This window comes from Chromobacterium haemolyticum DSM 19808, assembly GCF_000711885.1.
Taxonomy (GTDB): domain Bacteria; phylum Pseudomonadota; class Gammaproteobacteria; order Burkholderiales; family Chromobacteriaceae; genus Chromobacterium; species Chromobacterium haemolyticum.
In genome coordinates, this window is record NZ_JONK01000031.1 from 1 (window position 1) to 56,749 (window position 56,749).

Annotated in this window: 56 protein-coding genes (1 of these 56 cut by a window edge); 14 read left to right on the forward strand and 42 right to left on the reverse strand. The window is 62.6% G+C overall.

Going from position 1 to position 56,749, the window contains the following annotated elements:
* The 5 genes from BR71_RS16180 to BR71_RS16200 form a co-directional block, all read right to left on the reverse strand.
* A partial coding sequence (locus BR71_RS16180) for an ATP-binding cassette domain-containing protein (RefSeq protein WP_043639853.1) occupies positions 1-551 on the reverse strand: 551 nt, incomplete at its 3' end.
* Between the two features lie 17 nt (positions 552-568).
* Positions 569-1,633 carry an ABC transporter permease gene (locus BR71_RS16185; RefSeq protein ID WP_043639856.1) on the reverse strand — a complete coding sequence of 355 codons (1,065 nt, stop codon included), beginning with the start codon at positions 1,631-1,633 and terminating at the stop codon, positions 569-571.
* A 16-nt stretch (positions 1,634-1,649) separates the two neighbouring features.
* On the reverse strand, positions 1,650-2,591 hold the full coding sequence (locus BR71_RS16190) for an ABC transporter permease (protein WP_043639860.1): 942 nt from the start codon (positions 2,589-2,591) through the stop codon (positions 1,650-1,652).
* Positions 2,592-2,647: 56 nt separating this feature from the next.
* Positions 2,648-4,453, reverse strand: a complete 1,806-nt coding sequence (locus BR71_RS16195) for an ABC transporter substrate-binding protein (protein ID WP_043639869.1) — start codon at positions 4,451-4,453, stop codon at positions 2,648-2,650.
* A gap of 208 nt (positions 4,454-4,661) precedes the next feature.
* On the reverse strand, positions 4,662-5,495 hold the full coding sequence (locus BR71_RS16200; protein WP_043639872.1) for an SDR family NAD(P)-dependent oxidoreductase: 834 nt from the start codon (positions 5,493-5,495) through the stop codon (positions 4,662-4,664).
* Positions 5,496-5,751: 256 nt separating this feature from the next.
* On the opposite strand from BR71_RS16200, the gene BR71_RS16205 reads away from it, so the two are divergent.
* Genes BR71_RS16205 through dxs form a run of 3 tightly spaced genes read left to right on the forward strand, consistent with a single transcriptional unit; the run spans position 5,752 to position 8,735 of the window.
* Complete coding sequence (locus BR71_RS16205) at positions 5,752-5,985, forward strand: exodeoxyribonuclease VII small subunit (RefSeq protein WP_043639876.1); 234 nt, start codon at positions 5,752-5,754, stop codon at positions 5,983-5,985.
* Positions 5,975-6,871 carry a polyprenyl synthetase family protein gene (locus BR71_RS16210; RefSeq protein ID WP_043639879.1) on the forward strand — a complete coding sequence of 299 codons (897 nt, stop codon included), beginning with the start codon at positions 5,975-5,977 and terminating at the stop codon, positions 6,869-6,871. Before BR71_RS16205 ends, BR71_RS16210 begins: the two co-directional genes overlap by 11 nt.
* A gap of 13 nt (positions 6,872-6,884) precedes the next feature.
* Entirely contained in the window at positions 6,885-8,735 is a 1,851-nt protein-coding gene (gene dxs / locus BR71_RS16215) for a 1-deoxy-D-xylulose-5-phosphate synthase (RefSeq protein ID WP_043639882.1), read from the forward strand.
* Positions 8,736-8,951: 216 nt separating this feature from the next.
* Here the strand turns inward: dxs and BR71_RS16220 are convergent, their stop codons facing one another.
* Positions 8,952-9,734: an alpha/beta fold hydrolase gene (locus BR71_RS16220; protein WP_043639885.1), complete on the reverse strand. Its 783-nt coding sequence runs from the start codon at positions 9,732-9,734 to the stop codon at positions 8,952-8,954.
* Between the two features lie 209 nt (positions 9,735-9,943).
* Here BR71_RS16220 and dsbD point away from each other — a divergent pair, with 209 nt between their 5' ends.
* Complete coding sequence (dsbD, locus tag BR71_RS16225; protein ID WP_156039011.1) at positions 9,944-11,740, forward strand: protein-disulfide reductase DsbD; 1,797 nt, start codon at positions 9,944-9,946, stop codon at positions 11,738-11,740.
* A gap of 90 nt (positions 11,741-11,830) precedes the next feature.
* Positions 11,831-12,943, forward strand: a complete 1,113-nt coding sequence (locus BR71_RS16230; protein WP_052370704.1) for an AI-2E family transporter — start codon at positions 11,831-11,833, stop codon at positions 12,941-12,943.
* A 183-nt stretch (positions 12,944-13,126) separates the two neighbouring features.
* Here the strand turns inward: BR71_RS16230 and BR71_RS16235 are convergent, their stop codons facing one another.
* From BR71_RS16235 to BR71_RS16335, 21 genes are all read right to left on the reverse strand, one after another.
* A complete protein-coding gene (locus BR71_RS16235; protein WP_043639888.1) occupies positions 13,127-13,462 on the reverse strand; it encodes a 2Fe-2S iron-sulfur cluster-binding protein in 336 nt (111 codons plus the stop codon).
* Positions 13,463-13,465: 3 nt separating this feature from the next.
* Complete coding sequence (locus BR71_RS16240; protein ID WP_043639891.1) at positions 13,466-14,659, reverse strand: molybdopterin molybdotransferase MoeA; 1,194 nt, start codon at positions 14,657-14,659, stop codon at positions 13,466-13,468.
* The gene (gene mobB, locus BR71_RS16245; protein ID WP_043639893.1) at positions 14,646-15,152 is read right to left on the reverse strand and encodes a molybdopterin-guanine dinucleotide biosynthesis protein B; all 507 of its coding nucleotides are present in this window, start codon (positions 15,150-15,152) and stop codon (positions 14,646-14,648) included. The genes BR71_RS16240 and mobB overlap by 14 nt, the downstream gene beginning before the upstream one ends.
* 225 nt (positions 15,153-15,377) lie before the next feature.
* Entirely contained in the window at positions 15,378-15,590 is a 213-nt protein-coding gene (locus BR71_RS16250) for a hypothetical protein (protein WP_019100291.1), read from the reverse strand.
* A gap of 55 nt (positions 15,591-15,645) precedes the next feature.
* Positions 15,646-16,137 carry a DNA-deoxyinosine glycosylase gene (locus tag BR71_RS16255; protein WP_043639895.1) on the reverse strand — a complete coding sequence of 164 codons (492 nt, stop codon included), beginning with the start codon at positions 16,135-16,137 and terminating at the stop codon, positions 15,646-15,648.
* Positions 16,134-16,736, reverse strand: a complete 603-nt coding sequence (rnhB, locus tag BR71_RS16260; RefSeq protein WP_043639898.1) for a ribonuclease HII — start codon at positions 16,734-16,736, stop codon at positions 16,134-16,136. The genes BR71_RS16255 and rnhB overlap by 4 nt, the downstream gene beginning before the upstream one ends.
* Positions 16,733-17,905, reverse strand: a complete 1,173-nt coding sequence (gene lpxB, locus BR71_RS16265; protein WP_043639902.1) for a lipid-A-disaccharide synthase — start codon at positions 17,903-17,905, stop codon at positions 16,733-16,735. Before lpxB ends, rnhB begins: the two co-directional genes overlap by 4 nt.
* Before the next feature lie 5 nt (positions 17,906-17,910).
* Positions 17,911-18,687 (reverse strand): acyl-ACP--UDP-N-acetylglucosamine O-acyltransferase, encoded by a 777-nt coding sequence (gene lpxA, locus BR71_RS16270; RefSeq protein ID WP_043639905.1) that lies wholly within the window; start codon positions 18,685-18,687, stop codon positions 17,911-17,913.
* Positions 18,688-18,689: 2 nt separating this feature from the next.
* Positions 18,690-19,142: a 3-hydroxyacyl-ACP dehydratase FabZ gene (gene fabZ / locus BR71_RS16275; RefSeq protein ID WP_043639907.1), complete on the reverse strand. Its 453-nt coding sequence runs from the start codon at positions 19,140-19,142 to the stop codon at positions 18,690-18,692.
* On the reverse strand, positions 19,135-20,199 hold the full coding sequence (gene lpxD / locus BR71_RS16280; protein ID WP_043639910.1) for a UDP-3-O-(3-hydroxymyristoyl)glucosamine N-acyltransferase: 1,065 nt from the start codon (positions 20,197-20,199) through the stop codon (positions 19,135-19,137). Before lpxD ends, fabZ begins: the two co-directional genes overlap by 8 nt.
* A gap of 254 nt (positions 20,200-20,453) precedes the next feature.
* Entirely contained in the window at positions 20,454-20,939 is a 486-nt protein-coding gene (locus BR71_RS16285) for an OmpH/Skp family outer membrane protein (protein ID WP_043639914.1), read from the reverse strand.
* An 18-nt stretch (positions 20,940-20,957) separates the two neighbouring features.
* A complete protein-coding gene (gene bamA, locus BR71_RS16290; protein WP_043639920.1) occupies positions 20,958-23,246 on the reverse strand; it encodes an outer membrane protein assembly factor BamA in 2,289 nt (762 codons plus the stop codon).
* Positions 23,247-23,255: 9 nt separating this feature from the next.
* Complete coding sequence (gene rseP, locus BR71_RS16295) at positions 23,256-24,599, reverse strand: RIP metalloprotease RseP (RefSeq protein ID WP_043639923.1); 1,344 nt, start codon at positions 24,597-24,599, stop codon at positions 23,256-23,258.
* The gene (ispC, locus tag BR71_RS16300; protein WP_043639926.1) at positions 24,593-25,777 is read right to left on the reverse strand and encodes a 1-deoxy-D-xylulose-5-phosphate reductoisomerase; all 1,185 of its coding nucleotides are present in this window, start codon (positions 25,775-25,777) and stop codon (positions 24,593-24,595) included. Before ispC ends, rseP begins: the two co-directional genes overlap by 7 nt.
* 17 nt (positions 25,778-25,794) lie before the next feature.
* Entirely contained in the window at positions 25,795-26,601 is an 807-nt protein-coding gene (locus tag BR71_RS16305; protein WP_043639929.1) for a phosphatidate cytidylyltransferase, read from the reverse strand.
* Positions 26,602-26,604: 3 nt separating this feature from the next.
* Entirely contained in the window at positions 26,605-27,294 is a 690-nt protein-coding gene (gene uppS / locus BR71_RS16310; protein ID WP_240314884.1) for a polyprenyl diphosphate synthase, read from the reverse strand.
* Between the two features lie 79 nt (positions 27,295-27,373).
* Complete coding sequence (gene frr, locus BR71_RS16315) at positions 27,374-27,931, reverse strand: ribosome recycling factor (protein ID WP_043639935.1); 558 nt, start codon at positions 27,929-27,931, stop codon at positions 27,374-27,376.
* A gap of 76 nt (positions 27,932-28,007) precedes the next feature.
* Positions 28,008-28,727 (reverse strand): UMP kinase, encoded by a 720-nt coding sequence (gene pyrH / locus BR71_RS16320; protein ID WP_019104408.1) that lies wholly within the window; start codon positions 28,725-28,727, stop codon positions 28,008-28,010.
* A gap of 92 nt (positions 28,728-28,819) precedes the next feature.
* Positions 28,820-29,686: a translation elongation factor Ts gene (gene tsf / locus BR71_RS16325; protein ID WP_019102340.1), complete on the reverse strand. Its 867-nt coding sequence runs from the start codon at positions 29,684-29,686 to the stop codon at positions 28,820-28,822.
* 69 nt (positions 29,687-29,755) lie between these two features.
* Entirely contained in the window at positions 29,756-30,484 is a 729-nt protein-coding gene (gene rpsB / locus BR71_RS16330; RefSeq protein WP_019102339.1) for a 30S ribosomal protein S2, read from the reverse strand.
* A gap of 145 nt (positions 30,485-30,629) precedes the next feature.
* Positions 30,630-30,821 (reverse strand): hypothetical protein, encoded by a 192-nt coding sequence (locus BR71_RS16335; RefSeq protein WP_019103093.1) that lies wholly within the window; start codon positions 30,819-30,821, stop codon positions 30,630-30,632.
* A gap of 115 nt (positions 30,822-30,936) precedes the next feature.
* On the opposite strand from BR71_RS16335, the gene BR71_RS16340 reads away from it, so the two are divergent.
* Positions 30,937-31,974 carry an NAD(P)H-dependent flavin oxidoreductase gene (locus tag BR71_RS16340; RefSeq protein ID WP_043639939.1) on the forward strand — a complete coding sequence of 346 codons (1,038 nt, stop codon included), beginning with the start codon at positions 30,937-30,939 and terminating at the stop codon, positions 31,972-31,974.
* 59 nt (positions 31,975-32,033) lie between these two features.
* Here the strand turns inward: BR71_RS16340 and typA are convergent, their stop codons facing one another.
* Positions 32,034-33,854 carry a translational GTPase TypA gene (typA, locus tag BR71_RS16345; RefSeq protein WP_043639942.1) on the reverse strand — a complete coding sequence of 607 codons (1,821 nt, stop codon included), beginning with the start codon at positions 33,852-33,854 and terminating at the stop codon, positions 32,034-32,036.
* Positions 33,855-33,993: 139 nt separating this feature from the next.
* Here typA and BR71_RS16350 point away from each other — a divergent pair, with 139 nt between their 5' ends.
* On the forward strand, positions 33,994-34,869 hold the full coding sequence (locus BR71_RS16350) for a hypothetical protein (RefSeq protein ID WP_043639945.1): 876 nt from the start codon (positions 33,994-33,996) through the stop codon (positions 34,867-34,869).
* Between the two features lie 120 nt (positions 34,870-34,989).
* A complete protein-coding gene (locus BR71_RS16355; RefSeq protein ID WP_043639949.1) occupies positions 34,990-36,297 on the forward strand; it encodes an enoyl ACP reductase FabMG family protein in 1,308 nt (435 codons plus the stop codon).
* A 218-nt stretch (positions 36,298-36,515) separates the two neighbouring features.
* Here the strand turns inward: BR71_RS16355 and BR71_RS16360 are convergent, their stop codons facing one another.
* On the reverse strand, positions 36,516-37,502 hold the full coding sequence (locus tag BR71_RS16360) for an NAD(P)H-quinone oxidoreductase (protein WP_043639952.1): 987 nt from the start codon (positions 37,500-37,502) through the stop codon (positions 36,516-36,518).
* A gap of 174 nt (positions 37,503-37,676) precedes the next feature.
* Between BR71_RS16360 and BR71_RS16365 the strand changes: the two genes are divergently transcribed.
* The 6 genes from BR71_RS16365 to efp all read left to right on the forward strand — a co-directional run bounded on the left by BR71_RS16365 (position 37,677) and on the right by efp (position 44,763).
* The gene (locus BR71_RS16365) at positions 37,677-38,342 is read left to right on the forward strand and encodes a 7-cyano-7-deazaguanine/7-aminomethyl-7-deazaguanine transporter (RefSeq protein ID WP_043639956.1); all 666 of its coding nucleotides are present in this window, start codon (positions 37,677-37,679) and stop codon (positions 38,340-38,342) included.
* A gap of 127 nt (positions 38,343-38,469) precedes the next feature.
* Entirely contained in the window at positions 38,470-40,905 is a 2,436-nt protein-coding gene (locus tag BR71_RS16370; RefSeq protein ID WP_043639959.1) for a heavy metal translocating P-type ATPase, read from the forward strand.
* Positions 40,905-41,090 (forward strand): cbb3-type cytochrome oxidase assembly protein CcoS, encoded by a 186-nt coding sequence (ccoS, locus tag BR71_RS16375; RefSeq protein WP_043639964.1) that lies wholly within the window; start codon positions 40,905-40,907, stop codon positions 41,088-41,090. The genes BR71_RS16370 and ccoS overlap by 1 nt, the downstream gene beginning before the upstream one ends.
* A 282-nt stretch (positions 41,091-41,372) precedes the next feature.
* Positions 41,373-42,674, forward strand: a complete 1,302-nt coding sequence (locus BR71_RS16380) for a NupC/NupG family nucleoside CNT transporter (RefSeq protein ID WP_039755819.1) — start codon at positions 41,373-41,375, stop codon at positions 42,672-42,674.
* A 318-nt stretch (positions 42,675-42,992) separates the two neighbouring features.
* Positions 42,993-44,138, forward strand: a complete 1,146-nt coding sequence (gene earP / locus BR71_RS16385) for an elongation factor P maturation arginine rhamnosyltransferase EarP (protein ID WP_043639968.1) — start codon at positions 42,993-42,995, stop codon at positions 44,136-44,138.
* Positions 44,139-44,199: 61 nt separating this feature from the next.
* A complete protein-coding gene (efp, locus tag BR71_RS16390; protein ID WP_019103034.1) occupies positions 44,200-44,763 on the forward strand; it encodes an elongation factor P in 564 nt (187 codons plus the stop codon).
* A 114-nt stretch (positions 44,764-44,877) separates the two neighbouring features.
* Here efp and BR71_RS16395 read toward each other — a convergent pair whose 3' ends face one another.
* From BR71_RS16395 to BR71_RS16455, 13 genes are all read right to left on the reverse strand, one after another.
* On the reverse strand, positions 44,878-45,798 hold the full coding sequence (locus tag BR71_RS16395; RefSeq protein WP_043639972.1) for an alpha/beta fold hydrolase: 921 nt from the start codon (positions 45,796-45,798) through the stop codon (positions 44,878-44,880).
* 184 nt (positions 45,799-45,982) lie between these two features.
* On the reverse strand, positions 45,983-46,564 hold the full coding sequence (locus BR71_RS16400) for a uracil-DNA glycosylase family protein (protein WP_043639975.1): 582 nt from the start codon (positions 46,562-46,564) through the stop codon (positions 45,983-45,985).
* A gap of 12 nt (positions 46,565-46,576) precedes the next feature.
* A complete protein-coding gene (gene zapE / locus BR71_RS16405; protein ID WP_043639979.1) occupies positions 46,577-47,740 on the reverse strand; it encodes a cell division protein ZapE in 1,164 nt (387 codons plus the stop codon).
* 260 nt (positions 47,741-48,000) lie between these two features.
* Entirely contained in the window at positions 48,001-48,624 is a 624-nt protein-coding gene (locus BR71_RS16410; RefSeq protein ID WP_081556710.1) for a thiol:disulfide interchange protein DsbA/DsbL, read from the reverse strand.
* A 74-nt stretch (positions 48,625-48,698) separates the two neighbouring features.
* Positions 48,699-49,031 carry a hypothetical protein gene (locus BR71_RS16415; RefSeq protein ID WP_019104087.1) on the reverse strand — a complete coding sequence of 111 codons (333 nt, stop codon included), beginning with the start codon at positions 49,029-49,031 and terminating at the stop codon, positions 48,699-48,701.
* 287 nt (positions 49,032-49,318) lie between these two features.
* The gene (locus tag BR71_RS16420; RefSeq protein ID WP_043639985.1) at positions 49,319-49,630 is read right to left on the reverse strand and encodes a DUF1484 family protein; all 312 of its coding nucleotides are present in this window, start codon (positions 49,628-49,630) and stop codon (positions 49,319-49,321) included.
* An 11-nt stretch (positions 49,631-49,641) separates the two neighbouring features.
* Positions 49,642-50,973: an amidase gene (locus BR71_RS16425; protein ID WP_043640004.1), complete on the reverse strand. Its 1,332-nt coding sequence runs from the start codon at positions 50,971-50,973 to the stop codon at positions 49,642-49,644.
* A gap of 82 nt (positions 50,974-51,055) precedes the next feature.
* On the reverse strand, positions 51,056-51,421 hold the full coding sequence (locus BR71_RS16430; protein WP_043639988.1) for a hypothetical protein: 366 nt from the start codon (positions 51,419-51,421) through the stop codon (positions 51,056-51,058).
* A 478-nt stretch (positions 51,422-51,899) separates the two neighbouring features.
* Positions 51,900-52,457: a hypothetical protein gene (locus BR71_RS16435; protein ID WP_043639991.1), complete on the reverse strand. Its 558-nt coding sequence runs from the start codon at positions 52,455-52,457 to the stop codon at positions 51,900-51,902.
* 14 nt (positions 52,458-52,471) lie between these two features.
* Positions 52,472-54,919 (reverse strand): fimbria/pilus outer membrane usher protein, encoded by a 2,448-nt coding sequence (locus tag BR71_RS16440; RefSeq protein WP_156039012.1) that lies wholly within the window; start codon positions 54,917-54,919, stop codon positions 52,472-52,474.
* Between the two features lie 52 nt (positions 54,920-54,971).
* Entirely contained in the window at positions 54,972-55,682 is a 711-nt protein-coding gene (locus tag BR71_RS16445) for a fimbria/pilus chaperone family protein (RefSeq protein WP_043639994.1), read from the reverse strand.
* 132 nt (positions 55,683-55,814) lie between these two features.
* Positions 55,815-56,495: a hypothetical protein gene (locus BR71_RS16450; RefSeq protein WP_043639997.1), complete on the reverse strand. Its 681-nt coding sequence runs from the start codon at positions 56,493-56,495 to the stop codon at positions 55,815-55,817.
* A gap of 154 nt (positions 56,496-56,649) precedes the next feature.
* Positions 56,650-56,749: the 3' end of an alpha/beta hydrolase gene (locus BR71_RS16455; protein WP_052370708.1), read on the reverse strand. The gene runs 716 nt beyond the window's last position; 100 of the gene's 816 nt are visible here — the last part of the coding sequence; its start codon lies off the right edge, out of view; the stop codon is at positions 56,650-56,652.

The window sequence follows — 56,749 nt, forward strand, 5'->3', positions numbered from 1 at the left end:
GCAATCAGCAGCTTGGGTTCGCAGGCGATGGCCATCGCGATCATCACCCGCTGCTGCTGGCCGCCGGATAGCTGGTGCGGGTAGCTGTCCACCTTGCTTTCCGGTTCCGGCAGGCCCACTTCGCGCAAGAGTTCGATCGCGCGCCGGCGCGCGGCCCGGCGGCCCAGCTTGGCGTGCAGCATCAGGGCTTCCATGATCTGCTCGCCCACGCTGAACACCGGGTTCAGCGAGCTCATCGGCTCCTGGAAGATCATCGCGATGTCTTTGCCCCGCAGCGCGCGCATCTCGGCGCCGCTGGCCTTGAGCAGATCCCGCCCTTGCAGCAGGATCTGGCTGTCCGGGGCGATGTGCGCGTGCTGCGGCGACAGCAGCCGCATGATGGCCATCGAGGTCACCGATTTGCCGGAGCCGGATTCGCCCACCAGCGCCACGGTGCGCTTGGCCGGGATGTCGAAGCTGACGCCCTTGAGCGCCTGGAATTCGCCGCCGTTCTCCTGGCGGAACGCCACTTTGAGGTTGCGCACCGACAGCAGGGTCTGGTTTTGGGTCATAGTCTGTTCTCCCCCACTCACTTCGCCGCCGCGCGCGGGTCCAGCGCGTCGCGCAGCGCATCGGTCAACATGCTGAAAGCGGTCACCAAGGTGGACATGAACACCACCACCATGGCCAGTTGCCACCAATAGCCTTGCAACAGCTCTTCCGGCACTTCCGCCAACATGGAGCCCCAGCTGACTTGGCGCACGTCGACGCCGAAGCCGAGGAAGGACAGGATCACTTCGTACTTGATCAGGCCCACCATCAAGAGGGAGAACTGCACCAGCAGCAGGTGGGAGACATTGGGCAGGATGTGAATGAACATGCGGCGGCTGTGGCTGGCGCCGATGGCGTCCGCCGCCTGCACGTATTCGCGCGAGCGGTTCTTGATGAACTCCGCGCGCACCAGGCGGAAGGTACCGGTCCAGCTGGTCAGCGACAGCACCAGAATGACGGTGGCGATGCCGCGCCCGGCCACGGCGGCGAAGGCGAGCAGCAAGAGCATGTCCGGCACCGAGGTGAACACGCTGTAAAACCACATCAGGAAGTCGTCCACCTTGCGGCCGAAGTAACCGGCCACCGCGCCCAGCGAGGTGCCGATCAGGATGGACAACAGCGCGCCGAAGAAGCCCACCAGCAGCGAGGTGGCGGTGCCCTTGATCACTTTGTCCAGAATATCTCGGCCGCGCTGGTCCGCGCCGAAGGGCAGCGATTCCACTTTTTTCACCTCAGGCTTGGCATATTGGGCCGCGTGGGGACGCGCGGCTTCCAGCCAATCGTGGATGGGGTCTTCCGACGGTTTCAGCCGTTCGGTGGGCACAATGGCAGTGGAAGGGCCTCCGGCGGCGGCTGTGGTGTCCTGCTGGCGGTATTGTTCCAGCAACAGTGTGGGCGGCGCGTAGGAAGCGGCGATTTCGTCGTTCCAGCCACGGCCGGCCAGGTTGAGCCAGCCGGCGGCCGCCAGCAGCATGAAAGCCACCACCACCCAGAGCGAAACGAAGCCGATACGGTCGCGCTTCAGGCGTTGCCAGCCCAGCGCCCACAGGCTGCGCGAGGGGGCGGCCGGCGCGGCGCCGGCAGTGTTTTGCAATGTTGTCATGTTTTGTGCTCCGCGCTTACTTGAGTTGCACGCGTGGATCGATCCACTTGTAGATGATGTCGGCCAGCAGGTTGAACACCATGGCGGCGGCGGCGATGGTCACGGTGATGGCTTTGATCACCGGGAAATCGCTCTTGTCCACCGCCATCAGCAGTTCATTGCCCATGCCGGGAATACCGAAAAAGCGCTCCAGCAGCATCGAACCCAGCACTAGGAAGGGCAAGGACATCATTACCGCGGTGACCACCGGGATCAGCGCGTTGCGCAGCACGTGCTTGAAGAGCACGGTTTTTTCCGACAGGCCCTTGGCGCGCGCGGTGCGCACGTAGTCGTGGCCCAGCTCTTCCACCACAAAGCTGCGGTAAAAACGCACATTGGGCGCCAGCGACACCAGCATGCCCAGGATCAGCGGCAGCGGCACGTAGATCAGCAGGCTGCGCAGCAGGCTGCCGTCGTCCCACCCCATCACCGGAAACCAGTCCAGTTTGAAAGCCAGCAAGTACTGGCCGACGATGATGTAGGCCAGCGAACTGATGGACATGGCCACGGTGCAGATCAGTGTCACCATGCGGTCGGTCAGCGTGCCGCGGTAGTAAGCCACGACGATGGCGATGGGCAGCGCGGTCAGTAGCTCAAACACCAGCAAGGTGCCGGTCAGCGTCAGCGAGGGGCCGATGCGCGAGGCCAGCGTGGCGGAGACCGATTGCTGGGTGGACCAGGAAGTGCCAAAGTCGAAAGCGGCCACTTGCTTGACGAAGAGCCAGAACTGCTCCGGCAGGCTTTTATCCAGGCCCAGCTGGGCACGGATATTCAGCAGCATTTCGGGCGTCAGGCGCTTGCCCGCCAGGATGTAGGTGGGGTCTCCGCCCACCCAGTTGAACAGCACGAACACCAGCAGCATGACGCCGAACATCGTCGGCACCATCTGCCAGATTCGGCGAATGATGAAATTGAACATCGGGAATCTCCAGCAGGTGGAACGCGCCACCTGGCGCATTTAGGTCAATCCAAGCCTCAAGGCCGCTGGCTCAGGTCAATATCGACATAGCGCCAGGAGCCGGCAACGCCATCGACCGACATAGGATGCACTTTCAAGCCTTTCACGTACCCGTGGCTGACGATGTTGTTAAAGCGCGTCACCCCCGGAATCATCGGCTGATAAGCGGCCGCTACCCGGTTCATCCGATCAAACTGCTTATCCCGCTCCGGACCATTCGGCAGGATTTGGGATGCCAGGTAGGCCCGGTCATAATCCGGGTGGCTGAAAAACGTCTTGCTGCCCTGGCCGATCAAACCGCTCCATAACGACGAAACGAAGTCATCCCCGTCCGGCGTCGCCGCCGACCCGCCTAAAGTCCACATTTGCAGTTTTCCGGCATAAGAGGCCTTGAGGTTTTCGTTCCACTTGGCCACTTTGAAGACGACGCGAAGCTTGATGCTGTCGAAAGCCTTCTGCCATATCTGGTTGAACTGCTTGTCGAAAGCACTGCCCTGAGTGGCCTGAGTGATCAACAGCGGCTGACCGTTGGGCTGGCGACGGTAGCCGTCCGGACCGATCTTGTAGCCGGCCTGATCCAGCAAAGCATTGGCCAGCGCCGGGTTGAAATCCGGCGCGCCACGGAAGTGCGGGTCATTGCCCACCATGTTCAGGGGCACCAGATTCTGCAACTGGATAGCCTGGCCGCTATACAGCAGCTTGATCACTTCCTGGCTGGGATAGGCCATGCCGATGGCGCGGCGCAAGGCGACCTTTTGCTTGCTGTAGCCGCCCACCACCGGGTCGCGCATATTGAAGAAGGCATAAGTCACATCCATGCCCAGATTGTGGTGCAAGCGGATGCCGCGCTGCGCCAGCATCGGATTGAGGCTGGCCTGGAAGGGGTTGGCCTCGCTGCTGTGCACGGTGGAGGGAATGGCGGACTTGGGCACGCCGGACACATCCAGTTGCTTGTTGAGGAAGGACAGCCAGCGCGGCTGCTCCTCTTCCAGCACCTTGATATCGATGCGTCCCACGATGGGCAGGGTCTTGCCCTGTAAATCTCGCATGATTTCGGCATTGGCCGGATCTGCGGCGGCAACGCTGCTGAACACGTCCTTGCGGTATCCCGGATTAGCCTCCAGCATGATCCGGTTGCCCGGCTTCCAGTCTTTCAACATATATGGGCCGGTGCCCACCGGATGAGAGTTGGTATCCTTGGCGTAAGCCTCGATCGCCTCCCGCGCCACCGCGCCGGCGTTTTGGGCCGCCAGGGTATTGATGAAATTGAAGTTGGGCTTTTTCAACCGCAATTGCAGTGTGTAACGGTCCAACACCTGGATGCCTTCCATTGGACCGTCGTAATTGAATTTCCCGGTTTTGCGGGCCTGCTTTCCCGCTTCCTCCAAACCGATGATGAAATCGGTAAAGCCCGCCGGGCTGGGCGAGTTCACCACCGGATCGGCAAATCGCTTGAAGCTATAGGCGTAGTCCATAGCGGTCAGTTCGCGCTTTTTGCCTTTAAAAACGGGATCGTCTGCAAAATAGATGCCGGGCCGGATCTTGATGGTGAACACCTTTCCGTCCGCGGATACCTGAGGCAAACCTTGGGCCGTGGCCGGCGTCACGACAAGCGGCCGCGCCAAATAGTCGTATCGATACAAGGTATCGAAGATATTGTCGATCACCCCCAAAGAGTAGACATCGTACACTTTGGCCGGATCGAAACCGGACTCAGGCGCGACGAAATTCACCCGCAGCGTCTTGTTCATATCGGCCGCCTGAGCGGACGCGAATAGGCCCGCCCCCGCCAGCAGCAGGGGCAGCCATTTCCAGCGATTCATCTCGCTTACTCCTTTGTGTCACGGAGCCGGGAAACCCGGCGTCTCTATTGTTATGCCTGCTCCAGCATGAGGAAATGCCATGAGCAAGTGCCGTGACTGTAAAGCGAATCCGCCGGCTAGATCAACAAGAAACTATCAAAATGGCATCAAAGAAAAAACATGTCTATGCATAGAAAAACTCATGCTAAGCCAAGGACTTGGGCCCATCTCAAGTCGCCGCGCGCAAGGCCCAGTCAAAACAACGGGTTGGCAGCAAGCGGCGCAGCCACCAATACAGTTTGGTAGGAAAGGTGACCCGGTAGCGCGCCGCCGGCTTGGCCGCCGTGATGGCGCGGTGAACCGCCTCCGCCACCGCGCTGGCCGGCAGGGTGAACGGCGCGGCATGGCCCTCTTTCTTCAGCCGCGCCAGTTGCTGCTGGTAGGCCTCTTTATGATGGCTGGCGTCGATGTCCACGTTTTTCAGGAAGCGCGCCAGCGCATTGGGGCGAAAACGGCTTTCTATCGGCCCCGGCTCCACCAGGGAGACATGGATATTGGTGCCATGCAGCTCATGGCGCAGGGTGTCGCACAGGCCTTCCATCGCGAACTTGCTGGCGTTGTAGGCGCCGCGCCAGCGCATGGCGGCGAAACCGAGGATGGAACTGTTGAACACGATGCGGCCATGGCCCTGGGCTCGCATTACTTTGAGCGCGGCGTTGGTCAGCTCCCAAGGGCCGAACAGATTGGTCTCGAACTGCTCGCGCATCGCCGCTCGGCTGATGTCCTCCACCGCGCCAGGCTGGCCGAAGCCGGCGTTGTTGAACAAGGCGTCCAGTCGCCCGCCGGCCATCTCTACCGCCTGTGCCAATCCTTCTCGAATGGAGTCGGCGTCGTCCACGTCCAGCCGGATGCAAGCCATGCCCTCGCTGCGCAAGCGCTCCACATCGGCGGCGGCGCGGCAGCTGGCGATCACGCGCCAGCCGCGCTGGGCCAGGATTACGGCCGTGTGGTAGCCGATGCCGCTGGAGCAGCCGGTAATCAGAATGGTTGGTTGCGAATGCATGCTGGCCCCTGTCGTTTTCAATTGGCGACACCCTACCTCAAATGCGGGCGCCGGGGAATTGTCCACTAGACGCGCTCGCTTTCCGCGCCACTACCATCCCAACAGCATCCTTGCTTGCCAAAAGCGCTCAATCGCCTCTGTCGCCGCACCCGGTAATTGGACTAGAATGACGGCCTTAAAGAGCCGCCTGCGCCCACGCGACACCGACGGAGCCCGCACGGAGCGGCCACCACGAAAGCACCATAAGGAAAACGCCATGGCTAAAGCCAACAAAGCGCCGGCCAGTTTCGAAACCGCACTGGCCCAACTGGAAGACATCATCCAGGCGATGGAAAGCGGCGACATGCCGCTGGAAACGGCGCTCGGCTCCTACAAGCAGGGCATAGAATTGATCAAGTTCTGCCAGGCCAAACTGGCCGACGCGGAACAGCAACTGAAAATACTCGAAAACAACGAACTCAAACCACTGGAATTGCCCAATGGCCAATAAACCTTTCATGGCCTGGATGACCGAGATCCAGCAGCAAGTGGAAGGTGCGCTGGAACGCCTGCTGCCCTCCGATCAGCACACGCCGCAAAAACTGCACGAAGCGATGCGCTACGTCTGCCTGGGCGGCGGCAAGCGGGTACGCCCGCTGCTGGTGTTCGCCGCCGGCGAATTGGTGGGCGCCTCGGCCGACAACCTGGCCCGCATCGGCGCCGCGCTGGAGATGGTCCACGTCTATTCGCTGGTGCACGACGACATGCCCTGTATGGACGACGATGTGCTGCGCCGCGGCAAGCCCACTTGTCACGTGGCTTACGACGAAGCCACCGCGCTTTTGGTGGGCGACGCGCTGCAAACCCATGCCTTCGATACGCTGAGCGCGCCGCTGCCGGGCGTGGCCCCCGCGGCTCAGCTCGCCATGGTTCACACCCTGGCCCGCGCCGCCGGCCATGCCGGCATGGCCGGCGGCCAGGCCATAGACTTGGCCAGCGTGGGCAAGGCGCTGAACCAGCCGGAACTGGAATACATGCATTTGCTGAAAACCGGCGCGCTGATCCGCTCGTCGGTATTGCTGGGCGCCATGGCCGGCCGGCCGTTGAGCGAGGAGGAAACCGCCCGTCTGGACGTGTTCGCCAAGCGCATGGGCCTGGCCTTCCAGGTGGTGGACGATGTGCTGGACTGCGAGGCGGACACCGCGACGCTGGGCAAAACCGCAGGCAAGGACGCCGCCCACGACAAACCCACCTACGTCAGCCTGATGGGGCTGTCCGAAGCCAAGCAGTTTGCCCGCGACTTGCGCGACGAGGCGTTTGCCGCGCTGGAAGGATTTGGCGATTCCGCCCAACGATTGAAGGAACTGGCCGACTACATCGTCGCGCGCTCGTTCTGAGAAGCAGAAAACTATGTATCCCTTGCTCGAGACCATTCAATGCCCTGCCGACCTGCGCAAGCTGTCGCGCCAGCAGCTTGCGCCGCTGGCCACCGAACTGCGCGACTTTCTGGTGGAAAGCGTCAGCAAGACCGGCGGCCACTTCGCCTCCAACCTGGGCAGCATTGAACTGACCATCGCCCTTCACTATGTCTTCAACACCCCGGACGACCGCCTGGTGTGGGACGTGGGCCACCAAACCTATCCGCACAAAATCCTGACCGGCCGCCGCGAACGCATGGGCAGCATGCGCCAGAAAGGCGGCTTGGCCGGCTTTCCCAAGCGCGACGAATCGGAATACGACACCTTTGGCGTCGGCCATTCCTCCACCTCCATCGGCGCGGCGCTGGGCATGGCGGTGGCGGCCAAGACTCAAGGCATAGAGCGCAAAAGCGTGGCCATCATAGGCGACGGCTCCATGACCGCCGGCCAGGCTTTTGAAGCCCTCAACAACGCCGGCGCGATGGACACCGACCTGCTGGTGGTGCTCAACGACAACGAGATGTCCATCTCACCCAATGTGGGCGCGCTCAACAACTACCTGGCCAAGCTGATGTCCGGCCGCTTCTACGCGGCGATGCGCGAAGGCTCCAGCAAGGTGCTGGGCATCGCTCCGCCGCTGAAGGAGATCGCCAGCAAGGTGGAAGAGCACGTCAAGGGCTTCTTCACCCCGGGCACCCTGTTCGAGGAGTTCGGCTTCAACTACATCGGCCCCATCGACGGCCACGATGTGGACGTGCTGGTGGACACCCTGAGCAATATCCGCAGCCTCAAGGGGCCGCAGTTCCTGCACATCGTCACCAAGAAAGGCCACGGCTACAAGCTGGCGGAGAGCGACCCGGTCAAATACCACGGCGTCACCAAGTTCGATCCCAATAACGGCCTGGCCAGCGGCAAGGGCGGCGGGAAGCCGCAGTACACCCAGGTGTTTGGCGACTGGATCTGCGACATGGCCAAGCGCGACCCGCGCCTGGTGGGCATCACTCCGGCAATGCGCGAAGGCTCCGGCCTGGTGCGCTTCGAACAAGAGCACGCGGACCGCTATTACGACGTGGCCATCGCAGAACAGCACGCGGTCACCTTCGCCGCCGGCCTGGCCTGCGACGGCGTCAAACCGGTGGTGGCCATCTACTCCACCTTCCTGCAACGCGCTTACGACCAGCTGATCCACGACGTGGCGCTGCAAAACCTGCCGGTCTTGTTCGCCATCGACCGCGCCGGCCTGGTGGGCGCGGACGGCCCCACCCATGCGGGCGCCTTCGACCTGTCCTTCCTGCGCTGCATTCCCAACCTGACGGTGATGGCGCCTTCGGACGAAAACGAATGCCGCCAGATGCTGTACACCGGCTTCCAGATGAACAGCCCGGCCGCGGTGCGCTATCCGCGCGGCACCGGCCCCGGCGCCGAGATCCAGGCGGAAATGACGGCGCTGCCGCTGGGCAAGGGCTTGGTGCGCCGCCAGGGCGAAAAAGTGGCCATCCTCGCCTTCGGCAGCATGGTAACGTCGGCGCTGGCCGCGGCCGAGGCGCTAAACGCCACCGTGGCCGACATGCGCTTCGTCAAGCCGCTGGACGCGGAACTGGTGTGCCGGCTGGCGGAAAGCCACGATCTGGTCATCACCGTGGAGGAAAACGTGGTGATGGGCGGCGCCGGTTCGGCCTGTGTGGAGGCGATGCAAGCAATGGGCATCCTTAAACCAGTGCTGCAATTGGGTCTGCCGGACGATTACGTGGAGCACGGCGATCCTTCCGGCTTGCTGGCCGACTGCGGCCTGGATGCCGCCGGCATCGAGCGCAGCGCGCGCCAACGGCTGGCCATGCTGTAAGAGCCTGTTCACGATCTCGCAAGCAAGGGCGAGACAAGGCGAAAACAAGCGAAAAAGCGGAATGTGCAAGGGGCACATGAGCATTTTGAGCGTGTTTTTAACGCTGTCTCGCCGCTGCGCAGCAGATCGTAAACAGGTTCTCAGCCCTCTCCTTGCGGCAAAACAAAGCCCGGCTTGGCCGGGCTTTGTTTTGCCTGAAACCGCCTTTGGAAACGCTCAAGACTCCAGCAGCTCCAAAATGCGCCGCGCGGTTTCCTCCGGCCGCTCCAGCGGGAACAGATGGCTGCCCTGCTGCATCTGCACCTGAATATTGAAGTGTTTGCGCATGAAGCGCAGGTCCGCCGGCTTGAGCACATCCGAACCGGCTCCCGCGATAAAGGCGGCCGGCACTTTCAATTGGCCGCGATAACGAGGAAAATCATGCGGCAGCGCGCAGTAGATCTCATGTTCTATCTGCGGACGGAATTTGAGCTTGCGCCCGCCCTGGCCGTCGTCCACGGTGCCGTGCTCGGCGTAGTCGGCCAGGCAGTCCGGATCGAAACGGGCAAACATCGGCTTGCGGGCGAAGTAGTCGTGAACCATGGCCACCGATGCCCAGTTATCGCGCCGCTTCAGGGTGTTGCCGCCCGGGGTGACGCGGTCGATGAAGCCCAGCTTCTTGGCCAGCCAAATGCCTCGCGAGCGGAACGGCCCCATCAGCGGCGAATCCAGAATCACAATGCGCTTGAACAACTCCGGCCGGCGCAATGCGGCATAGAACATCAAAAAGCCGCCCAGCGAATGGCCGACGCCGACGATGGGCCCTTGATAGTGGCTTTCGATGTGCGCAATGGTTTCCTCCACCAGATGGGGCCAGCAGTCTGTCACTGGATAGGCCGGATCGTGGCCGATGGCATCGAGGAAGCCCACTTGGTGGCGCTCGCCCAACGCGGCTAGAAACTTGCGGTAAACCGAGGCCGGAAAACTGTTGGCATGAGCAAAGTGAATCGTTTCTCGCATGATGTATGGTGTTGCGCCCTAGTTTTTATATAAATATTCTATCTTACCGTTTGCCCGGAATTTGAATTTAATGCATATTGTTTTCGCATAGCAAGACGCGGCGGCAACCCAGTCCGCCGCCCTCCGCGCCCCGCCCGGCCGCCAAGGAACCAATGCCTGAGCGCGCCGGTCATTCAAACGCTAACGACCATAAACCATAGAGTCATCCCGTGCCAATCAACTTATCGCTACTCTCATCCCGGATCGTGGGCTTGCTCGCGGTCTCGCTGGCCTGCCTGGGCTTGAGCCTGCCCGCGCACGCCGTCAACCAGGACGACCTGCTGCCGGCGGAGCAAGCCTTCGCCGCCAAGGTTGAACGCGCCGGCGAACAGCTCAAGCTGACGCTGGACGTGGCTCCCGGTTACTACCTGTACCGCGACCGCACCCAGATCAGCAGCCAGCCGGCCAAGCTGGTGGGCGCGCCGCAGTTCCCGGCCGGCAAGGAAAAGAACGACCCGTACTTCGGCAAACAAACCGTATTCACCGGCAAGAACGTGATAACGGTGCCGCTGCAAGCCAATGCGCCGGCAGAGTTTGAGTTGCAAGTACGCCTGCAAGGCTGCGCCGACGCCGGCGTGTGCTATCCGCCTTACACCCACAAGCTCAAAGTGGGCGGCACGCCGTCCGCCGGCGGCAAGCTGGGCGAATGGCTGTCGGAGGCGCCCCCTCAGGGAAAGTCCCCGGCCGGCAACAATGAGCTGGCAGCCCAGGGTTGGCTGACCACATTGGGCACCTTTTTGCTGGCGGGCATCGGCATGGCGTTCACCGCCTGCATGTACCCGCTGCTGCCCATCGTCTCCTCATTGATTGCCGGCCAGGGCGCTACCCTGACCCGCCGCCGCGGCTTCCTGTTGTCCTTCACCTATGTGCAGGGCCTGGCGCTGACTTACACCGTGGTCGGCGTCATCGCCGGCCTCACCGGCGCCTTGCTCACCGTATGGCTGCAACAGCCGGCGGTGGTGCTGAGCGCCAGCGCGCTGATGGTGGTGTTCGCGCTGTCCATGTTCGATCTGTTCACCATCCAGCTGCCGTCGGCGTTGCAATCGCGGCTGGCCGACACCTCTAATCATCTGTCCGGCGGCAAATTCGCCACCGTATTCGCGATGGGCGCGCTGTCCGCGCTGATCATCGGCCCCTGCGTCGCCCCGCCGCTGGCGCTGGCGCTGGGCTATATCGGCAGCACCGGCGACGCCGTTCTGGGCGGCGCGGCGCTGTACGCGATGGCGTTGGGCCTGGGCCTGCCGCTGATCCTGATCGGCACCTTCGGCGGCCATGTGCTGCCCCGCGCCGGCGGCTGGATGAAAACAGTCAAAGCCGGCTTCGGCGTCGTGATGCTGGGCCTGGCCATCTGGCTGGCCACGCCCTTCCTGGCGGGCGCGCTGGTCATGCTGCTGTGGGCCTTGCTGCTGATAGGCAGCGCGGTGTCCCTGGGCGCGCTGGAGGGGCTGCCGAGCAACGCCGGCGCTCCGCGCCGCTTGGGCAAGGCCGCCGGGGTGGCTCTGCTGCTGATCGGCGCGGCGCAATTGGCCGGCCTGCTGGCCGGCGCCGACAACCCGCGCTACCCCTTGCGCTGGCTGAGCCAGGGCCAGGCGGAGGCCAAGGCCGCGGCGGTGTTCCAGCCGGTGGCCAACAGCGCACAACTGGATGCGCTGCTGGCCAAGACCAAGGCGGAGGGCAAGCCGCTGTTGCTGGATTTCTACGCCGACTGGTGCGTGTCCTGCAAGGAGATGGAGGCGGAAACCTTCCCGAATCCGGCGGTCGGCCGCCAAATGCAGGGCTATGTGCTGGCCAAGGCCGACGTCACCGCCAACAGCGCGGAGCACCAGGCGTTGCTCAAGCGTTTCGGCCTGTTTGGCCCGCCGGGCATTATCTTGTTCGACAAACTGGGGCAGGAAGCGGATCGCGTGATCGGTTTCACGCAGGCGGAAGCCTTCGCCAAGACCCTGGCGACGGTGAATCCGCAATAGCGGCAAGCGCCAATTGCATTCACGCTCATTGCATTGCAGAATCAGCGGGCCGATCTTTCGATCGGCCCGTTTTCATTTTCCGAGAGCCCCATGGCCATCAATAAAGCGTTCTCCAATGTCAGCATCCTGGCGGTGTTTCAGATCGCCATCATCGCGCTGCTGGTGATGTCCTGCCTGCGCGTGATCCAACCCTTTCTCGGCGCTCTGACCTGGGCCGCCATCATTGCCATTTCCGCTTGGCCAATGCATTGCCGACTACGGCAAAAGCTGGGAGAGCGCCACAAATTGGCCGCCCTACTCATCGTGCTGGCGCTGGCCTTGGCCCTGGCCATCCCCATCGGCCTGATGGCGCTGACCCTGGCCGACACCCTGCCCCACCTGTCCGGCCTCACCCACGACCTGACCCAGTTGACGCTGCCCAACGCGCCTACCTGGCTGGCCAATATCCCGGTAGTGGGCGAAAGCCTGCAAAAGCTGTGGGGCAGCGTGCAGGCCGACCTGCCCGGCTTCTTCGAGAAAATCCGCCCGGCGGTCAACCAAGGCGCGTTGTGGCTGCTGTCCGGCGGCGCCAATCTCAGCCTGAGCCTGCTGGAAATCGTGCTGGCCATCATTGTGTCCGGCTTGCTGCTGATCAACGGCGACCGGCTGTGGGACATGGTGGAGCTGATCGTGATCAAGCTGGGCGGCGCGCCGGCCGGCGAATTGCCGGATGTGATCGCCCGCACCATACGCAGCGTTACCACCGGCGTGGTGGGCACCGCGCTGGCGCAGACCATCCTGTGCGTGATCGGCCTTTTGATCGCCGGCGTGCCAGGCGCGCTGGTGCTGGGCTTCCTCTGCTTCATTGTCGCGGTGGCGCAAATGCCCACGCTGATCGTCTGGCTGCCGGCCGCGGCCTGGGTGTTTTACACCGGCAACACCGGCCTTGGCATCTTCCTGCTGGTCTGGGGCTTCTTGCTGATCAACACCATAGACAATATTCTGAAGCCCTTGCTGATCAGCCAGGGCGCGCAGATGCCGCTGTCGCTGATCTTTCTGGGCGTAATCGGCGGCCTGATCGCCTGGGGGGTGATAGGCCTGTTCATCGGCCCCACCCTGCTAGCGGTGGCCTTGACCATGTTGCGCCATTGGCTGCGCCCGGAATGCCCGGAGCCCAAGACCGGCGAGGACGACACCTGCGAACAGGCCGGCGCTTCCGAATAACGCATCAAAAGAGGCTGTTGACGATCTGCTACGCGTCGGCGCTGCGGCATTGAAAACGGCCTCAAAATGCTCATGCACGTGTGCGCACTCGGCTTTTTCAGCCATTTTCGCTAGCGCTCGCAAAATCGTAAACGCTTTCCAAATACACAAGGGCCCGCATGCGGGCCCTTGTGTATTTGGCGCTCAAAACGCCGGACACTCCACTTCCCAGTCTTCCTCGCTCAGATGCAAATGGCAGGCCAGCCGCCAAGGCCGCGCTTCGGTCCAGCATTCGCTGGCGGCCAGGGCAGCGTCGATGGCGCCGGCGCGGAGCAACACGTTGCGCTCCTTGCGGCTGGGCCGCTGCTCCGCCTCCGGTGTCGCCAGCCTCACCTTGCAGGTGCCGCACGTGCCCTGCCCGCAACGCCAATGCAGGGGCACGTCCGCCAGCCGAGCCAGGTCCAGCAGGTTATCGCCAGCCGCCGCCTGCTGTTCGCCGAGCAGCGCGCCGTTTTCGTCGACGAAACGGATGGTGGGCACGACTCACTGCACCAGCGGCAAATAGGGCAGCATATCGCCGCGCGCCACCGCCTGACCCGGCTCCAAGCGCACCAGGCCGTCAGCCCAGGCGCAGGACATCAGCACGCCGGAACCTTGCTGCGGGTACAGCTCCAGTTGCCAGCGGCCGTCCACGCACACGCGCCGCACGCGGATGAATTCGCTGCGGCGCGCATCCGGCCGGGTCCAATCAAAAGCCGCCGGATAAGGGCCTTCCGGCGTCAGCGCCGATACCGGCAGGCCGGCGCGCCGCTCCAGGAAGCCCCTCGCCAACACCTGGAAGGTGACAAAGCCGGACACCGGGTTGCCGGGCAGACCGATGAAATCCGCCGGCCCCACCTTGCCGTAGGCCAGCGGCTTGCCCGGCTTGATTGCCAGCTTCCACAGGTCTAGCGAGCCCTCGGCCTCCACCGCGGCCTTGACGTGGTCTTCCTCACCCACCGACACCCCGCCGCAGGTCATGATCACATCGGCGGCATCCGCTGCGTCGCGCAGCGCCTCCCGCGTGGCGCCAAGAGAATCGCGGACAATGCCCAGATCAATCACCTCGCAGCCCAGGCGCATCAGCGCCGGCGCCAGCCAATAACGATTGGAGTTGTAAATCTGGCCGGCGGCCAGCGGCCGGCCCGGCTCCACCAGCTCGTCGCCGGTGAAGAATACCGCCACCCGCAACGGGCGGAACACCGTCAGCGTCTCCACGCCGATGGACGCAGCCAGACCGATGTCGGCGGGGTTCAGCACCTTGCCCGCCGGCAGGATTTCCTGACCGGCGCGGATGTCTTCGCCGCGGCGACGGATGTTCTGGCCGGCGCTGGCCGGCTGGCTGAAACTGACTGCGCCATCGTCGGCCGTTTCGGCCTGCTCCTGCATGATGACGGCGTCGGCGCCGGGCGGAATGGGCGCGCCGGTGAAAATGCGCGCCACGCTGCCGGCGGCCAGCGCTTGCGGCACGCTGCCGGCCGGCACTCGCTGCGACACCGGCATCGCCGCGGTTTGCTCCGCGGCGCGCAAGGCGTAGCCGTCCATAGCGCTATTGTCGTGCGGCGGCACATCCAGCGTGGCCAGCACCGGCTCGGCCAGCACGCGGCCGGCCGCGGCCAGCAGTTCGACTTGTTCAGTGGCGGCCAGCGGCTGGGCGCGTTGCAGCAGCCAGTCGCGGGCTTGTTCAAAGCTCAGCATGGGACAGGTCCAATCTTGAAATCAGGAAGGCGGCGACAGCGTCGGCGTCGTCGCGGTGAAACCAGGGGATGTCCAGCGCCTGCGGCAAGTCGCCGACCACGGCCAGCACTTGCGGATCGACCGGATGCAAGGCCGGCGCGGCCAAAGCGCTGTTAACCACTTCTATCTTGGGAATGGCTTCCTGTTTGAAGCCTTCGGCCAGGACCAGGTCGCAGGGGCCCAGCATGGCCAGGTGGGCGGCCAACGGCAGCTCGTTGCTGTCCGCCAGTTCCTCCACCAGCATACGGCGCCGGGCCGAGGCCAGCAGCACTTGCGCCGCGCCGGCCTGGCGGTGGCGCCAGCTATCCTTTCCCGGGGTGTCCCAGTCCACATCGTGGTGAGTGTGCTTGATCACGGCGACGCGCAGGCCGCGCGCCGTCAGCCGGGGAATCAGTTTTTCCAGCAAGGTGGTCTTGCCGCTGCCGGAATAGCCGGCGAAACCCAACACGCGCATGGCGCAGACGCCCCCATAAAGATTCAGGCGGCCATGATAGCATGGCCGCCCGCGGGCTTGACTCCTACCAAAGAGCTAGCCGCCTAGAGCGTGTTTACGATCTTGCCGGCTAGAGAGAGACAGGCGAAAACAGCTGAGAAAGCGGAATGCGCATCCAGTCCATGAGCGTTTCGAAGACGGTTTTAACGCCGTATCGCCCAAGCGCAACAGACTTTGAACAGGCTCTTAGGCCGCATGAGCTAGCTTGCTGGCGGGCTCCGGTGTTTCAAAACGTTTCCAGTCCACGATCATCACCTGGGTCAGCCCGCAGTCTACCGCCAGCTGCGCCTCGATTTCCTCCAGCACCTGATGGCAATGGATCACGCCGTTGATCACCACTTCGGCCCGGCGCATCACGCTGTCGTCCGGCGTGACAAACCATATGCAGTAATGGCCCATATTCGCTCCCCCAGGTGGTTTCATCGCGACGACAAGCGCATTTGGCCATCGTCAACTACAAATATCGTCCCAGTTGCCGCCAAACTTCAAGTTTTCTGTCAAACGACAGGGTATGCGCCGGGCTGGAGGATGGCAAGGCCAGGATGTCCAGGGCCAGCCCGTCCAGCTGTCCGGCCGCGCGCGCGGCGGTGGCGCCGTTGAAAGCGGCCGCGCGCAGCCGCGGCAGGCTTTGCGCCAGCTCGCGCAAATCGTTGGACTGCTGATCGCGGATGTCTGCGTCCAGGCTGCCCCGGCGCCGTGCGCTGGCAATCACGTCCCAGAGCGCCACGCCGGCCTGCTGCAGCGCCTCCAGGCGCTCGGCGTAGGCCAGTTCGACCAAGCGCCGGCCAGTGATGGCCTGCATCAGCGGCCAGAATTGATTGCGGGGGTGAGCGTAGTACTGGCCGGCCTGCAAGGAGGCGTCGCCGGGCAAGGAACCCAGCACCAGCACGCGGGCGTCCGGCCTCGCTACCGGCGGGAAGCAGGATTTGGCGCCCTCGCCGCTCAAAACAACTGCCCCTGCTGGCGCGCCAGCCAGGCTTTGACCGGACCAAAGCTCTTGCGGTGAGCCGTCAAGGCGCCGTGCCGTTCCAGCGCGGCCAGGTGTTCCGCGGTGGGGTAACCCTTGTGGCGAGCGAAGCCGTATTGCGGATAGAGAGCGTCCAGGGCCACCAGTTCGGCATCACGCGCGGTTTTGGCCAGAATGGAGGCCGCGGAGATGGCCGCCACCTTGGCGTCGCCCTTGACGATGGCTTCCCCCGGCACCGGCAGCCCCTTGGGCACACGGTTGCCGTCGATCAGCGCGCGCGTCGCCTGCGGCTGCAGGCCTTGCACCGCGCGTGTCATCGCCAGCATGGTGGCGTGCAGAATATTGAGCTTGTCGATTTCCTCGACACTGGCGCTGGCGATGCACCAGGCCAGCGCGTCCCGCTTGATCAACAAGGCCAGCTCGTCCCGGCGGGCCTCGCTCAGCACTTTGGAGTCCGCCAGGCCGGCGATAGGCTTGGCCGGGTCCAGAATCACCGCGGCGGCGAACACCGCGCCGGCCAGCGGGCCGCGGCCGGCTTCGTCGACGCCGGCGATCCTCTCCAGATCAAGCCCGCTCATTGCCGCCCCGCCACCTGCAACACCGCGTCCGCGGCCAGCGCGGCCGTGTCCTGACGCAGCGACTGATGCAGCTCGGTAAAGGTCTGCACCATCTCGCGGCGCGCGTCCTGATCTTCGTACAGCCTTTGCATCTCCGCCGCCAGCTTGGCCGGCGTGGCCTGTTTCTGCAGCAGTTCCGGCACCACGAAGCGCCCGCACAGGATATTGGGCAGGCCGACGTAGGGCAGACGGATTTTGCGTTTGACCAGGCGGTAAGTCAGCGCGGACAGCTTGTAGCTGATCACCATCGGCTTCTTGGTCAGCGCCACTTCCAGCGTGGCGGTGCCGCTGGTGACCAACACCGCGTCGCTGGCGATCATCGCCATCTGCGCGTGGCCGAACAGCTTGCGCAAGGGCAGATCCCAGCCCTTGTGACGGGTCAGCATGCGGTCGAACAATTCCATCGTTGGACGCGTGGCCAGCGGCACCAGGAACTGGGCGTCCGGATAGCTTTTCAGCAGCAACTTGGCGGTTTCGATGTACAGCGGCGCCATGTGCTCCAGTTCGCCGATGCGGCTGCCCGGCATCAGGGTGAACACCGGCGCGCGCTGCGGCAGCCCCAGTTGTTCGCGCATCGCGCTCTGGTCCGGCCTCAACGGGATCTCGCTGGCCAACGGGTGGCCGACATAGGTCACCGGCACCCCGGCCTGGCGGTACAAGGGAGGCTCCATCGGGAACAAGCACAGCATGTGACTGACGCTGCGGCCTATCTTCTGCACCCGCTCCGGACGCCAGGCCCAAACCGAGGGGCTGACGTAGTGAACGGTGGGAATGCCGGCGCGTTTGAGCGCGGCCTCCAGATCCAGGTTGAAGTCAGGCGCGTCAATGCCGATGAAAACATCCGGCTTCTCCGCAATCAGGCGGTCGCGCAGGGTACGGCGGATGCGCAGCAGCTCCGGCAAACGCTTGAGCACTTCGGCGTAGCCCATCACCGCCAGCCGGCTTTGCGGCGCATGGCTGACGAAGCCCCTGGCTTCCATCCGCGGGCCGCCGATGCCGGCGAACTCGATGTCGGGATAGCGCGCCAGCAGCGCATCCATCAGGTGGGCGGCAAGAAGGTCGCCAGAGGCTTCCCCAGCCACCATGGCGACCTTCAGTGCCCGCTTGCTTTTAAACAAAGTGTCGGGCATGGATCTTAGCGAATGATGCCTCTGGCGGACTGGCCAAAGAAGCGGGTGAACGGCGCCAGCTCGTCGTGGCCGACGGCGGCCTCCTCCAGGATGGCGGCCTTGGCGTCTTCGAAGGGCAGACCCTGGCGGTACAGCGTCTTATAAGCGCCACGCACGCGGCGGATCTGCTCTGCGCTGAAACCCCGGCGTCTCATGCCTTCGGCGTTGATACCGGAGGGCACAGCGCGGTTGCCGTGGGCAGTCACAAATGGCGGGATGTCCTGAGCCACGGCGCTGGCGAAAGCGGTCATCGCGTGCTCGCCAATAATGACGAATTGGTGCACGCTGGTGAAACCGCCCAGGAACACCCAGTCGCTGATATGTACGTGACCGGCCAGCGTAGCGTTATTGGCCAGGATGGTATGGCTGCCCACCTGGCAGTCATGCGCTATGTGCACATAGGCCATCACCCAGTTTTCATTGCCCACGCGGGTCACGCCACCATCCTGCACCGTACCGGTATTAAAGGTGCAAAATTCGCGGATGGTGTTGTTGTCGCCGATTTCCAGGCGGGTCGGCTCGCCAGCGTACTTCAGGTCTTGCGGTATGGCGCCCAGCGAGCAGAACTGGAAGATGCGGTTGTTCTTGCCGATGGTGGTGTACCCTTCGATCACCACATGGGGACCAACCCAGCTGCCGCTGCCGATGCTGACGTTGGGGCCGATGATGGAGTAAGGACCGATCTCGACGTCGTCGGCGATCCGGGCCTTGGGGTCGACGATGGCGGTTGGATGGATGGCCATGATCACACCTCGCGCTTGGCGCACATGATTTCGGCTTCGCAAGCCAGCTGGCCGTCCACCAGCGCGCGGGCGGAGTACTTGCCGATGCCGCGCTTGCTGGTGATCAGTTCCACTTCGAAGGTCAGTTGATCGCCCGGCACCACTTGGCGCTTGAAACGGGCGTTGTCGATGCCGACGAAGAAATACAGCTCGTTCTCGGCGCGCTCGCCCTGGCTGCGGATGGCCAGGATGCCGGCGGCCTGAGCCATCGCCTCGATGATCAGCACGCCCGGCATCACCGGATACTGCTCGAAGTGGCCAACGAAGAACGGTTCGTTGATGGTGACGTTCTTCAGCGCCTTGATGCGTTTGTTTTCCTCGAATTCGGTGACACGGTCCACCAGCAGGAAAGGATAGCGATGCGGCAGATAGCGCATGATTTCGCGGACATCAATGGTGATGGCGTGTTCAGACATTGGGGGACTCCTCCTGATTCTTCATTTCTTTGAGCTCGCGTTCGAGCTGCTTGAGCCGCTTGGCCATATCATCCAGGTGACGGACGTGCACGGCGTTGGCCAGCCACTCTTTCATCGGTTGCAATGGGTAAGACGAGGCGTAAGTGCCCGGCGTCTTGATCGACTTCGACACCAGGGTGCCGCCGCCGATATGGGTTTTATCCGCTATTTCAATATGGCCGACGAACATCGCCGCGCCGCCCACCGTGCAGTAAGCGCCGATTTTGGCGCTGCCGGCGATGCCGACGCAGCCGGCGATGGCGGAATGCTCGCCGATCTGTACGTTGTGGGCGATCTGCACCAGGTTGTCCACCTTGGCGCCTTTCCTGATGACAGTGTCCGCCATCGCGCCGCGATCCACCGTGGTGTTGGCGCCGATTTCCACATCGTCCTCAATGATGACGCGGCCGGTTTGCGGAATTTTGAACCAGTGGTCCTTATCCCAGGCCAGGCCGAAGCCGTCCGCGCCGATCACGCTGCCTGAGTGCACGCCGACGCGGTTGCCCAGCACACAGCCGTGGTACAGCGTGACGTTGGGGTACAACACCACGTCGTCGCCCAACACACAGTCGTCTCCCACTACCACGCCCGGCAGCAGACGGCAGCGCTCGCCGATGACCGCATTACGGCCGATGCTGACGTGCTCGCGCACCTCGGCGCTGGCCGCTACCCGAGCGCCCTCGCCCAGCACCGCGCTGGGGTGCACGCCGGCTTGCGGCTGCGGCTGCGGGTGGAACAAGGCCGCCAGGCGCGCGAAGTAGAGATAGGGGTCGGCGGCGACGATCCAGGAGCGCTGGCTCCAGGCCTCGCTCTGCGCCAGCTCTTCCGCCATCTTGGGCGAAACGATCACCGCGCTGGCGTCGCTGTCGTCCAGCTGCTTGCGATACTTGGGGTTGGCCAGAAAGGCGATATCGCCGGCCGCGGCCGCTTCCAGCGGCGCCAGGCGGCCGACCGTCAGGTCCGGGCCGGCCCGCTCGCCGCCCAACCTTTCGATAATAAATGAGAGGGTATAAGCCATCAAAAACGAAAGCCGACCTGGGGTCGGCTTGCTCCCGTAATTATGTGTTGGCGCACCGGCCACAGCCGCGCACATCCGGGGCGGCCGTTAGAACCTGTTCAAAGTCTGCTGCGCTGCATGGAGCGTTGCACGGTGAGTACAAGCTCAAAATGCTCATGTACCCCTCGTACACTCCGCTTTTTCGCTCGTTTTCGCCTTGTCTCGCCTTGGCTCGCGAAACTTTGAACAGGCTCTTAGGCCGCCCCGCCCTGCCTTCAGCGTTCCAGTTCCTTCAGAACCTTGGGCGTCAGGTCGTACTTGGGGTTCACATACACCACGTCTTGCAGGATCAGATCGTACTGCTCGCGCTCGGCAAGTTGCTTGAGCGCGCGGTTGGCCCGCTCCTGCACCGAAGCGAACTCCTCGTTGCGGCGCTGGTTGAAGTCCTCGGACAGCTCGCGGCCCTTGGCCCGGTAATCCCGGTCCAGCGCCGCGTACTCGCGCTCGTAGCGCTTGCGGTCGTCGGAATTCAAGCTGCTCTTGGCCAGCTGGGACTCCAGCTCCTTGGCGCGCGCCTCCATCTTCTTCAGCTCGTTGCGCCGCTCGGAGAACTCCTTGTCCAGGCGTTTCTGGATGGCGATGGCCGGCGCGGCTTCGCGATAGATGCGCTCAGTGTTGACATAGCCCATTTTGAGTTCGGCCGCCTGGGCCGACATGGCGACTGCCGATACGATGGCGGCCGCCCACAGCAATGCTTTCATATAACAACCCCGTCAATTTTAGAACACGGTACCCAGCTGGAATTGGAAGCGCTGGACTTTGTCGTTGTCCTTCTTCTTCAGCGGATTGGCGATACTGAACTTCATCGGACCGATCGGAGACAGCCAGGTCAGCGCCACGCCCGCGGAATAGCGGATGCCGTCGCCGGCGGAACTGCCCGCCACAGACGGATCCCACAAGGTGCCGGCGTCGAAGAACAAGCTGGTGCGCACCGACTTATTGTCCTTCATTCCCGGGAACGGGAACAGCACTTCTGCGTTGGCCACCGCCTTGCGGGTGCCGCCCAGGTAGTCGCCGTTGGTGTCGCGCGGACCGATACTGCTGGTGTCGTAACCGCGCACCGAGCCCAGGCCGCCCATGTAGAAGTTCTGGAAGAACGGCAGGCGCGAGGTTTTGCCGTAACCGTCGGCATAGCCCAGTTCGCCGTTCAGCATCAGGGTGAAGGTTTTGCTCAGCGGGAAGAACCAAGTCTGCTGGTGAGTCAGGCGATAGTACTGCAGATCGCCGCCCGGCAGGCCGGCGTCCGCGCCCACCTTGATCACCGCGCCGCGGGTAGGCCACAGCGCGCTGTCGCGGGTATCCCGGCCCCAGCTGATGGTGCCCAGCAAGGTATTGTTGCTGCTGCCGTACTGGTTGACGAAGTCCTTGTAGCGCTGCGGACTGTTGTTGTAGGTGCTGATCTTGGTGTTTTCCGCGCCGATGCTGAAGTTGATGCGGTCGTACTCGGTCACCGGCACCCCGAAGCGCACCGCCCCGCCTATGGTGCTGGTCTTGTACGCGGAGATATTGGTGGCGTCAGGGTTGTAGACTCGGTTGTACAAGTCGTAGCCCAGGCTGACGCCGTCCGGCGTGAAGTACGGATCGGTGAAAGACAGCGAGATATTCTTGTTCACCTTGCCGGTGGACAGGCCCAGCGACATGTATTTGCCGGAACCAAAGATATTGCTCTGCGACAGGTTGGCGGACAATTGCACGCCCTCGCCCTGCACAAAGCCGATACCGGCGGATACGCTGCCGGTGGAGCGTTCCTTCAGGCTGATGTTCATGTCCACCTGGTCGGCGGCGTCGGGCACCGCCGGAGTTTCGATATTGACGTCTTCGAAATAGCCCAACAGTTCAACGCGTTCCTTGCTGCGCTTGATCTTGTCCGCGCCGTAAGGGGCGCCTTCCAGCTGGCGCAACTCGCGTCGAATCACTTCGTCGCGGGTCTTGGTGTTGCCGGCGATATTGACGCGGCGAACATAGGTCTTGCGGCCCGGATCCACGAAGAAGGTAAAGGCCACCGTCTGTTTGTCGTGGTCGATGTCCGGCAGCACGTTGACGTTGGCGAAGGCGTAGCCGGCCTGGCCCAGACGGTCGCTCAGCGACTTCACCGATTCGGTGATGCGCTCGTTGTTGAAAGTGTCCCCGGACTTGGCCTGAATCAGCTTGCGCAGGTCCGCTTCCGGCACTTTGAGGTCGCCGGCCAGCTTGATGTCGGAGATGGTGAACTTCTTGCCTTCGTGAATATTCACCGTCAGGAACATATCCTGCTTGTCGGCGCTGATCGACACCTGGGTGGAGTCGATGTTGAACTCGAGATAACCCTGGTTCTGGTAGAAAGCTTTAAGTTTCTCCAGGTCGCCGGTCAGCTTCTGCTTGGAATATTGGTCGTCCTTGGTTACCCACGACAACCAGCCGCCGGTGGTCAGGCTGAACTGGTCGATCAGCTCGGACTGTTTGAAGGCATTGGCGCCAACGATGCGGATTTCCTTGATGCGCGCGGTCACGCCTTCGTTGATGTCCAGCGTCACCGCCACGCGGTTGCGTTCCAGCTTGGTGACCGAGGGGGTCACTTCCACGGAGTACTTGCCGCGGCTGTAATACTGGCGCTTGAGTTCCTGCACCGCGCCGTCCAGCAGCGCCTGATCGAAAATCAGCGATTCGGCGAAACCGTTGTCCTTCAGCGCCTTTTTCAGTTGGTCCTTGCTGAACTCCTTGGCGCCGTTGATGTTGAGCTGGCTGACCACCGGGCGCTCTGCCACGGCCACGATCACCACGCTGTCGCGCGATTCGATGCGCACATCGTTGAAGAAGCCGGTGGCGAACAAGGCCTTGATCGCCTCGTTGGCTTTCTGGTCGTTAAAGGTGTCGCCCACCTTGACCGGCAGATAATTGAACACGGTGCCGGGTTCGGTGCGCTGCAGGCCCTCAACCCGGATATCCTTGATGACGAAGGGATCAACAGCCCAGGCCATGGAGGCCGTAGTCAAGCCCAATACGGCTGCTGCAAGCAATTTCAATTTCATAGATCGGTTTTAACCCCCAAATAGGCGGCTGAAATCATTCAGCAAGGCAAACGCCATCAAAGACGCCAGCAAGATGAAGCCAATTTTTTGTCCGAACAATTGCGCCCGCTCACTGACGGGGCGGCCTCTGATCAACTCCGCGACATAATACATTAAGTGCCCGCCATCCAGAACTGGAATCGGCAGCAGATTCAGCACGCCGATGCTGATGCTGATCAGCGCCAGAAACTCCAGATAAGGCGTCAAACCCTCGCGCGCGGTCTGGCCGGCGACATTGGCGATGGTCAGCGGACCGGACAAATTATCCAGGGAAGCCTGACCCATCAGCATGCGCCCCATGAATTTGACGCTCATCCAGCCGGTGTCCCAAGTCTTGGCCAAGGCGGCCAGGCCGGCCTGCGCCACCGAGTAATGCTCGGTGTACAGCAGTTGGCGGCCCCAGACTGCGTCCGCTTGCGGCGCGGCGCCGATGCGCCCCACCACCTCGCCGTCCTGCTGGTGGGCCTGCGGCCGCACCTTGATGCTCAGGGTGTCCGAACCGCGCTGGATTTTCACTTCCAGATCCCTGCCGGGGCTGTTGCGCACCTCGGCGACCCATCCCTCCCAGTTGCTCAGCGGCTTACCGTTGAGCGCCAGCAGTTTGTCGCCCGGCTTGAGGCCGGCGCTTTGCGCGGCGCCGCCCTCCTCCAAAGCGCCGATCACAGGCAAAAAGCGCCCCGGCGTCAGACCGGTGCTGCCTTGCTGCATCGCGGTCACCGCCTTGTCGCCAAAACGGGCCGGGTCAATGCGACGTTCAGCCCGAGCGCCCGCCGCGGTCTCCACCTGCACCACGGTGGCGTCCGGCGACATTGCCGCCTCCACCAGAGCAAGACGGATCTGCTGCCAATTGGCCACGGGCTGACCGGCCACGCTCAGGATGCGGTCGCCGGGCGCGAAGCCGGCTGCCGCCGCCGGGGTCTGCGCCACCACGGTGCCGACCAGAGGCTTGATCTGAGTCACCCCCTGCCCCATCACCACCCAATACAGCAGCACCGCCAGCAAAAGATTGGCCAGCGGGCCGGCGGCGACAATGGCGATGCGCTTCAGCACATGCTGATTGTTGAACGCCTGCGGGCGCAACGCTTCCGTCACCGGGCCCTCGCGCTCGTCCAGCATGCGCACATAGCCGCCCAGCGGGATCGGACAGATCACCCACTCGGTGCCCTTGCGCCAATATGACCACAGCGGTTTGCCGAAGCCGATGGAAAAACGCAGCACCTTGACCCCGCACAACCGGGCCACCCAATAGTGGCCCAGCTCGTGAAACGTCACCAGCACGCCGATGGCAACCAGGAAGGCGAGCAGAGTCAGCATGCGGGCACCCGCTGCAACGCGAAGGCGCGCGCTTCCTCATCCTTGGCCAACAAGGCCTCCAACGAGTCGCTGCCTGCCAGGCTGACGCCCTCCAGAGCGGCGGACACCACCGCGGGGATGTCGACGAAACGCAGACGTCCATTCAGGAAGGCGTCCACGGCGACTTCATTCGCCGCGTTCAACACCGCCGGCGCGTCGCCGCCCAGGCGCAACACGTCGAAAGCCAGCTTCAGGCAAGGGAAACGCTCCAGATCCGGCGCTTCGAAAGTGAGGTTGGACAAGGAGGAAAAGTCCAGCGAGCCCACACCGGCCTCGACCCGCTCCGGCCAGGCCAGCGCGCAGGCGATAGGGGTGCGCATATCCGGCGCGCCCAACTGGGCCATCACCGAACCATCGCGATATTGCACCATGGAATGAATCACGCTTTGCGGATGCACCACGACTTCGATGCGTTCCGGCGGCGCGGAAAACAGCCAATGCGCCTCGATCACTTCCAACCCCTTATTCATCAAGGAAGCGGAATCGACGGAAATCTTGCGCCCCATCACCCAGTTGGGATGACGACAGGCGTCGTCCGGAGTGACGCGCAGCAAGTCCTCTGCAGAAGACTGACGGAAGGGGCCGCCGGAGGCGGTAAGGATGATCTTGCGGATGCCGGCGGCGTCCAAATTGCCGGCGTAGTCGTGCGGCAGCGACTGAAAGATGGCGCTGTGCTCGCTGTCCACCGGCAGCAGGGTCGCGCCGTGGCGGCGCGCCGCGTCCATGAACAGACGGCCGGCCACCACCAACGACTCCTTGTTGGCCAACAAAATGCGCTTGCCGGCGCGCGCCGCCGCCATCGCGGACGGCAGGCCCGCGGCGCCGACGATGGAGGCCATCACCACATCGGCCTCGGGCAGCGCCGCCACCTGGACCAAGGCGGCCGGGCCGTGCAGCACCTCGGCGTTCACGCCAGCCTCGGCCAACCGGGCGCGCAAGGTGTCCGCGGACGCGGCGTCGCCAGTCACCACGTAAGCCGGCCGGAATTGCAAGGCCTGCTCGAACAAGCGCTCAATCTGACGGTTGCCGCTTAGCGCCACCACCCGGTAACGCTCGGGGTGGCGCGCCACCACGTCCAACGTATTGGCGCCCACGCTGCCGGTGGCGCCGAGAACGACAATCCCTTGCGGTTTCGTCATTGAAAGTGTTCCTGCGGTTACATGCCGCCCAGAGCCCGCAGCGCGTTGCTGACGGCGAGGACGGCGATAAGACTGTCGATACGGTCGTACACGCCGCCGTGACCGGGCAACAAGCTGCTGCTGTCCTTGATCCCCGACGCGCGCTTGAACCAGGATTCCAGCAGATCGCCCATCACGCTGACCGCGCTCAGCGGCAGCGCCAACAGCAACAGCGCCCAAATCGGCAAGCCGATGTCTATCCAGCCCAGATGATCCACCAGCGCCACGTACAGGGCCACGCAGATCACGCCGCCGTACACCCCTTCCCAGCTCTTGCCCGGGCTGATGGACGGCGCCAGCTTGCGACGGCCGAAAGCCTTGCCGGAGAAGTAAGCGGCAATGTCCGCCACCCACACCAGGCCCATCACCGCCAGCAAGGCGAAGGCGTCCGCCGCTCCGGGATGCGGCCGCCATTCCAGAAAGGCGAACCAGGCCGGCAACATCAGCAGCCAGCCCAGCAGCCAGGCCGTCGCGCCCTGACGGATGCGCCAACGCTTGGCCAGCCAGCACGGCACCAACAACAACCAGAACGCCAGCGTCAGCGCATGCTCAACCAGGCCCAGCCGGTAATGGCCGAACCAAGCCGCCGCGGCCAGCGCGCTGCTGACGGCCAGATACAGCCATTTGCCTGCGCCCGCCATGCCGGCCATGCGGCTGAATTCCCACAAGGCCAGCACGATGATCAGCCAGGAGAAGCCGGCCCAGGCTTCAGCCGGGAATAGAAACAAGGCCGCCAGCATCAGCGGCAACAACACCAGGGCGGTCAGAACGCGTGTCAGCAGCATGGCTTAGCGCCCATCCCGGCGCAGATGCTCGGGCAATTGTTCGCTGGTGCGTCCAAAGCGGCGTTCACGGGACTGGTAAGAAGCGATGGCGGCTTCCAGCGCCGCGCGATCAAAGTCCGGCCACAGCGTTTCGGTGAAGTGCAGTTCGGAATAAGCCAACTGCCACAGCAGGAAGTTGCTGATGCGCTGCTCGCCGCCTGTGCGGATGAACAGGTCCGGCTCAGGCGCCCACGGCATCGACAGACGCTGGGTCAGCGCCTCTTCGTCGATATGAGTGACGCCCTCGGCGATCAGGCTATTGACCGCGTTGAGGATATCCCAACGGCCGCCGTAATCGGCGGCGATGTTCAAGGCCAGACCATCGTTGCCGGCGGTCTTTTCCTCGGCGCGCAGGATGCGCTCCTGCAGATCCGCGCTGAAACGCTCGCGAGAACCCAATACCCGCAAGCGGATATTGTTGTTGTGCAGTTTGCTCACCTCGTGCTCCAGCGCGCGAATGAACAGGTCCATCAGAAAGGAGACTTCTTCCTGCGGACGCCGCCAGTTCTCGGTGGAGAACGCGAACAGGGTCAGACATTCGACGCCCAACTCCTTGCAGGCTCCGACGATCTCGCGCACGGTGTCCAGGCCGCGCTTATGGCCGGCCACGCGCGGCAAAAAACGCTTCTTGGCCCAACGACCGTTGCCATCCATGATGATGGCGATATGCCGCGGCACGGAACGCACCTCCGGCACATCCTTGGTAGAGCTTGCAAACAAAACGCGGGGCTCCTTAGACGGCCATCAGGTCGGCTTCCTTGGCTGCCAGGACCTTATCGATTTCGACGGTGTATTTGTCGGTCAGCTTCTGGATGTCATCCTGGCCGCGACGCTCGTCGTCTTCGGTGATGGCCTTGTCTTTGAGCAGGTTTTTGAACTCGTTGTTGGCGTCGCGGCGGATGTTGCGAACGGCTACGCGCGCGCCCTCGGCTTCACCGCGCACCACCTTAATCAGGTCTTTGCGGCGCTCTTCGGTCAGCATCGGCATCGGCACGCGGATGATCTCGCCCATGGAGGCCGGGTTCAGGCCCAGGTCGGAGTCGCGGATCGCTTTTTCGATCTTGGCCAGCATCGGTTTTTCCCAGGGCTGCACACCGATCGTACGCGCGTCCACCAGCGTCACGTTGGCCACCTGGCTGATGGGCACGTCGCTGCCATAGTAGTCCACCATGACATGATCAAGAATGCCGGTATGGGCGCGACCGGTGCGTACTTTGCTCAGGTCGGTCTTAAACGCTTCCAGCGACTTCTGCATTTTCTGCTCGGCAGATTTCTTGATGTCGTTAATCATGTCTACTCCAAATCGAAACTTAAAAAGACAAGGCGAAAACGGCCATTGCCGCTTTCGCCTTCAGCAATTTTCAAACTCAGCAGTGTACCAGCGTGCCTTCGTCTTCGCCAAGCACGACCCGGGTCAGCGCGCCGCTCTTGAAGATGCTGAACACCTTGATGTTCAGGTTTTGGTCGCGGCACAGCGCGAAGGCGGTGGCGTCCATCACCTTGAGATTGCGCGAGATCGCCTCGTCGAAGGTCAAGGTCTGGTAACGTATCGCGTCCGGGTTCTTTTTCGGGTCATCCGTGTACACGCCATCCACTTTGGTGGCTTTCAGCATGATGTCCACGTTCATTTCCATGCCGCGCAACGCCGCGGCGGTGTCGGTGGTGAAGAAGGGGTTGCCGGTGCCGGCGGCGAAGATCACCACCTTGCCCTCCTCCAGGTACTGCATGGCCTTGCCGCGCACATAAGGCTCCGCGATCTGCTGCATGGTCAGCGCCGACTGCACGCGCGCGATCAACCCAGCCTTGGTCATCGCGTCCTTCAGCGCCAGCGCGTTCATTACCGTCGCCATCATGCCCATATAGTCCGCGGTGGCCCGGTCCATGCCCGCAGCAGCCGGCGCCACGCCGCGGAAGATATTGCCGCCGCCGATCACCACGCCCACTTGCACGCCAAGCTCCACCACCTCCTTGATCTGCCCCACGATCTGCTCGATCGTGGTGCGGTTGATGCCATAGTTGTCATCGCCCATCAGGGCTTCGCCGGACAGTTTCAGCAGGATGCGTTTATAGGCAGGAACTTGGCTCATGGTAACCTCGGTTTGGCTGGATATTCGGTTTTTAGTTTGCAAAACGGCACCCTGCAGGCAGGGTGCCGTCAATACGTCTCGCGACTGAGATCTTACAGCTTGGCGGCTGCAGCCACTTCAGCGGCGTAGTCTACTACTTTCTTCTCAATGCCTTCGCCCACTACGAACATGGCGAACGCCTTGACGGAGGACTTCTTCTCGGCCAGCAGCTTTTCAACGGTCACGTCCGGGTTCTTGACGAAGGGTTGGCCCATCAGGGTCACTTCGGCCAGGAACTTGTTGACGCGGCCTTCCACCATCTTGGCGACGATGTCGGCCGGCTTGCCGGATTCGGCGGCCTGCGCGGTGTAGATCTTGCGCTCTTGTTCCAGAGTTTCGGCCGGAACCTGATCCTTGGACACGCAGATCGGCTTGGAAGCGGCGATGTGCATGGCCACGTCCTTGCCCACTTGCTCTTCGCCGGCGAAGTCGACGATCACGCCGATCTTGGCGCCGTGCAGGTAGGTGGCGATAGCGCCTTCGGTCTGGTAGCGAACGAAACGACGGATGGTCATGTTCTCGCCCAGCTTGGCGATGGCGGCCTTGCGGATGTCTTCAACGGACTGGCCGTCGATTTCCACAGCGGACAGTGCTTCCACGTCAGCCGGGTTGGCGATCACAACAGCCTTGGCGGCAGCGGCGGCCAGAGCCAGGAAGGTCGGGTCCTTGGCAACAAAGTCGGTTTCGCAGTTGACTTCCACCAGGGCGCCAACACCGCCTTCAACGAAGGAACCGATGATGCCTTCAGCAGCCACGCGGCCAGCCATCTTGGAAGCCTTGTTGCCGGACTTGATGCGCAGGATTTCTTCAGCTTTGGCAGCGTCGCCTTCGGCTTCCACCAGAGCTTTTTTACATTCCATCATGCCGAGGCCGGTAGCCGCGCGCAGATCCGAAACCATTTTTGCGGTAATTTCCGCCATACTTCGCACTCCTAATGATTTTGATTACGTGGGTCTAAAAAAAGGGGCTTGCGCCCCCTTTTCGTCTGCTTACTCGGCTTGAGCCGATTCAGCAGCCACGATCTCTTGCAGAGACTGGGCGCGGCCTTCCAGCACCGCGTCGGCCATGCCGCGAGCGTACAGGCGGATGGCGCGGCTGGAGTCGTCGTTGCCCGGGATCACGTAATCGATGCCGTCCGGGGTGTTGTTGGTGTCAACAACGCCGATAACCGGGATACCCAGTTTCTTGGCTTCGACGATGGTGCCCTTCTGGTAGCCAGTGTCGATAACGAAGATGGCGTCCGGCAGGCCCTTCATATCCTTGATGCCGCCCAGCGAACGCTCCAGCTTGTCGACTTCGCGTTGCAGGTCCAGCAGTTCTTTCTTGTTGTAACCGGTATCGCCAGCGGATTCCAGAATGGCGCGCTTCTCTTCAAGACGCTTGATCGACTGCTTCACGGTCTTGTAGTTGGTCAGCATGCCGCCCAGCCAGCGGTGGTCAACAAACGGCATGCCGCAACGGGCAGCTTCTTCACGTACGATCTCACGAGCCTGACGCTTGGTGCCCACGAACATGATGGAACCTTTGTTGGCGGCCAGACGACGCACATAATCCTGGGCTTCCACGAACAGCGGCAGAGTCTTTTCCAGGTTGATGATGTGAATCTTGTTGCGGCTGCCAAAGATGTACTTAGCCATCTTCGGGTTCCAGAAGCGGGTTTGGTGGCCGAAGTGAACGCCGGCCTCAAGCATTTGACGCATGGTAACGTTGGTGGACATGCAAAAACTCCTTAAAGGGTTAAGCCTCCATCCGCGCAGACAACCTCGAAACGAGGCACCCTTTGGCGCGGATGTGCGTAATAGATGATTTTCCCCCGCCAGTATGGCAAGGGACGCGGGATTCTAGCACCGGACGGCGATCCGCTCAAGCCTCGTCGCGCGCCTCGCGCGCTTTTTCACGCTGACGGCGCAGTTTGCGCCGCGTCATCCGTGCCACAAAAAAGGTGGGCAGCACGCCCAGAAAGAACAAGATGGACAGCGAAGCCAGCACGCTGTGCTGCGCCACCGCCAGCATCAGCACCACGTAAAGCCAGCCCAGCAACACGATCAGCAGCATATTTAAACAATCGTTTGAATTTTCCGGCAAAGCCGACAACAATGACAGCGCCGGGTCCAGCCCATTGCGCCCGCCAACCCTCGACCGACCGATATTGTAAAGCGAGCCCCGCCCCATGCAAACCGCCATTACCCGACTGCTCGACATCCAGCGCCCGCTAATCTGCCCCGGCATGAGCTACATCGCCACCCCGGAACTGGTGGCCGCCGTCGGCAACGCCGGCGGCCTGGGCATACTCGCCACCGGCCCGCTGACACCAGAACTGACGCGACAAGCCATCCGCCGCGTGCGCGAACTGAGCGACCGGCCCTTTGGCGTCGGCTGCACGCTCATGATGCCAGGCGCCAAGGAAAACGCCATGGTCGCCCTGGAAGAACGCGTGCCTGTGATCAATTTTTCGCTGGGCAAGGGCGATTGGCTGATTGAACGCGCTCACGCCTACGGCGGCAAGACCATCGCCACCGTGGTGACGGAAAAGCACGCGCGCTCGGCGGAAGCCTCCGGCGCCGACGCCCTGCTGGTCACCGGCCACGAGGCCGCCGCCCACGGCGGCGCCGTCACCTCGCTGGCACTGATCCCGGCCATCCGCAAGGCCAGCGCCTTGCCCATCATCGCAGCCGGGGGCTTTGCCGACGGCCAGGGCCTGATTGCCGCGCTGGCGCTGGGCGCCGATGCCGTGGCAATGGGCACGCGACTGGCCATGAGCAAGGAAAGCCCTGTGCACCAGCGCACCAAGGAGATGATTCGGCAACGCGGCGTGGCCGACACCTTGTACTCCAAGAACTTCGACGGCCTGTGGTGCCGAGTGATGGACACCCCCGCCGCTCGCCAAGCCACGCGCAAGCCGCTTAGCCTGCTGGCCGCCGCCTGGCGCGCCAGCGCCGCCGCGCGCAAGCTGGGCATGCCCATCGCCAAAGTCGTGCTGGGCGGCCTGCTGAGCCAACCCCAAGCACTGCGGCAACTGGCGCAGTTCGGCGCCGCCACAGAATCCATCCGGCTGGCGATAGAGGACGGCGACCACGACAAAGGCGTGCAGCTGATTGGCCAGGCCCAGGGCCTGATCGACGATGTGCCCGGCGTTGCCGAGTTGTTCGAGCGCATCCTGACCGAAGCGCACGCCTGCCGGCAAAGACTCGCCGCCCTGGACCTCTGACAAATAAAAAACCGCCGCCCCCATTAAGGGAACGGCGGTTTTTGCAAGGCCAGCGTGAATCAGGACGCGGCGTTGGCTTTGGCCATCTTGCGACGATCCGATTCGTTCAGATAACGCTTGCGGATGCGGATGGACTTCGGCGTGATTTCCACCAACTCGTCGTCGTCGATGAACTCCACCGCGGACTCCAAGGTCAACTTGATCGGCGTGGTCAAACGCACGGCTTCGTCGGTGCCGGAGGCGCGCACGTTGGTCAACTGCTTGCCCTTGACCGGGTTCACCACCAGATCGTTGTCGCGGCTATGAATACCGATGATCATGCCTTCGTACAGCTTCTCGCCCGGGGCCACGAACATGCGGCCGCGGTCTTCCAGCTTCCACAGCGCGTAAGCCACCGCTTCGCCGTTCTCTTGCGAGATCAGCACGCCGTTGTGACGACCCGGCATATCCGGCTTGACCGGCGCGTAGTCGTCGAACACGTGGCTCATCAAGCCGGTGCCGCGAGTCATGGTCATGAAGTCGGACTGGAAGCCGATCAGACCGCGCGCCGGAATATGGTATTCCAGGCGAGTGCGGCCGTTGCCGTCGGATTCCATATTGGTCAGTTCGCCGCGGCGACGACCGATTTCTTCCATCACGCCGCCCTGGTGATCGTCTTCCAGGTCGATGGTCAGGTTTTCGTACGGCTCGCACTTCTGGCCGTCGATCTCCTTGAACACCACGCGCGGCTTGGCCACGGCCATTTCAAAGCCTTCGCGACGCATGTTTTCCAGCAGAATGGTCAGGTGCAGCTCGCCACGACCGGACACGCGGAACACGTCGGAGTCGCCGGTGTCTTCCACGCGCAGCGCCACATTGGTCAGCAGTTCCTTGGTCAGACGATCGCGGATTTGACGCGAGGTCACGAACTTGCCTTCGGTGCCGGCCAGCGGCGAGGAGTTCACCATGAAGTCCATGGTCAGCGTCGGCTCATCCACGGACAGCATCGGCAGGCCTACCGGCTGCTCTTTGTCGCAAATGGTCACGCCGATGCCGATATCCTCGATGCCGGAGATGATGATGATGTCGCCCGCCTCGGCTTCTTCAACCGGAACGCGGTCCAGGCCCTGATAACCCAGAACTTGGTTGATGCGGCCGGAAGCCACTTGATCGTCATGGTTCATCACCACCACTTGCTGACCCGGCTTGATGCGGCCGTTCAGCACGCGGCCCACGCCCAGGCGGCCAGTGTAAGTGGAGTAGTCCAGCGCGGAAATCTGCAGTTGCAGCGGCGCGTCGGCGCTGCCCGGCGGGGTCGGCACGTGCTTGAGCACGGTGTCGAACAGCGGGCGCATATTGTCGGACTCTTCTTCCAGCTCCAGCTTGGCGAAACCGTTCAGGCCGGAAGCGTAGATAATGGGGAAGTCCAGCTGTTCGTCAGTCGCGCCCAGCTTGTCGAACAGGTCGAAAGTCTGATCCACCACCCAGTCCGGACGCGCGCCCGGACGATCCACCTTGTTGATCACCACGATCGGGCGCAGACCCAGCGCCAGCGCTTTCTTGGTGACGAAACGGGTTTGCGGCATCGGGCCTTCTACGGCGTCAACCAACAGCAGCACGCCGTCCACCATGCCCAACACGCGCTCAACTTCGCCGCCGAAGTCGGCGTGTCCCGGAGTGTCGACGATATTGATGTGCACGCCTTCGTATTCGATGGCGGTGTTTTTGGCCAGAATGGTGATGCCGCGTTCTTTTTCAAGATCGTTGCTGTCCATTACACGCTCGTCCACCTGCTGGTTCTCGCGGAAGGTACCGGATTGACGCAGCAGTTGGTCTACAAGCGTGGTCTTGCCATGGTCGACGTGGGCGATGATGGCGATATTGCGAATTTGTCGGGTCATTTTTGGAGGAGGATGGATACAGAAAAATCGCTGGATAATAGCACAAAAAACAGTCCCTACCAAAAATTCCGGCGGGCGACAAGCGTTGGGCTTTTGCGTACACTGCGCGGCAAACCGATTTTCGACGAGGAAACGCGCTATGTACGACTGGAACGCCTTATGGAAGGAACACGAGGCCTACCGCACCGGCTACGCCGTCCAGCACAACGACGCCAACCAGTTGGCAGACGCCTTGTCCGCCACGCTGATCAAGCCGGCCGCGGACATAGAAGACGTGGCCGTCTACGACAATGGCGACCGCTACCTGCTGGCCGGCCACAAAGACGGCCTGCAACTGCTGGAGATCGCCAAGCACAGCCTGTTCGACATCACACTGCGCTTCGTCACCGAGGACGAGGAGCAGGACATCGCCCCGCCCTACATCGAAATCCATGTCGACAACCTGGCCACTGAAGAGCAGGCGGTCTGGCGCGCCGCGGTCAGCCGCGACGAAGAAGGCCGGATCTGGGTAGGCAAGCGCGCGCTGGACGAAGGCGTGGTGCCGGCCATGCCCTTCGACGAACTGTCCTTCACCGACAACGCCCGCTTCCGCGAAGCATTGACCCGCGTTTGGCACGAAGACCTGCCGCAACTGAAACCCGCCCTGGACGCTTGGTTCCAGCACGGCGCGCTGAGCGCTCCGGCCGACGAGCCCGCCCACTACGGCGACGCCGCGCGGGTGCGGCAGATTTGCGACCGCTACGCCGAGATCGTACGTCGCGAACAGGCGCTGCTGTCGCGCCAGTTCAGCGACCCGGAACTGCACCTGATCGCCCAAGTACTGAAAGGCGTGCATTTCGACGACGCCGCCGCCTGCCGCGGCGTGTGGCTGGCGGTGGAGGCGCGCATCATCGAGGAAGAACTGGATCAGCAGTGGAAAGTGGACGGGGAAAAGCTCCTAACCAAGATGAAGGCGCTCAGCTATGCGCAGGAAGTGGCGCTGATAGAAGCGCTGTCGCCGTTGCCGTCCAACTGAACACCTGAAACCGGAACGCGGGTAAAATGCCCCCGATCCGAGCAATCACTCCAATATATCCAAGCGACCGGCCCCGCCAGCACGCGCCGCGCCGGCCCTCATCGAGAAAGACTGAAAGATATGGCTCAAACAAGCGCCCTGAGACAACTTCCGCAAAGCAACTTGTTCCGCCCCGGCGACGTTTTCGTCTTGTTCGGCGAACTGTTCGGCCGCGGCTACGCCAACGGCCTGATCAATGAAGCGCGCAAGGCCGGCATGGACATCATCGGCATGACCGTGGGCCGCCGCGACGAAAACAACCAACTACGCCCGCTGAACGAGGAAGAATTGGCCGCGGCCGAAGCCAATCTGGGCGGCCGCGTGATCAATGTGCCGCTGATGGCCGGCTTTGACCAGGATGGCTCGCCGACGCCAACCGAGCTGCTGGCCTCCCTGACCCTGAAAAGCTGGCAGGACGACAAACTGGACTGGGCTCACATCGAACAATGCCGCCAAATCGGCGTGCAGCGCTTCAAGGATGGGGTTGCCAAGGCGATGGCCCAGCTGGACGCCATGATCGACGACGGCCGCAACGTGTTCTTCGCCCACACCATGGCCGGCGGCATTCCCAAAGCCAAGGTCTTCCTGGCCATCGCCAACCGCGTCTACAAGGGCCGCGGCGAGCGCTTCCTGTCCACCCAGGCGCTGCTGGACAGCGATCTGGGCAAGCTGATCCTGCAAAACTTCGACGAAGTCACCGCCAACACCTTCCAGCACCTGATAGACGGCAGCGCGGCGCTGCGCAGCCGGCTGGAAGCCGCAGGCGGTCAGGTGCGCTACACCGCCTACGGCTACCACGGCACCGAGATCCTGATCGACGGCGATTACCAGTGGCAGACCTATACCAACTACACCCAGGGCTACGCCAAGATGCGCCTGGAAAACATCGCCCGCGCCGCCTGGGAACAGGGCGTCAAGGCCACGGTGTTCAACTGCCCGGAAATCCGCACCAACTCCTCGGACATCTTCGTCGGCGTGGAGCTGCCGCTGCTGGCGTTGCTGCGCGCCTTGAAACGCGAGGACGGCGGCGCTTGGGCCGACGCGCAATGGCAAGCCTGCGCCGCCCTGCTGCAGGACGGCCACACGCTGGAAGAAGTACTGGAGAAGATAGACGCGCTCAATAGCGGCGAGGTGATGTGCGGCTTCCGCAATTTCGACGCCTGGCCGATGCCGAACAGCCCGGAGCTGGCCGAGGTGATGATAGGCACGTCCGACGCCATCGTGGATATGCACCAGGACAAGAAGGCCTTGATCACCGACCACCTGAGCAGCCTGGTGATCGACGCCACCGGCCCGCTGATGTTCCACGAAGCCGCCGCGCCCGCCGGCCCGGTGCTGTGGCTGAACCACGACATCATCGCGCGCCATCTGAACCGGATGCACGGCTAAGCCCGCTCCGCCCGAGGCCACACACAAACCGGCGCGCCCATCTGGGCGCGCTTTTTCATTCAACGCACCTCTCAGAACGTGTAGACGATCTCGCAAGCAAGAGCGAGACAAGGCGAGAACCGCCGAGAAAGCGGAATGGTCATACGGCACATGAGCATTTCGAATGCGGCACTCACCGGGCCGCGCCTCACGACGCGCAGCAGATCGTAAACAGCTTCTCAGCCCGCCAACACCGGAAACAAGGTCAACACCACCTTCCCCAGATTGCGGTTGGCCTCCACGTAGGCGTGCGCATCGGCTACCTGAGTCAAGGGGTAGCTGGAATCCAGCGTCAGGCGCAGCTTGCCCTGCTCCAGCGCCGGCAAAATCCGAGCTTCCACCGCCCGCGCCAAGCGCGCCTTCACTTCCAAGGGCTGCGGCCGCAGCGTGGAACCGATCAGCGCGATGCGCTTCATCAGCAGTGCTCCAAGATTCAGCTCCGCCTTGGCGCCGCCGAGCAGGCCGATATTGACCAACCGCCCATCCGGCTTCAAGGTCGACAGATTATCGTTCAGATAGCTGGCGCCCACCGGGTCCAGCACCACGTCGACGCCTCCCCAGTCCTTGACCATGGGCCCGAAGGCCGGCGTCTGCCGGTAGTTGAACGCCTGGACCGCGCCCAACTCGCGGCAAAACGCCGCCTTCTCCTCGCTGCCCGCGCTGGCGTAGGCCTGCGCGCCCAATAGACCAGCCAACTGGATTGCCGCCGCGCCCACGCCGCTGGCGCCGGCGTGCACCAGCACAGTCTCTCCGGCCTGCAAGCTGGCTTTTTCCACCAGATTGAACCAGGCCGTCATCCAGGCCTCGGGCAGGCTGGCCGCCTCCACCCAGGACAGCCAGTCCGGCTTGGCGATGGCCAGGGCTTCTTCCAGCACCGCGTATTCCGCGTAGCCGCCACCGCTGATCAGGCCGAACACCGCATCTCCAGGCTGAAAACGCGAACCCGCGTCCACCTCTTCCACCACCCCGGCCACCTCCAGACCCAGAATGGGGCTGGCGCCCGGCGGGGGCGGATAATGTCCGGCGCGCTGCGCCAGATCGGCGCGATTGACGCCCGCGGCCATGACCCGCACCAATAGCTGCCCGGCGCCCCGAAGCGGCGGCGCGATTTCGTCCACCTGCAAGGTGTCGACTCCGCCTGGAGCCGACTGCACAACTGCCAACATACGTCCCCCTTCCACTGACAAACAACTGATTAGCAATACAAAAATTTTGCCAAGCCGGGCTTGGACGAGTATGATTTCGGCCCTTGCCTGGATACCGCGCGTCGGACCGAGGCAGGACTACCGTCTCGCAACACTGGGTTCCCTCACCCCAATCCAAACAAAAAGGCCGACATCATGTTTAGCTTTACCCGCCAACAGCGGCTGTCCGCGCTGCTGTGGCTGTCCCTGTTCCACATCGCCATCATCGCGTCCAGCAATTATCTGGTCCAACTGCCCATCACCGTGTTCGGCTTCCACACCACCTGGGGCGCGTTCACCTTTCCGTTCATCTTCCTGGCCACCGACCTGACCGTGCGCGTGTTCGGCGCACAGCTTGCCCGTCGCATCATTTTCGCGGCAATGTTGCCGGCACTGGCGATCTCTTACCTGATCTCCACCTTGTTCTACCAAGGCGCCTGGCAAGGCGTCGCCGCGCTGGCCAGCTTCAACCTTTTCGTCGCCCGCATCGCCGTCGCCAGCTTCGCCGCCTACGCGCTGGGCCAAATCCTGGACGTGCAGGTGTTCAACCGCTTGCGACAGTTGAAAACCTGGTGGATCGCTCCGGCCTCGGCCATGTTGTTCGGCAATATCAGCGACACGCTGGCCTTCTTCTTCATTGCCTTCTACCAGAGCAGCGACCCGTTCATGGCCGCCAACTGGGTGGAAATAGCGCTAGTGGACTACAGCTTCAAACTACTGATCTGCCTGCTGTTCTTCCTGCCCATGTACGGCGTGATCCTGAACCGCATCCTGAAGCAACTGAGCTTGCGCGGCGTGGAGCCGCAGCTGCGCGCGGCCTGAGAACGTGTCCATGATCTGAGCCGCCCCGCCTTCAGATCAAACGCCCCCAGCAGATGGGGGCCGACACGGCCTTTTCCAACGCGCCGACACAAGCCAAACACGGCCGGATTGATTACAATCGGCCATCATGAGTGAAAACTGCTTCCATTGCGGCCTGCCGGTGCCGCCCGACGTCCAGTTCCCGGTCAAATACCGCGAAGTCGATCAGCCCACCTGTTGCGCCGGCTGCCAAGCGGTGGCGGTCACCATCATCCAGTCCGGCCTGTCCGATTACTACCAGCACCGCACCGAAGGGGCACGCCAGGCCGAGCCGGTGCCGCGCGAGTTGCTGGAGCAGATCAAACTCTACGATTCCGACGAGCTGCAGCGCAGCTTTGTGCGCTTTGAAGCGGAAAACCTGCGAGAAGCCTCCCTCATGCTGGAAGGCATCACCTGCGCCGCCTGTGTTTGGCTCAACGAGCAGCACATCCGCCAGTTGCCCGGCATTGTCAGCGTCGACATCAATTACAGCAACCATCGCGCTCGCGTGCGCTGGGACAATAGCCGGGTCCAATTGTCCGCCATCCTGGAGGCGGTCAGCGCCATCGGCTACCGCGCCCACCCCTACGACGCCGAGCGCCAGGAAGCGCTGAACCAGAAAGAACGCAAGCAGGCGATCAACCGCCTGTGGGCCGCCGGCCTGTCCATGATGCAGGTGATGATGTACGCGGTGCCTATTTACCTGGCGCCGGACGGCGAGATCACGCCGGACTTTCTATGGCTGTTGCACTGGTCCAGCTTCATCCTGACTCTGCCGGTGGTGCTCTACTCCGCCGTGCCCTTCTACCGCGCCACCTGGCGCGACCTCAAAACCCGGCGCGTGGGCATGGACACCCCGGTGACCATCGGCATCCTCACCGCCTTCCTGTCCAGCTTCTGGGCGCTGATCAACAAAGTGGAACACGGCGTCTACTTCGACTCGGTGTCGATGTTCGTGTTCCTGCTGCTGGGCGGCCGCTACCTGGAGGGCATCGCCCGGCGCAAAGCCGGCGAGGCCACGGAAAGCCTGGTCAAGCTGATCCCCGCCTTCGCTCATCGCCTGACCGGCTGGCCGGATAACCGCCAAAGCGAGGAAACCACCGTGGCGCAGTTGCGCCCCGGCGACGTGATTCTGGTCAAACCCGGCGAGACCATTCCCGCCGACGGCCTGGTGCTGGACGGCCATAGCGCCAGCAATGAAGCGCTGTTGACCGGCGAAAGCCGCCCGGTGACCAAGGACGCCGGCGCAGCGGTGATCGCCGGCAGCGTCAATGCCGCCAGCCCATTGGTGGTGCGGGTGGAACAGACCGGCCAGGACACCCGGCTGGCCGGCATCGTGCGGCTGCTGGACCAGGCGCTGGCGGAAAAACCGCGGCTGGCGGTGATCGCCGACCGCTTCGCCAGTTGGTTCGTCGCGCTGCTGCTGCTGGCCGCGGCCGGCACCTACCTGGGCTGGCACTACATCGAACCGGACCGCGCGCTATGGATCATGGTGGCGGTGCTGGTGATTTCCTGTCCCTGCGCGCTGTCTCTGGCCACCCCGGCGGCCTTGACCGCCGCCTCCGGCCACCTGGCGGCCCTGGGGGTGCTGACCACCCGCGGCCACGCGCTGGAGACCCTGCCCAAGATCAGCGACGTGGTCTTCGACAAAACCGGCACCCTGACCCATGGCGACATGCGGCTGCTGGACAGCTGGACCGCCCCCGGCCGCGACGCGGCGGCGGCGCTGGCCACGGCGGCGGCGCTGGAGCAGGGCTCGGAGCATCCGGTGGCGCGCGCGCTGCTGGCCGCCGCCGGCGACGGCCCGCACCAGGCGGCGGAAGCGCTGCGCAACCATCCGGGTCAAGGCGTGAGCGGCCGGCTGAACGGCCGCGACTGGCGCATAGGCTCGCCGGAATTCATCGCCGCTCAGTTGGGCGGCTGCCCTCTTCCTTCCGCAGACTGGCACGGCGACAAAACCCTGATCGCGCTGGCTGACGAAACGGAACTGGTCGCCTTGTTCGCCATCGGCGACGCCGTGCGCGCCGACGCCGCGCCGCTGCTGCGCCAGTTGAAACAGCGCGGCCTGCGCGTGCATCTGCTCAGCGGCGACGGCGCCGGCCCTGTCTCCAATTTGGCGCGCCAGCTGGACATGGACGCGCATATCGCCCGCGCCGCGCCGGAGGATAAATTGGCCTACGTCGGCCGGCTGCAAGCCGCCGGCAAGCGCGTGCTGATGGTGGGCGACGGCATCAACGACGCGCCGGTGCTGGCCAAGGCCGACGTGTCCATCGCCATGGGCGGCGGCACCGACGTGGCGCGCGCCAGCGGCGACATGGTACTGATTGGCGACCGGCTGGGGCTGATCGCCAACGCGTTCGAACTGTCTCGCAAGACCTTGTCTGTGATACGTCAAAACTTGTGGTGGGCCGCCGCTTACAATATCGTGGCGCTGCCCTTGGCCATCACCGGCCACGTTACGCCGTGGATCGCCAGCCTGGGCATGGCGTCCAGCTCTCTCATCGTAGTCGGCAACGCCCTCCGACTGGTCAAACGGAAATCCTGATGGAAAGCCTGTATCTGCTCATTCCGCTCAGCCTGGTGCTGGCCTTCGTCATCGGCGGCATTTTCTGGTGGGCCACCCGCAACGGCCAGTTCGACGATATGGAAGGCCCGGCGCATCGCATTCTGATGGACGACGACAAGCCCAAGGACGGCGGCGGCGGTGGCGATGCTCCGCGCGGCGATTAAAGCGCCGTCCACCCGTCCAAACCACTCCCGGCGCCGTCCGTGCGCCGGTTTTTCCCGACCCGCCGCGGTGCGCCCCATTGTCCCGCAGCGGACCGAACCCTCACCCAAATCGAATAAAATCAAGGACAAAGCGCTTCAATCGCTTTCGTTCTCCGATTTTTGCTGTAAAATCGCGCCCCTTGAGCAATATTAGCTAATCATCATCTAATAATCGTTGGATCCGCCTGGCCCGGCGCCATGCGCCAGCCGGTCAGCTTCCGCACCTTCATCTCAGGGTTGTTCGTGAATACCTTACAAGCTCTCGTCGGCATGTTGTTCCTGCTGGGCACCGCCTATGCGCTGTCCACCAATCGCAAAGCCATCAACTGGCGCATCGTGCTGATCGGCCTGATCATGCAAAGCACGCTGTTCTTGGTCATCAACTACGTACCGGCCGCGCGCGCGGTGTTCGAAGCCTTCGGCTCCGGCTTCGCCAAAGTACTGACCTTCTCCGGCGAAGGCGCCACCTTCGTGTTCGGCGACCTGGCCAAACCCAACGGCAGCATGGGCTTCTTGTTCGCCTTCATGGTCTTGCCCGTGATCATCTTCTTCTCCGCCTTCAGCGCCCTGCTCTACCATCTGGGCATCCTGCAACGCGTGGTGGCCGGCATGGCCTGGGTGATGAAACGCAGCATGAAGCTGTCCGGCCCGGAAAGTCTGACCGTGGCGGGCAATATCTTTCTCGGCCAGACCGAGGCCCCGCTGCTGATCCGCCCCTATATCAAGCACATGACCCGCTCCGAGCTGGCCTGCGTGATGATTGCCGGCATGTCCACGCTGGCCGGCGGCGTACTGGCCGCCTATGTCGCCTTCCTCGGCGGCAGCAATCCGGCGGAACAAGCCAAGTTCGCCACCTATCTGCTGATGGCTTCCTTCATGAACGCGCCGGCCGCCGCGGTATTCGCCAAAATCATCTACCCGGAAACCGATCGCGGCCATACCTCCAGCGACAAGCTGGACTACAGCCAGGAAGACGATCAGGGCAGCTTCATCAACGCCATCGTCAACGGCGCGATGTCCGGCATGAAGATGGCCGCCGCGGTGGCCACCATCATCCTGGCGATTGTGTCCATGATCGCGCTGGCCAACTTCGTCGTGAAGGACGGCATCGGCGCGGCGCTGGGCGTCAACGAGATGATCAAGGCCTCCACCAACGGCGTGTTCGACGGGCTGACATTGCAATACCTGTTTGGCCAGGCCTTCCGCGTGTTCGCCTTCATGATGGGCGTGAGCTGGCACGAAACCCTGGAAGTGGGCAGCCTGCTGGGCCAAAAGATCGTGGTCAATGAGTTCATTTCTTACCTGGACCTGGCCAAGATGAAGGCCGCCGGCACCCTGTCGCCTCAAGCCATCCTGATTTCCACCTTCGCACTGTCCAGCTTCTCCAACTTCAGCTCGGTGGGCATTTGCGTAGCCGGCATCGGCGCGCTGGCCCCGTCGCGACAGAAGGAACTGGCCCAGATCGGCATGCGCGCGCTGGCCGCCGCGGTGATGGCGGGCTTCATGACCGCGACCACCGCCGGCCTGTGGATGTCCATTTTCTAAGCACCTGTTTACGATCTGCTGGGCGTCGGCGATACGGCGTTGAAAGCGGCTTCAAAATGCTCATGTACCACGCGTACATTCCGCTTTCTCAGCCGTTTTCGCCTTGTCTCGGGAGATCGTAAACCGGTTCTAAAAACAATCACCGCGTTTTGATCTAGTTGTAGCGTGGGCAAGCCCAAAGGACTTGCCCACGCTACGAACTCAGGCCTTTGTGCGCGGCGTCTTAATCTTTATGCAACCCCGCGCTCCGTCGCGGGGTTTTTCATTAATCCGCGGCGGCGTGCTAAGCTGCCGCCATTTTCACGCGCGGCACCGCTAATGGAACGCAAACACTGGGATATCTTCTGCGCCGTGGTCGACAACTATGGCGACATCGGTGTCGCCTGGCGGCTGGCGCGCCGGCTGGCCCACGACTTCGGGCTGGAGGTGCGGCTTTGGGTGGACGACCTGGCCAGCTTCGCCCGTATCGCACCCGATCTGGACCCGGCCCTGCCGGCCCAACGCCTGGCCGACATCGACATCCGTCACTGGCCGGCGGACGGTCCGCCGGCCGACACCATGCCTGCCGACGTGGTGATCGAGGCCTTCGGCTGCCGCTTGCCGGAAGGCTTTGAACAGGCAATGGCGGCCAAGGCGATCAAGCCCGTGTGGATCAATCTGGAATACCTGTCGGCGGAAGACTGGACGCGTGGCTGCCACCGCCAACCCTCTCCCCACCCGCGCTTGCCGCTGACCAAGCACTTCTTTTTTCCCGGCTTCGGTGCGGATACCGGCGGCCTGATTTGCGAGCAGGGCCTGCTAGACGTCCGCCGCCAATGGCAGGACGACACGCTAGCGCGCCGCGCCTACTGGCAGCTACTGGAGCTGCCGGAACCGGCCGCGGACGAATGGCGAGTCAGCCTGTTCGCCTATGAAAACCCGGCCATCACCAGCCTCCTGGCCGCCTGGGCGTTGGGCGAACGCCGGGTGACCTGCCTATTGCCGGAAGGCAAGGCGCTGCCGGACGCGGCCCGCGTCTTCGGCTACCCATTGCGCGCCGGCATGCTGGCGCGCCAGGGCTCGTTGACGGTCAAAGTGTTGCCGATGACCGACCAGGACAGCTACGACCTGCTGCTGTGGTCCTGCGACCTTAATCTGGTGCGAGGCGAAGATAGCTTCGTGCGGGCGCAATGGGCGGGCAGGCCGTTTCTCTGGCACATCTACCCGCAGGACGACGACGCCCATCTGGCCAAGCTTGATGCCTTTTTGTCACAGTACGGCGCGGCGCTGCCCGCCGGAGCGGCGCAAGCGCTGACCGCCGCCAGCCATGCCTGGAACCACGGCGCCGATATGGCCGCCGCATGGACGGAATTGGCCGCATGGCTGCCCGCATGGCGCGAACACGCCGCCATCTGGCCGGAAAAATTGCTGGCGGACGGTGATCTGGGCGACAGACTACTGCACTTTGTCCGGGAAATCGGCTAAAATACGCCGTTTTTCGGAAACCTTTTTTCCGACTTCAATCAAGAGTTTGGGACTTTTAGTAATGAAAACCGCACAAGAACTCCGCGCCGGCAACGTATTCATGGTAGGCAGCGACCCGATGGTCGTGCAGAAGGCTGAATTCAGCAAATCCGGCCGCAACGCCTCCGTTGTGAAAATGAAGATGAAGAACCTGTTGACCGGCGCCGGCAGCGAAGCCGTATATCGCGCAGACGACAAGTTCGACGTCATCGTGCTGGACCGCAAGGACTGCACCTACTCCTACTTCGCCGATCCGATGTACGTGTTCATGGACACCGAATTCAACCAGTACGAAGTGGAAGCCGACAATCTGGGCGACACGCTGAACTACATCGTCGACGGCATGGAAGAAGTGTGCCAAGTGACCTTCTACGACGGCAAGGCCATCTCCGTTGAACTGCCGACCACCGTGATCCGCGAAGTGGAATACACCGAACCGGCCGTACGCGGCGACACCTCCGGCAAAGTGCTGAAGCCGGCTCGCCTGGTGGGCACCACCTTCGAAGTTCAGGTTCCGGCCTTCGTCAACACCGGCGAAAAGATCGAAATCGACACCCGCACCAACGAATTCAAGAAGCGCGCCTAAGCGCCCTCTTGCTTCGCAGTGCCCAAAGCCGCCTCGCGCCAATGCGCCGGGCGGCTTTTGTTTTGAGCGATGTCGGACCGCGCCTCAGCACCCGATCGCAATCGAGGCCAGCACTTAGCCCTGCCCTGCCTGCAAGACCCGCCTCCGCGCAAAATCCAGCCACAGCTCCGCTACCTGGCGCGGCTGTTCCATCATCGGCAGATGACCCACCCGCTCCAACACCTGCTTTTCGCTGCCGGCGATGGCGGCGGCGAAGCAATCCGCGTCCTCCACATGCAGGATGCGGTCCTCGCGGCCCCAGACGATCAAAGTCGGCGCCTGGATGCTCGCCAGCAAGGGCCGCTGGTCCACACTGTCTAACAGGTCGTCGAAAATCTTGCGCTCCACCTCAACGCGTTCCGCCTTGCGCGCCGCCGTCACCTCGATGGCGAAGCCGGGCACCGGCGGCGGCCGGTACATCGCCCAGTGCAGCATCGCCCGCACTCCGTCCGCGCTGCTCATGTCCAGCAGCGGGTTCTCGCCGCTGCTCTGCCACAGCCCAGCCATTTCACTAGCGTTGTCGCCGTTGCCGGAACCGGCGCCGGCAGCGTTGAGCAGGGTCAGGCTGGCCACGTGCCGCGGATAACGCGCGGCGAAGTTGGCGGCGATGGCGCCGCCCATGGAATTGCCGATCAAGTGGACATGCTCCACGCCCCAAACCTCCAGAAACGCGCGCAGCCGATCCGCTTGCGCCTCCACTCGGTAGCTGATGTCCAGGTTGGACATGCTGTCGCCGTGGCCTGGCAAGTCTGGTGCTATCAGCCGGAATGACTTGGGCAGGCGACGCGCCAGCATCGCCCAGTGGTCTTTTTCCGCGCCAAAGCCATGCAGCAGCACCAGCACCGGCGCGCCCGCCGGCGCGGCGCGCTCCAACCAGCTCAATTCACCCTGCTCCAGCCTGCGCCGTCGCGGCTTCAGCCCGGCCCAGCGCCGCTGCTGACGCACTCCCCAGTCAAACAATCGTTGCTTGCCATTCCAGATCCAACGTCGCCACATTGCAACCTCCTTGGAAATCCATCGATGGTGAATAGTGCTTAGAGCCTGTTCTCAGTCTCGCGAGCAGGAGCGAGACAAGGCGAAAACAGCTGAGAAAGCGGAATGTACACGTGGTATATGAGCATTTCGAAGTTGCACTCACCGAGCCACGTTTCACAGCGCGCAGCAGATCGTAAACCGGTTCTCAGCCGCGCTCCAGCACCTCTGCCACCCTCTGCCGCAAAGCCGGCAGCAGTTCGGCCTCGAACCAGGGATGGCGGCGCAGCCACAGTTGATTGCGCGGGCTGGGGTGCGGCAAGGGCAACAGCGCCGGCCAGTGCTCGCGCCAGCGCTCCACCGCCTCGGTCAGCCGCGGATAACGGCCAGGCAGGTGATACCGCTGGGCGTACTGACCCAGCAAAATCGTCGATTGCAGATGAGGCAGACCGGCCAGCAAAGGCTGACGCCAGGCGGCCGCGCATTGCGGAGGCGGAGGCAGATCCCCGGACTTGCCGGTACCGGGGTAACAGAAAGCCATCGGCAGAATGGCGATGCGGGTCTCATCGTAAAACACCGTTTTGTCCACACCCAGCCAATCGCGCAAACGCTCGCCGCTGGGGTCGTCGAACGGCAGGCCGGACGCATGCACGCGCCGCCCCGGCGCTTGGCCGGCAATCAGGATGCGCGCATCCGGATGCCACTGCAGCACCGGGCGCGGACCATGCGGCAGCTTGTCCGCGCACAGCCGGCAAGCTCTCACTTCTTGCAGCAGGCCGCCGGCGTTCATGCGCGTCGCCGTTTACAGCACCACGCCGGCCGGCGGCTGGTCGTGAGTCTGGCCGACGGACTGGTGCGGCAGCTCCAGATAGCTGCGTGACTGCATTTCGGTCAGCCGGCTGGCGGTGCGGAAGAATTCGCCGGCCTGCACCCCTTCGGTGTACAGCTGCTCCGGCTCGGCGGCGGCGGAGGCCACCAGCTTGACGCGGTTGTCGTAGAACACGTCCACCAGCCAGGTGAAGCGGCGGGCGATGGACGCCTCGCGCGCGGTGATCTTGGGAATGCCGCTAACAAAGACGGTATGGTATTCGGTGGCGATTTCCAGGTAGTCGGTTTGCGCGCGCGGGCCGTCGCACAGGGCCAGGAAATCGAACCAGATCACCCCGGCGGCCAGACGCTTGACCGGAATCTCGCGGCCCAGCACCTGGATGGAGCGTTTCTTCTGCTCCACGCCGTGGCTCAGGCGCTGGAACAGCTGCTCCATTTTCTCCTCACTGGCCGCGTTCGCCGGCACCATGAACAGCGGCTCGCGCGTCAACTCTCGCAACCGGTAGTCGTTGCCGCCGTCCACGTTCAGCACTTTCAGCTCGCGCTTGATCAACTCGATGGTGGGCAGGAAGTTCTGCCGTTGCAGGCCGTTGGGATAGAGGCCGTCCGGCGCGTAGTTGGAGGTGGTGACCAGCACCACGCCGCGCTCGAACAGCGCCGACAGCAGCCGGCCCAGCATCATCGCGTCGGCGATGTCGCTGACGTGGAACTCGTCGAAGCACAGCAGGCGGGTGTCGCGGGCGATCTTGTCGGCATAAGCCAGCAGCGGGTCCTTGCTGCCGGCCAGCGCGCGCAGCTCGCGGTGCACCTCGGCCATGAAGTTGTGGAAATGAATGCGACGCTTGCGGCGGTACGGCACGCAGGCGTAGAAGGCGTCCATCAGAAAGCTCTTGCCGCGCCCCACCCCACCCCAGAAATACAGGCCCTTGGGCACATCCGGGCTGCGCAGGCTGCGTCCAAGGAAGCGGTTGCGCTTGTTCTTGAACTCCACCAGTTGGTGCCACAGCAAGTCCAGCTCCTCAATCGCCGCGGCCTGGGCCTCGTCGTGGATGAAACCGGGTTTTTCGCTGGCGGCCTGATACCAGGCCTTGGGGCTGAGATGGGCGTTCCCATCCGGGGAGAAAGTGTGCTGAGACATGGGCGGCGGAGTGTGCAAGCACAATAAACGTACGGCCTGACATCATACCCCGTTTGCGCACGGGGGCAAAAACGATGCCGCCGCCCGAAAGGGGCGGCGTTCTTTAGAACAGACTCAGAACCTGTTCAAAGTCTCGCGAGCTAGGGCGAGACAAGGCGAAAACAAGCGAAAAAGCGGAATGGTCACGTGGTACATGAGCATTTTGAGCTTGTACTCACCGTGCGACGCTTCACGAAGCGCAGCAGACTATGAACAGGTTCTCAGACTAAACCGCCTCTTTGCGCCCGCACCTTGCTCAGCAAGGCGTCCAGCACCTCCCGCGTACGCTCCGGCGGGGCCGCGGCAATCGCGTACTTGCCGTCCACCACCAGCATGGGCGTGCTGAAGATACGGTAATCCTTGGTGAACTGGGCGATAGCCTCCACTTGAGCCTTCACCGCGAAGGATCGATACACCGCCATGGTCTTGGCAACGTCCACGCCCGGCTGGCGGCGCAACCACTTCTCAAACTCCGCCTCCTTGCTCAGATCGACCTTGTCATGCTGCACCGCGCGGAAGGCCGCGCCATGCAAACGGTCCGAGAGGCCGGACACGTTCAAGGTGGCGAACACCCGCGCATACCCTTCCATCGGTTTACCCCACACCACATGCTTGCGCACCACCCGCACGTCCGCTGGCTGGGTCTTCAGCCAGGCGGATATCGCGGCGTCTTGAGAGTAGCAATGTCGACATGGGTAGGAGAAAAACTCCGCCACCTCAATCTGCTCGCCGCTGGACACCGGATGCGGCTTGGGCAACACCAGGTAATCCTTCCCCACCACGATCTGCGCTTGCGCCGCGCCCAGCGCCAGAACAAACCAACACAACAACAGTAACGCTCTCATTCACTACACTCCATTGATTCCGCCGTCGGGCTCCGTCTCAGTACATGCCTCGCGTTCAAGGGCGGGGTTAACTCTCAGGCCGTGGCCAACAAAGTCGGCACCTCAACCGGCTTGTCCACCTTGTTCAGCTTGATTTCGGATTTGGCCGGCCCACGCAGGCGCTGCAACTCCTCTTTCAGCAGCTTGATTTCCTCTTGCAACCTATGCCGCATGTCCGCCTCCGCCTTGCGCACGTCCAGGCTCAGTTTTTTCTCCATTTCCGTTGTCAGTTTCTCATCGAGAAACGACTCGTACTTCTTGAACAGCTCATCGCGGTAAACATCCAGCTGCAAGCGCAGCATGAGGTTTTCCTCCTCCATTTCGGCCAATTTGTGCTGGAACTGGGCGGCATTCATATTGAAGTTCATGCGTTCTCCTGGCAGATGGCTCGCAAACGGCGCGATCAGCGCATGCCGACAGGCCGGAGCGGGGTTCCGGTTAAAAAAATATCCCTCTCCACGCAGGGAGAGGGAGGCAAACATGATGGGTTTGCAATAGACACTAGGCAGCTCAACACCGGGGGATCGGCGTGAGACCCTATGCAAAGAACGCCGCATAAGATGGGCAAAGTATGCGCAAACGCTCCGCGAAAAAATATCTGACCAGTACGAAAAGCCGGCTCAGCCACGCTTTATTGCGGGCGCGGAAGCAAGGCTCAAACCAGGCGGTTAAGACCGTTCAAGCCGTGATACAGACGCTGTTGCACCGGTTCCAGCAAAGCCACCGCCTCCTCGCTGCTAAACAGCAAGGGCTCGTCGCGGCGTTGCAGCAAGGTCAGGATGGCTTGCAAGCCGACATGAGCCGAACGAATCTCCATCAAGCCTTGCAACAGGCAAGCGTCCATTTCCGCGCACTGCTCGGCCATCTGCCGGCCAAGCTGAGACAACGCGGTCTGATCCGGCCGGGCCTCGAGCAAGTCCTGATTCAGTTGTTTCAGTTGCTCCATCACGGGCAATTGGTCTTTCATCGCCGCTCTCCTTATGGGTGAGCCAGCGCGTATTCAACGCCGGCGGCGATTTTCAAAATATGGGAGTCGCGGCCATGCAGCCCGCACACGCTCAAACCAATCTGATCCGTCAGCGGCAAGCTCACCGCGCAGCCATCCAACAGATTGACGACGGCACTGTTGCGCAGAACCAGCCGGTTCAGCCGAGCGTAAACGTCCTCGTTCTCCAGCTCCGCCAGCTTGGGCGGCAAAATCGCCACCGTGGGCATCAGCCAGGCGTCGGCCATGGACAAGCGATACGCGGCAGCGGCTTGCAACTCGCGGCGTTGCTCCATCAGTTCCTGATACCTGACCGCGCTCAGGCCGGCCCCTTGTCGCAGGTCTCGGACAATGCGCCGGTCATAGCAAGCGCAGCCCTCTCCCTCCAGCAACGGGCCGTGGCACCGCCAAGCCTCCGCCGCCGCCAACCCACCTTGAGCCTCCATGTCCGCAATCCGCCCCAACTCGGGAAAATCGAAACGGATAATGCGAGCGCCAGCCTGAGACAGGCGTGCCAGGGCGTCGTCAAAGGCCTGCGCCACGGCGGAGTCCACGTGCTCGGAAAGATAATCGTCAGTCACGTAGAAACGGCGTTTTTTCACATCGGGCGGCTGGCCGCGCGCGTGGGAGGGCGTCCAGCCGCCGCTGAGCACCGCGTCCAGGATGGCGCAGCAAGAAACCGAACGCGCCAGCGTTCCAACGGAGTCCAGCGACGGCGATAAAGGAAGGCAGCCCTGCATCGGCACCCGCCGCGCGGTGGGTTTAAAGCCAACCAGGCCGCAAAAGGCGGCGGGGATGCGCGCGGAGCCGCCAGTATCGATGCCCAGCCCGGCCGCGCTCATGCCCAGGGCCACGCTGACCGCCGCGCCGGAACTGGAGCCGCCCGCCACGCGCTCCGGATCTCCGGGATTAAGCGGCGTGCCGTAGTGCGAATTCAGCCCCAGGCCGGAGCATGCGAGCTCGCTCATATTAGTACGCCCCAGCAACACCGCGCCGGCGGCGCGCAGCGTCGCCACCACGGCAGCATCCCGGGACGCCGGCGGGTTGTGCGTGAACACGAGGGAAGCGGCGGTGGTGACCTGGCCCTGGATATCGAATAGATCCTTGACCGATACGGGAATGCCCGCCAGCGGAGTGGGATAGACCCCGGCGGCGTCCACCTGCCGGGCCGTGGCCAGCGCGGCTTTGGCGTCCACCAGGGTGAAAGCCCGCTCGCCGGCCTCCTGGTGGCTGGCGATGGCGGCCAGCGCCTGCTCCGTCAGCGCCACGCTGCTGGTATTGCCTGACAGCAAGTCCCTGTGCAATTGCATCACGGTGGACTTCATGACAAACGCCTTGCTGTGACACGTGGCAAACTCATGGCATTGCGACATAAGGCTCTCCTAAAAACGGCAGCGGATTGAACGCCTAGATTGAGCGCTTGAGGCCGCGAACGGACGCCGCGGCCGTAGCTTTGGCGCGCGCGCCTCCGCCGACGCTTGTCTGGAAAGGCAATGACGCCGCTCCCTGCCGCTCATCTTGAGCGGTGGAACTGAGTTGTCGCAGGCGAGCGGCGTAATCATCCAGCACTTCGATGGATAAACGCGTCAATACATATTGATGGGAGCCGGGAATGGACTTGGCCTGGAGTGCAGCCAAGGTGGAGCGCAATAGAGAGAAGCCGTTCAAGGCCAGCGCACAAGCGTCCAAGGTTTGGGTCCGCAGGCGCAGTTGATCTTGTCCGTTGCCCGGAGGCGGTTTGGCTAAAGGAAGGAGGGAAAACAGTGGAGTCATTGCAGTCTCCAAGTCAGCTTTGGAAGCCTGCTCGGATAAGAGCAGGAGCGTGACAAGGTGGCAAGACCGGCTCCATTGTTAAGACCGGCAGCTCCAAAGGAGCTCCCTGCCACGCCCTGCTCAGATGCAGATGCGTGGCAACAGACGCGCGGGGTCCTAGCGGACTTTGCTTGTCTGCGAACAATGGAATTAATAGGCTTGCCTGCCCGGCGCGGCGTTATTTGGCGCAGCGCGAGGCAAAGAGTACTGAGACGGGGGCGGAGCGTCAAGCCGATGACACCCGCCCGGACAGGCTGCAAGCGGAATGGAGAGACTGTCAGAGCAGGTCTGAGCTTCTACAGCTTAGAACCTGTTTACGATCCGCTGCGCGTCGTGGAGCGTTACACGGTGAGTACGGCTTCGAAATGCTCATGTACCACCTGTACATTCCGCTTTCTCAGCTATTTTCGCCTTAGCTCGCGAGATCGTAAACTCATTCTTAGGACTCCCCCTTCTCCAACAGCAAGCGCCCGCCACAGCTCAAATGCTCCACATCGCGCGCGCGCAGCGCATTGGCCGCCACTTGCGCGTCCACCCAGATTTGCGCTGTGAACAGCTTGCCGCGCGCCGGCTTGCCGTCCGCCACCGCCCATATTGTATGTTCGGCGTCCACCCCCACCTCCGCCGCGGCCTGCTCCAGCGCCGTCGGTTCGGTGCGCGCGGCGGCCAGCAACACCGGCTGGCCGTCCAGCTGCGCCGCGCCCATGGTCATCCGGTAATGGCCCTTGCCGCTCCATAACGCCATGCCCTTGGCGGCCGGCTCCGCCTCCAGCCGCAACCGGATGGCGCTTGGCGCCTCGCATTGGATGCTCAGCGTCATCCGCCGCTTGCCCAAGGCCAGCATCCCGGCGGAGGAACGCGCGGTCTGGCCCTTGTTCAACACACCGTAATCCACTTGCTCGCCGCTCAAGCGCATCACGCAGTTGCCCGCCAAGACAGCCTGGCACAAGAGCAGGCCGGCCAGACCGGCCGTTGCCCGCTTAATCATCGACTTCATTCCATGCTCCTCGCTCACGCTTCCGCCCGACATACCGCGTCCAATTGCTCGTAAAACACCTGCTCGTCCACCGTTTCCGGCAGCGTGAAATCCAGCTGGCAACGGTTGCCGTTGGTCGTGGTCACGGTCAGCAGCTGTCCTGGCTCGGCATTGTCGAGAAACACCTTGCCGCCCTCCACCACGGAAGTGACGAAGCGATTGTCCGCCGTCAGCACCGATCCGCCGGCGCTCAGCGGCTGGCCCAAGCTATCCTTGACCTCCAACAACACGCGGCGAGTCTGGAACACGTCGAACTCCACATGACGCACCGCGCCGCGGCTGACTTTCAACTCCTTGTAGCCGTTTTTCAGCTCCACCGTGCGCGGCAGACTTTTCACATCCACTTCCAGCCGGCTGACGTCGTAAGCCGTCAAGCTGGGGATCACCGCGCGGCCGCCGGCATCGGTCCATACCGCGCCGCCCGGCGTGTTGACCCGTACCCCGGACACCTTGCCGGTGGACAATACGCCAAAGCTGTCCTGGATCTGCGCTGGGGAGGCGGTGACGCCGTCGCGGTGGAAGGCCAGGCCGCCGCTCAGCCCGGCGGAAAAATGGCGGCCGGCGTTGTTCTGTCCCATGGCCAGCCGGGCGCTGGCGTAACGCGGTTGCACGTTGACATTGGCGCTCACCCCGGTGCCGCGGCGGCTCTGTTCCGCGCTCAGCTGATAGCCCCAATACTCATTGACGGTTTCGCTGACCGAGGTATTCAGGCTGGCGTCGCCGCCGCTGCTGCGCACGGTGCTGTTGATGCGGCGCTTTTCCAACGGCAGGCTGAAGTTCAGATACCAGGCTTGATAACGGCGACCGTCAAAGGAGTTGCGGCCGTTCTCCACGTTCAGATTCAGCGACATCCACTTGAAAGACTTGCCCCAGCTGCCCAGCCAGCGGCTGGTGACATGTCCGTCAAAGCTGCGGCGGGTGGAATAGGACAGCCGGAAGCTGCCGGCGCGCTGATGGCTCCAGCCCAGGGAGGCCGAATACTGGGCGCGGGTGCGGCGCTTGCGCGCTTCGCCGGCCTGTTCTCGACCATAAGCCGTCGTCGCCTCGCCCAGATCGCGGTAGCCTTCGGACTGAAACGAGGCGGACAAAGACGCACTCATCGCCTCGCTCATCCGCGTGCTCATCGCCCAGTTGGATTGATGGCCAAACACGCCCTCTTCCCGCGCCAGGGAAGCCACCCCGCGCGCGCTCAAGGTAGTGTCCGCGCCCAGGCCGACATCCGCCCCCAGGCCCAGGGCCTGGTATTGCGGCGTGCTCAGCGCACCCAACGTCCCTTGCGCCCGTTGCCCCAGCGCCCAACTGCCGGAACCGGTCAGCAGCAAGGGTTCCACGCCGTCGTCGGCAACATCGCGCAAACGCCCCATGGCCAGCGAATAGCCCAGCGGCGCGGCCGCATCCAGCGCCAAGCTTGCCGCCGGCACGATGAAACGCCGCTCGCCGCCGTCGCTTTCCACCACCGTCACTTCCAGATCGACATGGCGGTTGTTGAGGCGGATATGGTCAAAAGAGAAGGGCCCGGCCGGCACTTGCGCAATATGGATCAACACTCCCGCCTGCCGCACCTCCACCCGCGCCACGCTATTGGCGATGCCCTCCACCCGCGGGCCGGGGCCGCCCTGCTCCAGTCCGCTCTCCGGCGTCCATTGCGCGCCCAGCAACTGGCCAGCGGCAAACAGCGGACTGTCGACATTGATCACGCCCAACTGCAGACGCGCGCGCTGGGAAACGAAGGAGCGTTGGGCGTAAGCGCCCAAGTCGCTGAACTGCCCTTGGCCGTTATTGGAGTAATAGAACTGGCGGCTGCGTACAATCCAGTCGCCAACGTTGAGGCCAGCCTCGGTGTCCAGCGACAAACTGCGACTGCCGCTGCCCAGTCCCTGATAGCTGCTCGCGCTGAGGTCATAGTTCAGCATGCCGCCGACGCCGCCGCTTTCCAGCTGAATCTCTTCTTGCGGCTGCGGCAGGATGGCCGCGGTGGGTACCAACAGCGCCACCCGGTTCAGGTTGGGGTTCAGTTGCACCTGGGTCTGCGGCCAAGCGCCGACAAAGTCGTAGCAGGCCGGCGCCACGGAGACGACCTCCGTCTCATCCGGCGGCGGCGCTTGCAAACGCGCCTGTTCCAGCAAAGCTGGGCTGAAGCAAAGCTGGCCCTGCGCGTCGAACTCCGCCTCCACCTCGCCCAATGCCTCGCCATTGAGCGACAAACTCACTGGCTGATGCCCTTCGGCAAAGCGCGGCTTGCCGCGAAAGTACTCGGCCAAGGCCGGGTCCAGACCGCGCGCGCGCAAGACATCGGCGTCGAACATCGCCTCTTCTGCCGCTTCCCCACCCAGCGCCAGCGGTGGCGTCGCGCCCAAGGCCAGCAACAGGGCCGCCGCCAGCGGCCGGCGTTTCCAAGGCCTCGTCGGCAGCCGGGCACCCACCCACGCCTCACCACGCCCACAGTAGGCCGGGAGCTCTTGCCAAACCGCCAATTTAGCCGGCCTTGGCCGTCAAAGGCGCGTCGTAACTGTCCACGCTGAAGCCGTACAGAGTTGCCGGGTACAGCCTGACTGCCTCGGCTCCGGTATCCGTAACCGGGAACGACAGCTCCTGCCCCGGCAACACATAGCTGCGCTCCAACTGCACGGCAGTGCCCTGCGGCTGGAGGTTCACCACTTGCGCCATCCTCACCACATAAGGGCTGTTATTTGCCAATATCAGCTGGCCGTCATTCAAGGACCACTTTAATAATTTCCATGGTTCTCGGTTTACCGGCAAGCCCTTGGGGTGAATCACCAACGGAAGGTTTTGCCGTACGGCAATCGCCACTTGCACACTATCCGAACTTGATTTTTGTGGTATCCCTTCAAAAATCACACGTTTCAAACGCTGCGTTTGCAAAGGTTTTTTAAGCTGCAAAATAAAGCGCACTTGCTGCCACTCCCCTGCCTCAACCCGAGCCACTGGCGGTGTCAACATCACCAACGGTTTTTCACCCTCATCCTCCGGCAGGTTTTCAATTTTTGAGTACAAAAGCAAAGGCTGCTTATCGGTATTTTGCAACAACATGGCACCAGCAACATCGGCTTCATTTAGCAACAAGACCGAAGTCGCTGGCTGCATACCTCCCGCCATACAGTTAGCGGCGACTCCCAATATGGCAATACACCAACCCACCACTACTCTTTTTCTCAACCCACTCATATACACGCTCTTAAAAACAACACCCCCATATAAATCTTTGCAGCCGGGGGTGCCAAACCAGTCAATGCAAAAGCATCCATTCATCGCAAATTAGATACTTACGCACCAATCAATAAAATTGATCAACCAGCATTAAAGATAATGCAACTCCAATGTCGCCACTCCCTCGAACTCTGCCTTATCCGTTACCACCAACTTTCTATCAATAAAAATAGTAGGCTTCACAGCAGAGTGCCATTCCTTAAACCCAAGAGGGGTTGCTGTGGCATCATTCACCGCCATAGGGGTATAATAATATCCGGAGAAAACCTTATCTGCATTAGGCTCCCTCTTCCAAGAACCTGCCTCCTTGGTCTCAGATCTAGCATAATCAGCCTTAACCGAACCTTCCTCTTCATCGATTATCACCTTATTATGATCATTCGAAACAGTAAAACGAAAATACCCTACTTTAGCATCCCCAATAAAACCTAAACCAAACCTATCTTTATGCCCATCACCATGAACAGAGCCCGGATTATTATCGACAAACCTGACTGACATCTGCTGCACAGCATCGCACCTGACTTTAAAAGGCATAACATCACCCTTTCTTTCCAGGAAATCACCGTTCCCCTCTTGCAGGATCTTCGAATCAAACACTCCAAAATCCTGAATCTCCTTACCATAAAAATCCACCACACAAGCCGCCGGCTCAATGGCACCTTTTAAAATAAATTGTCCATGCGCCAACGAACCTTCCGATTTAGCCAAACCCGCACAAAAAATAGTGAACGTAGTCGCGGCGCAAACCACTCCTTTTGAACTCAACATAACAATCTCAATCCAAAAAATAACAGGCGCAATAACTGTACGCTTTTATTTCAATACAAAACATATGACCAGTACTAAATCAACAAAAACCATTCACCTCCACGCAAGACGCCACAGAAGCGCCCTATTCAAGACTCACAAGATTCAGCATTTCTTAAAAATCTTTAATTGCACCACCCCACTCAGCGCCACCACGCCGATAACAACCATCATGATCACCCCCTTGCATAAACAACTTGGCTTTAGGCTGCGGA

Bases quoted from the DNA above. Each gene is read 5' to 3' on its own strand.
- BR71_RS16185 (WP_043639856.1), bottom strand. From the start codon at position 1,633: ATGACAACATTGCAAAACACTGCCGGCGCCGCGCCGGCCGCCCCCTCG.
- BR71_RS16190 (WP_043639860.1), bottom strand. From the start codon at position 2,591: ATGTTCAATTTCATCATTCGCCGAATCTGGCAGATGGTGCCGACGATG.
- BR71_RS16195 (WP_043639869.1), bottom strand. From the start codon at position 4,453: ATGAATCGCTGGAAATGGCTGCCCCTGCTGCTGGCGGGGGCGGGCCTA.
- BR71_RS16200 (WP_043639872.1), bottom strand. From the start codon at position 5,495: ATGCATTCGCAACCAACCATTCTGATTACCGGCTGCTCCAGCGGCATC.
- BR71_RS16205 (WP_043639876.1), top strand. From the start codon at position 5,752: ATGGCTAAAGCCAACAAAGCGCCGGCCAGTTTCGAAACCGCACTGGCC.
- BR71_RS16210 (WP_043639879.1), top strand. From the start codon at position 5,975: ATGGCCAATAAACCTTTCATGGCCTGGATGACCGAGATCCAGCAGCAA.
- dxs (WP_043639882.1), top strand. From the start codon at position 6,885: ATGTATCCCTTGCTCGAGACCATTCAATGCCCTGCCGACCTGCGCAAG.
- BR71_RS16220 (WP_043639885.1), bottom strand. From the start codon at position 9,734: ATGCGAGAAACGATTCACTTTGCTCATGCCAACAGTTTTCCGGCCTCG.
- BR71_RS16230 (WP_052370704.1), top strand. From the start codon at position 11,831: ATGGCCATCAATAAAGCGTTCTCCAATGTCAGCATCCTGGCGGTGTTT.
- BR71_RS16240 (WP_043639891.1), bottom strand. From the start codon at position 14,659: ATGCTGAGCTTTGAACAAGCCCGCGACTGGCTGCTGCAACGCGCCCAG.
- mobB (WP_043639893.1), bottom strand. From the start codon at position 15,152: ATGCGCGTGTTGGGTTTCGCCGGCTATTCCGGCAGCGGCAAGACCACC.
- BR71_RS16250 (WP_019100291.1), bottom strand. From the start codon at position 15,590: ATGGGCCATTACTGCATATGGTTTGTCACGCCGGACGACAGCGTGATG.
- rnhB (WP_043639898.1), bottom strand. From the start codon at position 16,736: ATGAGCGGGCTTGATCTGGAGAGGATCGCCGGCGTCGACGAAGCCGGC.
- lpxB (WP_043639902.1), bottom strand. From the start codon at position 17,905: ATGCCCGACACTTTGTTTAAAAGCAAGCGGGCACTGAAGGTCGCCATG.
- lpxA (WP_043639905.1), bottom strand. From the start codon at position 18,687: ATGGCCATCCATCCAACCGCCATCGTCGACCCCAAGGCCCGGATCGCC.
- fabZ (WP_043639907.1), bottom strand. From the start codon at position 19,142: ATGTCTGAACACGCCATCACCATTGATGTCCGCGAAATCATGCGCTAT.
- lpxD (WP_043639910.1), bottom strand. From the start codon at position 20,199: ATGGCTTATACCCTCTCATTTATTATCGAAAGGTTGGGCGGCGAGCGG.
- BR71_RS16285 (WP_043639914.1), bottom strand. From the start codon at position 20,939: ATGAAAGCATTGCTGTGGGCGGCCGCCATCGTATCGGCAGTCGCCATG.
- bamA (WP_043639920.1), bottom strand. From the start codon at position 23,246: ATGAAATTGAAATTGCTTGCAGCAGCCGTATTGGGCTTGACTACGGCC.
- rseP (WP_043639923.1), bottom strand. From the start codon at position 24,599: ATGCTGACTCTGCTCGCCTTCCTGGTTGCCATCGGCGTGCTGGTGACG.
- ispC (WP_043639926.1), bottom strand. From the start codon at position 25,777: ATGACGAAACCGCAAGGGATTGTCGTTCTCGGCGCCACCGGCAGCGTG.
- BR71_RS16305 (WP_043639929.1), bottom strand. From the start codon at position 26,601: ATGCTGCTGACACGCGTTCTGACCGCCCTGGTGTTGTTGCCGCTGATG.
- uppS (WP_240314884.1), bottom strand. From the start codon at position 27,294: ATGGATGGCAACGGTCGTTGGGCCAAGAAGCGTTTTTTGCCGCGCGTG.
- frr (WP_043639935.1), bottom strand. From the start codon at position 27,931: ATGATTAACGACATCAAGAAATCTGCCGAGCAGAAAATGCAGAAGTCG.
- pyrH (WP_019104408.1), bottom strand. From the start codon at position 28,727: ATGAGCCAAGTTCCTGCCTATAAACGCATCCTGCTGAAACTGTCCGGC.
- tsf (WP_019102340.1), bottom strand. From the start codon at position 29,686: ATGGCGGAAATTACCGCAAAAATGGTTTCGGATCTGCGCGCGGCTACC.
- rpsB (WP_019102339.1), bottom strand. From the start codon at position 30,484: ATGTCCACCAACGTTACCATGCGTCAAATGCTTGAGGCCGGCGTTCAC.
- BR71_RS16335 (WP_019103093.1), bottom strand. From the start codon at position 30,821: ATGCTGCTGATCGTGTTGCTGGGCTGGCTTTACGTGGTGCTGATGCTG.
- BR71_RS16340 (WP_043639939.1), top strand. From the start codon at position 30,937: ATGCAAACCGCCATTACCCGACTGCTCGACATCCAGCGCCCGCTAATC.
- typA (WP_043639942.1), bottom strand. From the start codon at position 33,854: ATGACCCGACAAATTCGCAATATCGCCATCATCGCCCACGTCGACCAT.
- BR71_RS16350 (WP_043639945.1), top strand. From the start codon at position 33,994: ATGTACGACTGGAACGCCTTATGGAAGGAACACGAGGCCTACCGCACC.
- BR71_RS16355 (WP_043639949.1), top strand. From the start codon at position 34,990: ATGGCTCAAACAAGCGCCCTGAGACAACTTCCGCAAAGCAACTTGTTC.
- BR71_RS16360 (WP_043639952.1), bottom strand. From the start codon at position 37,502: ATGTTGGCAGTTGTGCAGTCGGCTCCAGGCGGAGTCGACACCTTGCAG.
- BR71_RS16365 (WP_043639956.1), top strand. From the start codon at position 37,677: ATGTTTAGCTTTACCCGCCAACAGCGGCTGTCCGCGCTGCTGTGGCTG.
- BR71_RS16370 (WP_043639959.1), top strand. From the start codon at position 38,470: ATGAGTGAAAACTGCTTCCATTGCGGCCTGCCGGTGCCGCCCGACGTC.
- ccoS (WP_043639964.1), top strand. From the start codon at position 40,905: ATGGAAAGCCTGTATCTGCTCATTCCGCTCAGCCTGGTGCTGGCCTTC.
- earP (WP_043639968.1), top strand. From the start codon at position 42,993: ATGGAACGCAAACACTGGGATATCTTCTGCGCCGTGGTCGACAACTAT.
- efp (WP_019103034.1), top strand. From the start codon at position 44,200: ATGAAAACCGCACAAGAACTCCGCGCCGGCAACGTATTCATGGTAGGC.
- BR71_RS16395 (WP_043639972.1), bottom strand. From the start codon at position 45,798: ATGTGGCGACGTTGGATCTGGAATGGCAAGCAACGATTGTTTGACTGG.
- BR71_RS16400 (WP_043639975.1), bottom strand. From the start codon at position 46,564: ATGAACGCCGGCGGCCTGCTGCAAGAAGTGAGAGCTTGCCGGCTGTGC.
- zapE (WP_043639979.1), bottom strand. From the start codon at position 47,740: ATGTCTCAGCACACTTTCTCCCCGGATGGGAACGCCCATCTCAGCCCC.
- BR71_RS16410 (WP_081556710.1), bottom strand. From the start codon at position 48,624: ATGAGAGCGTTACTGTTGTTGTGTTGGTTTGTTCTGGCGCTGGGCGCG.
- BR71_RS16415 (WP_019104087.1), bottom strand. From the start codon at position 49,031: ATGAACTTCAATATGAATGCCGCCCAGTTCCAGCACAAATTGGCCGAA.
- BR71_RS16420 (WP_043639985.1), bottom strand. From the start codon at position 49,630: ATGAAAGACCAATTGCCCGTGATGGAGCAACTGAAACAACTGAATCAG.
- BR71_RS16425 (WP_043640004.1), bottom strand. From the start codon at position 50,973: ATGAAGTCCACCGTGATGCAATTGCACAGGGACTTGCTGTCAGGCAAT.
- BR71_RS16430 (WP_043639988.1), bottom strand. From the start codon at position 51,421: ATGACTCCACTGTTTTCCCTCCTTCCTTTAGCCAAACCGCCTCCGGGC.
- BR71_RS16435 (WP_043639991.1), bottom strand. From the start codon at position 52,457: ATGAAGTCGATGATTAAGCGGGCAACGGCCGGTCTGGCCGGCCTGCTC.
- BR71_RS16445 (WP_043639994.1), bottom strand. From the start codon at position 55,682: ATGAGTGGGTTGAGAAAAAGAGTAGTGGTGGGTTGGTGTATTGCCATA.
- BR71_RS16450 (WP_043639997.1), bottom strand. From the start codon at position 56,495: ATGTTGAGTTCAAAAGGAGTGGTTTGCGCCGCGACTACGTTCACTATT.